The sequence below is a fragment of the Lactobacillus selangorensis genome (assembly GCF_001437205.1).
In the GTDB taxonomy this organism is placed as follows: domain Bacteria; phylum Bacillota; class Bacilli; order Lactobacillales; family Lactobacillaceae; genus Paralactobacillus; species Paralactobacillus selangorensis.
In genome coordinates this window covers 1-57,671 of sequence record NZ_JQAZ01000001.1, presented here as the reverse complement: position 1 = coordinate 57,671, position 57,671 = coordinate 1, and the positions used below count along the sequence as shown (strand labels likewise).

Annotated in this window: 57 protein-coding genes, 6 tRNA genes, 1 pseudogene, 1 riboswitch and 2 other annotated features (1 of these 67 running past the window's edge); of the genes and pseudogenes, 17 read left to right on the top strand and 47 right to left on the bottom strand. The window is 48.0% G+C overall.

The annotated features are described in order from the left end of the window. The 3 genes from IV40_RS00315 to IV40_RS00305 all read left to right on the top strand — a co-directional run. On the top strand, positions 1-95 hold the 3' end of the coding sequence (locus IV40_RS00315) for an acylphosphatase (RefSeq protein ID WP_057768210.1). The gene continues 187 nt to the left of window position 1, outside the view; 95 of the gene's 282 nt are visible here — the last part of the coding sequence; its start codon lies beyond the left edge, outside the window; the stop codon is at positions 93-95. Between the two features lie 108 nt (positions 96-203). After that, a complete protein-coding gene (yidC, locus tag IV40_RS00310; protein ID WP_057768207.1) occupies positions 204-1,202 on the top strand; it encodes a membrane protein insertase YidC in 999 nt (332 codons plus the stop codon). Positions 1,203-1,362: 160 nt separating this feature from the next. After that, a complete protein-coding gene (locus IV40_RS00305; RefSeq protein WP_057768799.1) occupies positions 1,363-2,079 on the top strand; it encodes an N-acetylmannosamine-6-phosphate 2-epimerase in 717 nt (238 codons plus the stop codon). 180 nt (positions 2,080-2,259) lie between these two features. On the opposite strand, the gene IV40_RS00300 is transcribed toward IV40_RS00305, so the two are convergent. The 31 genes and pseudogenes from IV40_RS00300 to IV40_RS00150 all read right to left on the bottom strand — a co-directional run bounded on the left by IV40_RS00300 (position 2,260) and on the right by IV40_RS00150 (position 33,375). Then, positions 2,260-3,777 carry a sensor histidine kinase gene (locus tag IV40_RS00300; RefSeq protein WP_057768204.1) on the bottom strand — a complete coding sequence of 506 codons (1,518 nt, stop codon included), beginning with the start codon at positions 3,775-3,777 and terminating at the stop codon, positions 2,260-2,262. Next, complete coding sequence (locus tag IV40_RS00295) at positions 3,774-4,475, bottom strand: response regulator transcription factor (RefSeq protein WP_057768201.1); 702 nt, start codon at positions 4,473-4,475, stop codon at positions 3,774-3,776. Before IV40_RS00295 ends, IV40_RS00300 begins: the two co-directional genes overlap by 4 nt. Before the next feature lie 264 nt (positions 4,476-4,739). After that, on the bottom strand, positions 4,740-6,161 hold the full coding sequence (gene gndA, locus IV40_RS00290; RefSeq protein WP_057768198.1) for an NADP-dependent phosphogluconate dehydrogenase: 1,422 nt from the start codon (positions 6,159-6,161) through the stop codon (positions 4,740-4,742). Positions 6,162-6,345: 184 nt separating this feature from the next. Next, entirely contained in the window at positions 6,346-6,915 is a 570-nt protein-coding gene (locus IV40_RS00285; protein ID WP_057768194.1) for a YceD family protein, read from the bottom strand. Next, positions 6,915-8,099, bottom strand: coding sequence for a nucleotidyltransferase (locus tag IV40_RS00280; RefSeq protein ID WP_057768191.1), 1,185 nt, complete (start codon positions 8,097-8,099; stop codon positions 6,915-6,917). The genes IV40_RS00285 and IV40_RS00280 overlap by 1 nt, the downstream gene beginning before the upstream one ends. Next, positions 8,080-8,820: a class I SAM-dependent DNA methyltransferase gene (locus IV40_RS00275; protein ID WP_057768189.1), complete on the bottom strand. Its 741-nt coding sequence runs from the start codon at positions 8,818-8,820 to the stop codon at positions 8,080-8,082. Before IV40_RS00275 ends, IV40_RS00280 begins: the two co-directional genes overlap by 20 nt. Further along, positions 8,817-9,188, bottom strand: coding sequence for a ribosome silencing factor (gene rsfS, locus IV40_RS00270; RefSeq protein ID WP_057768186.1), 372 nt, complete (start codon positions 9,186-9,188; stop codon positions 8,817-8,819). Before rsfS ends, IV40_RS00275 begins: the two co-directional genes overlap by 4 nt. Further along, positions 9,188-9,802 (bottom strand): bis(5'-nucleosyl)-tetraphosphatase (symmetrical) YqeK, encoded by a 615-nt coding sequence (gene yqeK / locus IV40_RS00265; protein WP_057768183.1) that lies wholly within the window; start codon positions 9,800-9,802, stop codon positions 9,188-9,190. Before yqeK ends, rsfS begins: the two co-directional genes overlap by 1 nt. Continuing rightward, a complete protein-coding gene (locus IV40_RS00260; protein WP_057768181.1) occupies positions 9,795-10,445 on the bottom strand; it encodes a nicotinate-nucleotide adenylyltransferase in 651 nt (216 codons plus the stop codon). Before IV40_RS00260 ends, yqeK begins: the two co-directional genes overlap by 8 nt. Positions 10,446-10,455: 10 nt before the next feature. Beyond that, positions 10,456-10,773: a YhbY family RNA-binding protein gene (locus IV40_RS00255; protein WP_057768178.1), complete on the bottom strand. Its 318-nt coding sequence runs from the start codon at positions 10,771-10,773 to the stop codon at positions 10,456-10,458. Positions 10,774-10,787: 14 nt separating this feature from the next. Beyond that, positions 10,788-11,918, bottom strand: coding sequence for a ribosome biogenesis GTPase YqeH (gene yqeH / locus IV40_RS00250; RefSeq protein WP_057768175.1), 1,131 nt, complete (start codon positions 11,916-11,918; stop codon positions 10,788-10,790). Next, positions 11,911-12,441, bottom strand: coding sequence for a YqeG family HAD IIIA-type phosphatase (locus IV40_RS00245; RefSeq protein WP_057768172.1), 531 nt, complete (start codon positions 12,439-12,441; stop codon positions 11,911-11,913). The genes yqeH and IV40_RS00245 overlap by 8 nt, the downstream gene beginning before the upstream one ends. Before the next feature lie 363 nt (positions 12,442-12,804). Next, positions 12,805-13,164, bottom strand: a complete 360-nt coding sequence (gene rplT / locus IV40_RS00240) for a 50S ribosomal protein L20 (RefSeq protein ID WP_057768168.1) — start codon at positions 13,162-13,164, stop codon at positions 12,805-12,807. 71 nt (positions 13,165-13,235) lie between these two features. Then, complete coding sequence (gene rpmI, locus IV40_RS00235; RefSeq protein ID WP_057768165.1) at positions 13,236-13,436, bottom strand: 50S ribosomal protein L35; 201 nt, start codon at positions 13,434-13,436, stop codon at positions 13,236-13,238. Between the two features lie 29 nt (positions 13,437-13,465). Further along, positions 13,466-13,993, bottom strand: a complete 528-nt coding sequence (gene infC / locus IV40_RS00230; protein WP_057768162.1) for a translation initiation factor IF-3 — start codon at positions 13,991-13,993, stop codon at positions 13,466-13,468. A gap of 45 nt (positions 13,994-14,038) precedes the next feature. Further along, positions 14,039-14,176, bottom strand: a sequence feature (ribosomal protein L20 leader region). A 25-nt stretch (positions 14,177-14,201) separates the two neighbouring features. After that, complete coding sequence (gene thrS, locus IV40_RS00225; protein WP_057768160.1) at positions 14,202-16,202, bottom strand: threonine--tRNA ligase; 2,001 nt, start codon at positions 16,200-16,202, stop codon at positions 14,202-14,204. Between the two features lie 314 nt (positions 16,203-16,516). After that, positions 16,517-17,443 (bottom strand): primosomal protein DnaI, encoded by a 927-nt coding sequence (gene dnaI, locus IV40_RS00220; RefSeq protein WP_057768157.1) that lies wholly within the window; start codon positions 17,441-17,443, stop codon positions 16,517-16,519. Then, on the bottom strand, positions 17,443-18,837 hold the full coding sequence (locus IV40_RS00215; RefSeq protein WP_057768154.1) for a replication initiation and membrane attachment family protein: 1,395 nt from the start codon (positions 18,835-18,837) through the stop codon (positions 17,443-17,445). Before IV40_RS00215 ends, dnaI begins: the two co-directional genes overlap by 1 nt. 15 nt (positions 18,838-18,852) lie before the next feature. After that, positions 18,853-19,356 carry a transcriptional regulator NrdR gene (nrdR, locus tag IV40_RS00210; protein ID WP_057768151.1) on the bottom strand — a complete coding sequence of 168 codons (504 nt, stop codon included), beginning with the start codon at positions 19,354-19,356 and terminating at the stop codon, positions 18,853-18,855. A gap of 69 nt (positions 19,357-19,425) precedes the next feature. Beyond that, positions 19,426-20,022: a dephospho-CoA kinase gene (coaE, locus tag IV40_RS00205; RefSeq protein WP_057768148.1), complete on the bottom strand. Its 597-nt coding sequence runs from the start codon at positions 20,020-20,022 to the stop codon at positions 19,426-19,428. Next, positions 20,019-20,864, bottom strand: coding sequence for a DNA-formamidopyrimidine glycosylase (gene mutM / locus IV40_RS00200; protein ID WP_057768145.1), 846 nt, complete (start codon positions 20,862-20,864; stop codon positions 20,019-20,021). Before mutM ends, coaE begins: the two co-directional genes overlap by 4 nt. 108 nt (positions 20,865-20,972) lie before the next feature. Then, on the bottom strand, positions 20,973-23,642 hold the full coding sequence (polA, locus tag IV40_RS00195; RefSeq protein ID WP_057768143.1) for a DNA polymerase I: 2,670 nt from the start codon (positions 23,640-23,642) through the stop codon (positions 20,973-20,975). 90 nt (positions 23,643-23,732) lie between these two features. Continuing rightward, positions 23,733-24,437 carry a Bax inhibitor-1/YccA family protein gene (locus IV40_RS00190; protein ID WP_057768140.1) on the bottom strand — a complete coding sequence of 235 codons (705 nt, stop codon included), beginning with the start codon at positions 24,435-24,437 and terminating at the stop codon, positions 23,733-23,735. 177 nt (positions 24,438-24,614) lie between these two features. Continuing rightward, positions 24,615-25,952, bottom strand: a complete 1,338-nt coding sequence (gene murC / locus IV40_RS00185) for a UDP-N-acetylmuramate--L-alanine ligase (RefSeq protein ID WP_057768138.1) — start codon at positions 25,950-25,952, stop codon at positions 24,615-24,617. A gap of 82 nt (positions 25,953-26,034) precedes the next feature. After that, positions 26,035-28,608: a DNA translocase FtsK gene (locus IV40_RS00180; protein ID WP_057768135.1), complete on the bottom strand. Its 2,574-nt coding sequence runs from the start codon at positions 28,606-28,608 to the stop codon at positions 26,035-26,037. 127 nt (positions 28,609-28,735) lie between these two features. Next, positions 28,736-29,383 carry a YtpR family tRNA-binding protein gene (ytpR, locus tag IV40_RS00175; protein WP_057768132.1) on the bottom strand — a complete coding sequence of 216 codons (648 nt, stop codon included), beginning with the start codon at positions 29,381-29,383 and terminating at the stop codon, positions 28,736-28,738. A gap of 25 nt (positions 29,384-29,408) precedes the next feature. Continuing rightward, positions 29,409-29,759, bottom strand: a pseudogene (locus IV40_RS00170) (thioredoxin family protein); the annotation flags it as partial. A 57-nt stretch (positions 29,760-29,816) separates the two neighbouring features. Continuing rightward, positions 29,817-30,458 carry a tRNA (guanosine(46)-N7)-methyltransferase TrmB gene (gene trmB, locus IV40_RS00165; protein WP_057768126.1) on the bottom strand — a complete coding sequence of 214 codons (642 nt, stop codon included), beginning with the start codon at positions 30,456-30,458 and terminating at the stop codon, positions 29,817-29,819. A gap of 48 nt (positions 30,459-30,506) precedes the next feature. Then, a complete protein-coding gene (locus tag IV40_RS00160) occupies positions 30,507-31,289 on the bottom strand; it encodes a phosphotransferase family protein (RefSeq protein ID WP_057768123.1) in 783 nt (260 codons plus the stop codon). 129 nt (positions 31,290-31,418) lie between these two features. Next, positions 31,419-32,639 (bottom strand): ABC transporter permease, encoded by a 1,221-nt coding sequence (locus IV40_RS00155; RefSeq protein WP_057768120.1) that lies wholly within the window; start codon positions 32,637-32,639, stop codon positions 31,419-31,421. After that, the gene (locus IV40_RS00150) at positions 32,632-33,375 is read right to left on the bottom strand and encodes an ABC transporter ATP-binding protein (RefSeq protein WP_057768117.1); all 744 of its coding nucleotides are present in this window, start codon (positions 33,373-33,375) and stop codon (positions 32,632-32,634) included. Before IV40_RS00150 ends, IV40_RS00155 begins: the two co-directional genes overlap by 8 nt. Before the next feature lie 113 nt (positions 33,376-33,488). Between IV40_RS00150 and IV40_RS00145 the strand changes: the two genes are divergently transcribed. From IV40_RS00145 to IV40_RS00135, 3 genes are all read left to right on the top strand, one after another. Further along, a complete protein-coding gene (locus IV40_RS00145) occupies positions 33,489-33,923 on the top strand; it encodes an HIT family protein (RefSeq protein ID WP_057768114.1) in 435 nt (144 codons plus the stop codon). Beyond that, entirely contained in the window at positions 33,920-34,258 is a 339-nt protein-coding gene (locus IV40_RS00140; protein ID WP_057768111.1) for a YtxH domain-containing protein, read from the top strand. The genes IV40_RS00145 and IV40_RS00140 overlap by 4 nt, the downstream gene beginning before the upstream one ends. 131 nt (positions 34,259-34,389) lie before the next feature. Continuing rightward, positions 34,390-35,295, top strand: coding sequence for a peptidylprolyl isomerase PrsA (locus IV40_RS00135; protein ID WP_057768798.1), 906 nt, complete (start codon positions 34,390-34,392; stop codon positions 35,293-35,295). A 60-nt stretch (positions 35,296-35,355) separates the two neighbouring features. On the opposite strand, the gene IV40_RS00130 is transcribed toward IV40_RS00135, so the two are convergent. The 3 genes from IV40_RS00130 to IV40_RS00120 form a co-directional block, all read right to left on the bottom strand. Continuing rightward, on the bottom strand, positions 35,356-36,318 hold the full coding sequence (locus tag IV40_RS00130) for a 3'-5' exoribonuclease YhaM family protein (protein WP_057768109.1): 963 nt from the start codon (positions 36,316-36,318) through the stop codon (positions 35,356-35,358). Positions 36,319-36,380: 62 nt separating this feature from the next. After that, the gene (locus tag IV40_RS00125) at positions 36,381-36,728 is read right to left on the bottom strand and encodes a YlbF family regulator (RefSeq protein WP_057768106.1); all 348 of its coding nucleotides are present in this window, start codon (positions 36,726-36,728) and stop codon (positions 36,381-36,383) included. 59 nt (positions 36,729-36,787) lie between these two features. Continuing rightward, on the bottom strand, positions 36,788-38,821 hold the full coding sequence (locus IV40_RS00120) for a PBP1A family penicillin-binding protein (protein WP_057768797.1): 2,034 nt from the start codon (positions 38,819-38,821) through the stop codon (positions 36,788-36,790). Between the two features lie 203 nt (positions 38,822-39,024). Here IV40_RS00120 and IV40_RS00115 point away from each other — a divergent pair, with 203 nt between their 5' ends. Continuing rightward, positions 39,025-39,894: an RluA family pseudouridine synthase gene (locus IV40_RS00115; protein WP_057768102.1), complete on the top strand. Its 870-nt coding sequence runs from the start codon at positions 39,025-39,027 to the stop codon at positions 39,892-39,894. 170 nt (positions 39,895-40,064) lie between these two features. Here IV40_RS00115 and IV40_RS00110 read toward each other — a convergent pair whose 3' ends face one another. The 3 genes from IV40_RS00110 to IV40_RS00100 form a co-directional block, all read right to left on the bottom strand. Further along, positions 40,065-40,541, bottom strand: coding sequence for an arginine repressor (locus tag IV40_RS00110; protein WP_057768099.1), 477 nt, complete (start codon positions 40,539-40,541; stop codon positions 40,065-40,067). 246 nt (positions 40,542-40,787) lie between these two features. Continuing rightward, positions 40,788-42,482 (bottom strand): arginine--tRNA ligase, encoded by a 1,695-nt coding sequence (gene argS / locus IV40_RS00105; protein WP_057768096.1) that lies wholly within the window; start codon positions 42,480-42,482, stop codon positions 40,788-40,790. Positions 42,483-42,699: 217 nt separating this feature from the next. Continuing rightward, positions 42,700-42,770 (bottom strand) — tRNA-Gly (locus tag IV40_RS00100). Positions 42,771-42,925: 155 nt separating this feature from the next. On the opposite strand from IV40_RS00100, the gene IV40_RS00095 reads away from it, so the two are divergent. The 4 genes from IV40_RS00095 to IV40_RS00085 all read left to right on the top strand — a co-directional run bounded on the left by IV40_RS00095 (position 42,926) and on the right by IV40_RS00085 (position 44,389). Beyond that, on the top strand, positions 42,926-43,330 hold the full coding sequence (locus tag IV40_RS00095) for a hypothetical protein (RefSeq protein ID WP_057768093.1): 405 nt from the start codon (positions 42,926-42,928) through the stop codon (positions 43,328-43,330). A gap of 13 nt (positions 43,331-43,343) precedes the next feature. Further along, positions 43,344-43,538: a hypothetical protein gene (locus IV40_RS00090; protein WP_057768090.1), complete on the top strand. Its 195-nt coding sequence runs from the start codon at positions 43,344-43,346 to the stop codon at positions 43,536-43,538. Beyond that, a complete protein-coding gene (locus IV40_RS10650) occupies positions 43,535-43,711 on the top strand; it encodes a hypothetical protein (RefSeq protein ID WP_156404190.1) in 177 nt (58 codons plus the stop codon). The genes IV40_RS00090 and IV40_RS10650 overlap by 4 nt, the downstream gene beginning before the upstream one ends. Positions 43,712-43,792: 81 nt before the next feature. After that, a complete protein-coding gene (locus tag IV40_RS00085) occupies positions 43,793-44,389 on the top strand; it encodes a cadmium resistance transporter (protein ID WP_057768087.1) in 597 nt (198 codons plus the stop codon). Between the two features lie 56 nt (positions 44,390-44,445). On the opposite strand, the gene IV40_RS00080 is transcribed toward IV40_RS00085, so the two are convergent. Then, complete coding sequence (locus IV40_RS00080) at positions 44,446-44,904, bottom strand: Fur family transcriptional regulator (protein ID WP_057768085.1); 459 nt, start codon at positions 44,902-44,904, stop codon at positions 44,446-44,448. Positions 44,905-45,173: 269 nt separating this feature from the next. On the opposite strand from IV40_RS00080, the gene IV40_RS00075 reads away from it, so the two are divergent. Together IV40_RS00075 and IV40_RS00070 are read left to right on the top strand one after the other, a co-directional pair. Continuing rightward, positions 45,174-45,815 (top strand): VIT1/CCC1 transporter family protein, encoded by a 642-nt coding sequence (locus IV40_RS00075; protein WP_057768796.1) that lies wholly within the window; start codon positions 45,174-45,176, stop codon positions 45,813-45,815. Between the two features lie 4 nt (positions 45,816-45,819). Next, positions 45,820-46,512, top strand: coding sequence for a VIT1/CCC1 transporter family protein (locus tag IV40_RS00070; protein WP_057768082.1), 693 nt, complete (start codon positions 45,820-45,822; stop codon positions 46,510-46,512). 104 nt (positions 46,513-46,616) lie between these two features. On the opposite strand, the gene IV40_RS00065 is transcribed toward IV40_RS00070, so the two are convergent. Next, positions 46,617-46,700, bottom strand: a tRNA-Leu gene (locus tag IV40_RS00065). Positions 46,701-46,816: 116 nt separating this feature from the next. Between IV40_RS00065 and IV40_RS00060 the strand changes: the two genes are divergently transcribed. Next, the gene (locus tag IV40_RS00060) at positions 46,817-47,668 is read left to right on the top strand and encodes an NAD(P)H-hydrate dehydratase (RefSeq protein WP_057768079.1); all 852 of its coding nucleotides are present in this window, start codon (positions 46,817-46,819) and stop codon (positions 47,666-47,668) included. 61 nt (positions 47,669-47,729) lie between these two features. Here the strand turns inward: IV40_RS00060 and IV40_RS00055 are convergent, their stop codons facing one another. Next, positions 47,730-49,325, bottom strand: coding sequence for a putative polysaccharide biosynthesis protein (locus IV40_RS00055; RefSeq protein ID WP_057768795.1), 1,596 nt, complete (start codon positions 49,323-49,325; stop codon positions 47,730-47,732). Between the two features lie 235 nt (positions 49,326-49,560). After that, positions 49,561-51,975, bottom strand: a complete 2,415-nt coding sequence (gene leuS, locus IV40_RS00050) for a leucine--tRNA ligase (RefSeq protein WP_057768076.1) — start codon at positions 51,973-51,975, stop codon at positions 49,561-49,563. A 44-nt stretch (positions 51,976-52,019) separates the two neighbouring features. Beyond that, positions 52,020-52,223: a binding site (T-box leader), on the bottom strand. A 129-nt stretch (positions 52,224-52,352) separates the two neighbouring features. Between leuS and IV40_RS00045 the strand changes: the two genes are divergently transcribed. Next, positions 52,353-52,793, top strand: a complete 441-nt coding sequence (locus IV40_RS00045; protein ID WP_057768072.1) for a hypothetical protein — start codon at positions 52,353-52,355, stop codon at positions 52,791-52,793. Continuing rightward, the gene (locus IV40_RS00040; RefSeq protein WP_057768069.1) at positions 52,790-53,446 is read left to right on the top strand and encodes a phosphatase PAP2 family protein; all 657 of its coding nucleotides are present in this window, start codon (positions 52,790-52,792) and stop codon (positions 53,444-53,446) included. Before IV40_RS00045 ends, IV40_RS00040 begins: the two co-directional genes overlap by 4 nt. Before the next feature lie 153 nt (positions 53,447-53,599). Here the strand turns inward: IV40_RS00040 and IV40_RS00035 are convergent, their stop codons facing one another. Beyond that, a complete protein-coding gene (locus tag IV40_RS00035) occupies positions 53,600-55,069 on the bottom strand; it encodes an MDR family MFS transporter (protein WP_057768066.1) in 1,470 nt (489 codons plus the stop codon). Positions 55,070-55,155: 86 nt separating this feature from the next. After that, positions 55,156-56,343: a methionine adenosyltransferase gene (gene metK, locus IV40_RS00030; RefSeq protein WP_057768063.1), complete on the bottom strand. Its 1,188-nt coding sequence runs from the start codon at positions 56,341-56,343 to the stop codon at positions 55,156-55,158. Continuing rightward, a riboswitch (SMK box riboswitch) is annotated at positions 56,341-56,423 on the bottom strand. Its footprint overlaps the gene before it by 3 nt. Positions 56,424-56,522: 99 nt before the next feature. Between metK and IV40_RS00025 the strand changes: the two genes are divergently transcribed. After that, entirely contained in the window at positions 56,523-57,197 is a 675-nt protein-coding gene (locus IV40_RS00025; RefSeq protein WP_057768059.1) for a hypothetical protein, read from the top strand. A 98-nt stretch (positions 57,198-57,295) separates the two neighbouring features. Here IV40_RS00025 and IV40_RS00020 read toward each other — a convergent pair. The 4 genes from IV40_RS00020 to IV40_RS00005 form a co-directional block, all read right to left on the bottom strand. Then, positions 57,296-57,369 (bottom strand) — tRNA-Asp (locus IV40_RS00020). Between the two features lie 9 nt (positions 57,370-57,378). After that, positions 57,379-57,451: transfer RNA gene (locus IV40_RS00015), tRNA-Val, on the bottom strand. Between the two features lie 5 nt (positions 57,452-57,456). Beyond that, a tRNA-Glu gene (locus IV40_RS00010) sits at positions 57,457-57,528 on the bottom strand. A 16-nt stretch (positions 57,529-57,544) separates the two neighbouring features. Continuing rightward, positions 57,545-57,634: transfer RNA gene (locus tag IV40_RS00005), tRNA-Ser, on the bottom strand. Positions 57,635-57,671 lie beyond the last annotated feature (37 nt).

Genomic DNA, 57,671 nt, shown 5'->3' with positions numbered 1-57,671 from the left:
CGGGCGGTCCATCGCCCAGCAGCCGGGTCGACCATGTCGAAATCCATACGCTCAATCCGCTGCCGGATTACAAGGAATTCAAAGTTACTTTTTAGCACGTTTCAGATTAGAAAAACCTGGTTTCAGTCTTTAGACCGGTTGAAAAATGCAAGCCCTTCAAGTATAGTAATTTAGTAAATGAAATTGACTTGAAAGGGATTATCATGCAGAAAAAAACGAAATTATTTTTAGGCGGCGCAATGATGGCGTTGATGCTGTTCTTGTCGGGCTGTGCCCGCAAGGCAACGACCACCGGCCATTTAAAACCACCGACAGGCTTTTTTTATGGTTCAATCTATAAGTACTTCGGAATTCCAATCCAGCATTTAATGAACTGGCTGGCCGGACTGCTGGGCGGCAGCGGGAATGCTTATGGGTGGGCCATCATCATCATCACATTTGTCGTTCGTTTGATTTTGCTTCCCTTAATGCTGAATCAGTCCAAGAAGATGACGGAACAGCAGGAAAAGATGCGTGTCCTGCAGCCGCAATTAAACTTGATTCAGGAACAACAGAAAAAAGCAACGACGACCGAAGAAAAGAGTCAATTAAGCAGTTTGATGATGCAGGTCTACCAAAAGAACGGCACCAGCATGATGCCGAGTCTTGGCTGCCTGACCTTAATCATTCAGCTGCCGATTTTCTCCGGTTTGTACATGGCCATCGAGTACTCCGCCAAAATTTCGGCGAGTCATTTCTTTGGATTCAACTTAGGTAAATCGAGTCTGACAATCACGATTGTCGCCACCCTCTTCTACCTGGCCCAAGGTTATTTATCAATGTACCACATGGCGCCTGAACAGAAAAAGCAGATGCAAACCACCTTATTGATGAGTCCGCTGATTACCTTCTTTATTTCCCTGTTCGCACCAGCCGGACTTGCGCTCTACTTCTTAGTCGGCGGGATTATCATCGTCATTCAGCAAGCAATCACGACGTTCATCATCACGCCGCAGATCAAGCGCCGCATCGATGCAAATCTCAAGGAACATCCAGTCGTCGAGGTCGTTACACCGGAAACATTTGCACATCCGGATGTCACTCCAAACAGCACTGCTGACAACGGAAGCGCTGGAACGGCTAAAGAGAGTCAAGCTGAAATCAGTCATGAAGAAAATCGTAAACGGAATGCTGGTAAACAGCAGCATCATCCGCATGCTTAATACACAGAACGGCCTCAAAATGGAGGCCGTTCTTTTTTATGGCCGCACAAATTTTTGAATTCGGTTTCTGAAATCGTTTACATTTTGCTTTAGTTGTGCTAACCTTTTTTATGAAGGGCGCACATGAGAGGCGCTGAATTGGAGGCCTTTTAGCATGAGTATGAATCAAGCAGAATTTATTAACCAAGTACAGGGCAACCTCATCGTTTCCTGCCAAGCATTACCAGACGAACCATTATATTCAGAAACCGGCGGCATCATGCCGAAGATGGCAGTTGCAGCTGAATTAGGCGGAGCTAGTGCCATTCGGGCCAACTCAATCCGTGATATCAAAGAAATTCAGCAAGCAACCAAACTGCCGATCATCGGCATCATCAAGAAGAACTACCCGCCGGAAGAACCTTACATCACACCGACGATGGCCGAAGTTGAACAACTAGTAGCTGCCAATGTCGATGTAATCGCACTCGACTGCACATCGCGCCAACGCCATGATGGCAGCAATGTGACCGATTTCATTGAAAAAGTTCAGGAACGCTTCCCGAAGCAATTACTGATGGCCGATGTTTCGACTTACACAGAAGGTGTCATTGCCTATCAAGCCGGCGCTGACTTTATCGGCACAACATTAAGCGGTTACACGATTGACAGCCCGGAACATGACGGTCCTGACTTTGCCCTCGTCGAACGGCTGGCTTCGAAACATATCCCCGTCATTGCTGAAGGCAAGATTCGTACCCCACAGATGGCCAACCATGCTTTACAAGTCGGTGCCATGAGTGTCGTCGTCGGTGCCGCAATTACCCGTCCAGCCGAAATCACAGCTCGGTTCGTCAATGGCTTAACCGGCAAACCATTCTATCATCATAACTTCTAAACGCACATTAAAGGAAGATGTGACCCAAGTCGGCTTTGCGCATCAGATTAAAAAAGTCACTGAAAGTCCGTACTGGGACGGTCAGCGAATGGGATTTAACCGGAGACTGAGCAGACTTTTGGACCCCGTTTAAATAAGATAAAAAGGAACCATGGCTTATGTCACGGTTCCTTTTTTACGTTATTTTAAAATACCGTCTGGTACATCAGCAGCAGTTGGCGGATCTTCTTTAGGCGGAGCGGCCCGTAAGAGACTGATTTTAAAGACCGACCCGGAGCCGACGACACTTTCGACCGTCAGCTGGCCATGATAGCCATCAACCAGTCGTTTGGCAATCGATAATCCGAGCCCGTTGCCGCCCTTTTCACGGCTGCGGGCCTTATCCACTCGATAGAAACGATTGAAAACTTGCGCTAAATCATCCTTTGAAATCCCCTCGCCGAAGTCCTGCACAACGATATCAACATGGTGAGCATCCGACGCAACCGCCAGATGAATTTCTTTGCGAGTCGTCGAATATTTGACGGCATTATCCATTAAAATAATCAAAATCTGTTCTAAATGGTTGCGATAAATCCGGGCCCAAGTCGGACCATGGAGGTCATCATCCAAGATAAACTTAAAATCGGGATGGAGCATTTGAAAATTGGCAAAGACCTGGTGCACCAAGTCGCCGGCATTCGTCACCTCATGGAGATACTGCGTTTCGACGGCATCGGCACGGGTCAATTCCAGCATTTCCTGAATCAGCGACTTCATGCGTTCCGTTTCCTGCAGTGACGCCGCCAAGGACTCATCCAATACCTTCGGGTCATCCTTACCCCACCGATTGAGCAGCTGCAAGTGGCCTTCAATGACCGCCACTGGTGTCCGCAATTCGTGCGAGACATCCTGAACAAATTGCTGCTGGGTATCGACATAATGCTGAATCCGGTCGAGCATCCCGTTGAATTCATCGATTAAATCGGAAAGTTCATCTTGAGAATGCTGCTGCGGAATTCGTTTGTCAGACAATGGTTCTTCATTGATGGCCTTGATTGTATCGGTCATCATCTTGATTGGCCGCAGGAAACGAGTCGCGAGAACATACCCCACCGTCGCACTGAAAATAATCGCCAGCAGACTCAGACTGTACAGCCAGCTGCGCATCTGCGTCAGGACATTATGATAATCCCCTAGCTGGTTGACGACCTGAACGTAGCCGACAATTTGGCCGGTTTTATCCGACTTGACCGGCGTCATCCCGACCAGAACGTCCTGGCCATGCGCACGCGAACCGGCCACATGCCGATCGAGCGTCGCATGAAACGGCACTGTGAAATCCCGAAATTGAAGGACCCGTTTCTGGCTGGGATTGAAGATGGCCACCGAAATATCCTTATTGGTCAGCCGATTGAGCAGGCTGTCCTGATAAACCGTATGCGAAGACTGGTCGAACCTAGTCAAATCGGCGACTGAGCTTGTCGTCAGCGGTTGTTTTTCCCGTTGCAGCCGGGTCGTGACCGTCGTCATCGTCTCCTCGACATTCCGCCGTTCCTGCTGCATCAGCACATTTCCGGCACTTTCGTATAACAGGATTGCGAACAAAAGAAAGGTCACGAACAGACTACCAGCAACGGCAATCGCCCATTTGACCTTCAGCGAGATCCATGGTTGTTCACCCTTTTTTTTCGTTTTTTCTGTGGATTCTGAAATCACGATCGCATCACGTACCCCGTTCCACGCACAGTCTGGATATAGCTAGGCTTTCCAGGCCGATCGATTTTATTCCGCAAGTAACGAATATAAACATCAACAACGTTGGTTTCGACATCGGAATCGTAGCCCCAGACTTTGCTCAACAGGACATCCCGTGCTAGAACCACATTGACATTTTCCATTAAGACTAATAAGAGTTCATATTCACGTTTTGTGAGTTCGATGACTTCATCGCCACGCCGGACAACCCGATTTTCCTTTTCGATTGTTAAATCTTTGAAGGTCACTGTCGTCTGTTTAGCGGCATTATGCTCACCTTCGATATCGATCCGCCGTAACAAAGCTCGCAGCCGGGCCAGTAATTCTTCGATAGCAAATGGCTTAACGATATAATCATCGGCGCCATGGTCCAAGCCCGAAACACGATCAATGACCGAGTCACGGGCGGTCATCATGATAATCGGCGTATTCTTCACCTGACGCACCCGCCGGCAGACCTCGAGTCCGTTTAATTCCGGCAGCATCAAATCGAGCAAGATCGCATCCCAGTTCTCGTTGAGGGCTGCATCCAAGCCGGTTCGGCCGTTGAAATGAACTTCTGTTTGATAACCCTCATGCTGTAATTCCAATTCGACGAACCGGGCTAAATTCTTTTCGTCTTCGATAATTAAAATGCGACCCTTACTATTTTCGCTCATTTTGAATGAACACTCCTTTACGCGCCATTGACCTCTTTAATGAATCTTTTAATGTATACTCTTAAAAATTGCTGACAGTATTTCTAATTTTACTATTCAATTTGTTATTTTACCATAACTGCCCTTAAAAAACGATACGCCGGTAATGGTCCGCACCAAAAAAGCATTTCCAATCATTGAATTGGAAATGCTTTTTAGAACGTGGCCAGAAATGCACAAAAAATGGCTTAATTGTGTTCCGCCACAAACTGGACTTCTATCGTGTTACTGTTCTTTGTACCATGTGTAATGGAAGTTGCCGGGACGGTCGGTCCGTTCGAATGTGTGGGCACCGAAGTAATCACGCATTGCTTGAATCAAGTTAGCTGGCAATTGGGCACTGCGATACTGATCGTAGTAAGTGATGGCTGAACTGAAACCAGGCACTGGACGGCCTAATTGAACGGCTAAACTAGTCACGTTACGGGCAGCATCTTGATACTTGCCGGCAATGTCTTTGAAGTAATCATCCAACAAGATGTTCTTCAATTGCGGGTTCTTCTTGTAAGCATTCATGATTGGTTCCAAGAGTTTGGCACGGATGATGCAGCCGGCACGCCAGATGGATGCAATCTGTTCATATTGCAGATCCCAATCGTAATGAGCCGAAGCAATTTCCATCTGTTCGAAGCCTTGGGCATAACTCATAATCTTGCTGAAGTACAATGCTTCACGGATTTGTTCCAAAACCTTGTCCTTGTCAATCTTGATGTCCTTATTGACAACTTCTGGCAAAATCTTGCTTGCGTTGACACGTTCGTCTTTCATCATGGAGATGTAACGAGCGTAAACGGATTCGGTGATGACACTCTGCGGAACCTGTAATTCAAGGGCGTTTTCAGAACTCCACTTGCCTGTTCCTTTGTTGTTGGCACGGTCTAAGATCATTTCAACAATCGGCTTGCCAGAACCTAAATCATCTTTATAAGTCAAAATCTTGGAAGTGATGTCAATCAGATAAGAGCTTAATTCGCCCTTGTTCCATTCAGCAAAGGTCTTGGCCATTTCATCATCGGACATGCCTAAAACATTCTTCATCAGGTCGTAGCTTTCACTGATGAGCTCTTCATCGCCATATTCGATGCCGTTATGGATCATCTTGACATAATGACCAGCACCGTTGGGTCCGATGTAAGCGACACATGGGGTGCCATCTGGGGCCTTAGCCGCAATCTTCGTTAAGATTGGTGCGACCAGGTCATAAGCTTCTTTTTGACCACCTGGCATCAAAGCAGGGCCTTTTAAGGCGCCCAATTCACCACCGGAAACACCCATTCCGATGAAATTGATACCTGATGAATCCAATTCGGCATTACGACGCATCGTATCCTTGAAGAAGGTATTCCCGCCATCGATCAGGACATCGCCTTTGTCCAAGAATGGCAAGATTTCATGAATGACATCGTCAGTCGGCTGGCCGGCCTTGACCATTAACAGGATGCGGCGCGGCTTTTCCAAAGAATTGACAAAATCCTTGATGGTATAGCTTGGTACCAAGTTTTTATCTGAATGATCCTTAACAAATGCCTCGGTCTTTGAGCCTGTCCGGTTCCAGACAGCAACTGTGTAGCCGCGACTTTCAATATTCAACGCTAGGTTTTTCCCCATGACGGCCATTCCGGCAACGCCAATTTGTGGTGTATCCATAATTGATAACCTCCTAAAAATTGCGATGGACTAAAAACGCTTTCGCATAATTTGAACACTCTTAGGATAACAGATTTTATTCGTTTTGAAAAGTGATTACACCGAAATAGTTTAAATTTTAAAATTATTTTCATGGTGACTGTAAAAAAAAGAAGCCCTATTTTCATAGGACTTCCCGACGCGCTTATTTTTGCGAATCATCCTGACCGTTGTCGTCATCCGGCAGCAGGTCTTTCAGCTTGGCAAACTGCGAGTTTTCCCGTCGTGATTCTTGTTGACGTTTGGCATATTCGCTTTCGCTGATGACTTCCCAGTCGTTTCCTTTCGGCATCGCATCCGACTGCTGTTCATCCGTGCTTAAGACCCGCAACGGCACACTCAGCAGCAGATGGTCTTCAACAGCCGGCATCAAGTCGAGGGCATGCTCCTTCAATGGAATAACAACGTCGGTATCTTCATACCGGTCCAAACTGGCCGTTTCAGGGTCAGCATAGATTTCGCTAAACTGTTCATCGACCGGCAATTCAACCGGCTTCAAACTACGGGTAGACGGAACCGTTAATTGGCCTTGAATGCGGACGGTAGCGACCCAATCGCCGTTTTCCTGCTGAATCTGGCCGGTCACATGGACAGGCGTTGCATCGAGAATCTCATCGTCCCGCTGCATCAGGTCGCTTTTGACGGAAACCGTCTCATCGAACGTCAACGGACGGTCATAATACTTATCGAGTTGTGAAAGTTGCCATTTTAACATTATTCTAATTCCTTTCCTTTAAAAATGGGATGGCGGCCGTAATCCTGCGGCACGCCCGTCAATTGCTGAATTAAGGTATCGACACGAACTTCGAGCCCCAATAAACCGTCAGCTCGGCCCATTTTAGCATCGACACGTGTCACTAACGGCACCGTAACGGTCTTTTTAATCTGGTGCAAGTAAGCCTGCCCCGCCTGATTAAACCCCAGCACCTGCAGATACGGCTGGTCATACGCCTGCTTCATTTCAGATGTTGTGACATTTAATAACGTATATAAACACAGCCGCCGCAGACGCGCATAAGTGTACCGTTTAGTTTTGAGGGCCTTCAAAAAGGCGGCAAAAGTCTGACTCGCACCGATTTGCTGCTGGAAGCGGTATTCGAGCCCTTCCGACATCTGGTAAATGCGGCGCAGTTCGGCCAGCGACGCACTCTGGATTCGATACTTCAAAAACGGAAAGAGCTGGTCCCAGGTCAGCCAATCAGAATGCACCTGCAGAAACTGCCAGGTGCTAGGGGGGACGACGGCAGCCAGGCCCGCTAAATCACCGGCCAATAACTTAGTGCGAATCGCACTGGCACTGGCAAACTGGTCATGCGCACCGGCTTGGTCATGCGCACTCCCGACACGTGGCACCGCAATCAATTGCAGCGGCTGCTGCAAACGAGCATTGGCCGTCGCATAGCTCAAGCCCAGCAAATGGTTGGCATGACTGATATTCAAATGCAGTTTTTCCTGATAATACTGATTCAGCTGGGTGGCATACGTCTGCGTATAATCCGTAAACGCCGCATGCAAATCCGGCAGCGCCGCCAGTTCCTGACCTAATTGGGCATAGTCCGCATCCGGCTCTTCACTGCCGAATGCCAAACTCTGGCACCCTAATGCTGCCAACAAGCGGACGGCGCCCGTCGCAAACCGATCAGCCGGCTCGACGGCATCGGCAAACGGCAGCTCAATGACCAAATCAGCACCAGCTCGCAAAGCCAATTGCGCACGCTGCCACTTATCAACAATGGCCGGTTCGCCTCGTTCAACGTAATTGCCGCTTATCAAGGCGACCATCACATCGGCGTGCGACTGTTTACGGGCCGTCTGCAATTGGTACAAATGGCCGTTGTGAAACGGATTATACTCAGCAATAATGCCGCACGCCGTTAAATCAGTCTTTGTGTGCTTCAAAGAACCACCGCCCGCTCTCTGGCTGAACTTCCTGCCGACCAAAATCGGCAGTGACCTGGATGCCTGTGAATCCAGCTTGCGTCAGCGCCTGTTGATAAGCGGCAAGCGGATAGGTCCGTTCATGGTGCAATTCATTTAATTCTTGATAACCCTGAATCTCATCGTCCCAGACGAAGAAACTAAGGTCGTGCTCAATCGAATGCGGCACGTCCCCTTCGTAACTAGTCCACATGAAGGCCATCTCTTCCTCTTTGTAATTGTACATATAACCTGGGAAGAACTCATCAATCTGATAGATAGAATGGGCATCGAACAAAAAGGTGCCCCCTGGTGCGAGCACCTGATAAACCTGTTGAAACACCTGCTGCACATTGTCCAAATCGGGCATATAGCACAGCGAATCGTCGAAACAAGTGACCGCTTGAAACGGCCCCAAACCTTCGAGCGCACGCATATCGCCTTCGACCCATTCGACGTCCGTCCCGGCTGCCTGCTGTTTCTGGTCGGCCAAAGCTAACATTTCGGCGGAGAAATCAAGCCCCGTCACGTTCAGCCCTGCCTGGGCGAACTGGATGGCCAGATCGCCGCTGCCGCACGCCAGCTCGAGCAACGGTGCCCCTGCCGGCAGCTGCAACCGCTCTTGGGCATAGTTGTACCATTGCCGGTAGAGATCTTTGTCCATCAATTGATCGTAGACCCGGGCAAAGGTGGTATAAATCATTCTTCTTCCGCCTTTTCACCTAGCCAATCGGTAACATCGACTTCTGGTGCTTGATTCCATAATTTTTCAAGATTGTAGAATTCACGTTCTTCTTTGAGGAAGATGTGAATCACAATATCATTGAAGTCAAGCAGGACCCATGGTGAATCTTTCTTGCCTTCGACATGGCCGACTGTTACGCCAGCGGCTTCTTCTTTTTCAATGATGGCATCGGCAATCGCAGCGACCTGACGCTGTGAATTCCCGGTCATGATGACGAAGTAATCCGCTAACAAACTAACTTCCTGCATATTGAGGGCGATGATATCTTCGGCCCGTTTACTGTCGGCTGCTTTGACAGCAATTTCTAACATTTTTTTACTATCCATTACTGAGCTCCTTTTTTCTGCGGGACCCAAGCATTATAGCTCGTCAGGGTTCCCGGATAGACCTTACTGTGTGTTTGAATCAAATATTCTAACGTGTGGACTAATTCATAGCGCACCCCGTCATCGATATCCCGATCAGCGGCTTTGCGAGCGTCCTCAACGCCGGGAAAATCACGCTTCGGTTCGATAAAATCGGCCACAAAGACGATTTTGTCGAGCAACGTCATTTCTGGTGCGGCAATCGTATGCCGACGAATTGCATTCAGAATTTCCTGGTCATGAATGTCGAGTTCTTTTTCGACAAAATAAGCCCCCACGACGCCGTGCCAGATTCCATTGCCATATTCGAGCAATTCAGGATTCATGTGCTGCTGCAGGATGACAGCTTTAAATTCATCAGCTGTCCGCTGCTTGGCATAATCATGGCACATGCCGGCAATACTGGCTTTTTCGACGTCGCCGCCGTTTTGTTCCGCTAATCGAATGGCAGTTTGTTCGACACGTAAACAATGCTGGAAGCGAGCATCATCGAGTCGCATCTGCACCCGTTCGACAAGTTCTGTCCGGGGATACGGGACAATTCCTTCATGATAAATCAATGTTTTCTCAGTCACGATACAATTTCGCCTCTTCAATGTAATCAAGGACTGCTTCCGGCACAAGATAACGGACGGAACAGCCTTGTTTCAGCTTGCGGCGGATTTCCGTCGAACTGATATCGATCAATGGTGCATCGACCCAAGTGACTGGATAAGCCGAATGCGGCGTATAACCACGCCGTTTGACACCGACAAAATGAACTAGTTTGACTAATTCATCAATTTTGTGCCACTTCGGCAGGTACGCCACCATATCGCCGCCGATAATAAAATAATAATCGGTGTCAGGATGCTGCTGTTTCAAATACTTCATCGTGTCGAAAGTGTAGCTGATGCCGCCCCGTTTAACTTCGCATAGTTCGATGCCGAACAATGGATTGCCCATAATGGCCCGTTCGACCATTGCGACCCGATCTTTGGCCGCAATCGGATGTTTTTTATCGACATGCGGCGGCGTCGAATCCGGCATAAACAGGACTTGGTCGAGCCCTAATTGGGTGCCAACCTGTTCGGCCATAATCAGATGGCCCAAATGCGGCGGATTAAATGTGCCGCCTAAGATGCCGACCTGCTTACGGGGCGCGTTATCTAAAATTTCTTCCTTCATTTCAACCGTGATCACCGGTTGGGTCAATGTGTGCGTCATTATCTTTCCCATCGGTGGCGCCTCAAGCAACTAAAGCTTTAACCTGCGGCGATAAACGCCGGTTCTCTTTCTTATGCGCTGGCCGATACAAGACCAGCACCCGCCCGATTTTCTGGGCCACTTCAATCGTGGGATCGAACTTCTGTAAAAATTCAGCGGCTTCATCCAAATCAACATCGCTATTCTGCAGCAGACTAATCTTCAAGAGTTCCCGCCGTTCGAGGGCATCGACCACTTGCTGGGCAAATGCATCACTCAGCCCATTTTTTCCTAGTTGAAAAATGGCCTTGATTGTTTGTGCGCGACTGCGTAAAAATCGCTTTTGTTTTCCTGTCAACAAATCTTTCACTCCTTCTAAATCAATGCCGAACGTAAGACAACGGACACACCTTCAGGGGCATATCCAGCCACTTGGGTATTGGCCGGCACTGTAATCCAGCCTAAGCCGGAAAAGACTAAATCGCTCTTTTCGTGTGCATGGAACTCATACCGCACCAATGGTGGAAAGTCAGCCACTTCGTTAGGACGCGGCGGCTGCAATAACTTGCCCAGCTGGCGCCGATAAAAGTCGTCGGCATTGCTGGTCTTAGTCCGATGCACAAATAATTGATTATCCAAATAAGCCACAAATCCATGGCGGCCGCCGGACAAATAATCGAACCGTGCTAAGCCGGCTAAAAACAAGGTCTGCCCCTCATTCAGCTGATAAACTTTCGGTTTGATTGGCTTGGTCGGTGTGACCAGTTTCAGATCTTTGGCCGACAAATAATGGGCCATCTGTTCCCGATGAACGATTCCGGGTGTATCTACGATCTGATGCCCATCGTCCAGCGGAATTTCGATCCGATCAAGGGTCGTTCCGGGAAAACGGGACGTGGTAATCAAATCCTGCATGCCGGTCTGGTCGGAAATAATGCGGTTGATCAGCGTTGATTTGCCAACGTTCGTTGTTCCGACGACATAAACATCCCGGCCTTTGCGTTCCTTGTCGATCTCAGCCATCAAGTCCTCAACGCCCCAGCCCTTTTCAGCACTGACTAAAACGACGTCGAGCGGCTTCAAGCCTTGTTCTTTGGCCTGATGCATCAGCCAGCGTTTGATTTTTGCCGGCTTGACTGATTTTGGCAGCACATCGGCTTTATTTCCGACCAAAATGACTGGATTTTTGCCGACAAACCGGTGCAGTCCGGGAATCACACTCCCATTGAAGTCAAAGATATCAATCACATTCACGATCAGGGCATCGACTTGACCAATTTGATTCAACAATCGTAAGAAGTCGTCATCAGTCAGCTGAACGTCGCTGACTTCATTGTAATGGCGGAGACGAAAACAACGCTGACAATAGATGCCCTCGCCCTCTTTTTGTTTGGCGAGCGCCGAAGCCGGCGTATAACCAGCCGCCTTCGGATCGGTGGTCTGAATCTGTGCCCCGCAGCCGATACAATATAATGGTTCTTCTGTCACTTGTTTTTCTTCAGTCATTCAAGTCCTCCTGCCAGTGTAATGCTGGATATTTTTTCCGTAACCCGAAAAAGAGAAATTTTTCGAGAAAACGATTCAACTTGGTATTCCAGGCATCTGTATCAATCAGCGGCCGTACTAAAATTGTCCGCAATCCCGCTAAGTTGCCTGCATGCACATCCGTGATCAATTGGTCCCCGACCATCACAATTTCGTGGCGGGATAAATTCATTTTTTCCTTAGCATGCTCAATGCCAAGACTGAGCGGCTTCATCGCACGTGCCACATACGGCAGGTCGAGATTCTCCACCACCTGTCCCACCCGGCGATGATTATTATTCGAAACGACGACAATCGGAATACCAGCCGCCTGCATGGCTGCGATCCAGTCTTTCAGCTGCTGAGTGCCGTCTGGATTATTCCAGGCCAGCAACGTATTATCGAGGTCCGTAAATACAGCATGAATTCCCTGTTTCTGAAATTGTTCTGGCGTGATATTATAAATCGCATCGACCATCCAGGTCGGCTTAAAACGATTAAGCACGAGTGCGCCTCCTTGTTTTTTAATGATTATTCCTATTATAAGAGATTTTGTAGAACGTGACAAACGCAACCCATTTGTTTGTGCAACGTGCTCGCAAGGACAGCGAGTTGCATTTCAGTTGCTTGCCTGGAATGCGTCAGTTTGCTTAAACGTGCGCCAGGCAAACCGATCCCTGCGGTTCACTGCAGACTGGCTTTGAAACGTGCTCGCAAGGACAGCGAGTTGCATTTCAGTTGCTTACCTGGAATTCGTCACCGAATTCTCAGCTCAAGCTTCCTGAGCCTGCACTCGCTGACCGTCCTTGCTCACACTCTGCAAAAAAAGACCCGGCGCATGTCGGGTCTTTCAATGCATTATTAACTTTTAGTTTGCCAAAGCTTTCTTGGCAGTTTCAGTTAAGTCCGTGAATGCCTTTGGATCACTGATGGCAAGATCAGCAAGCATCTTACGGTTCATGTCAACGCCGGCTAACTTCAAGCCATGCATCAATTTGCTGTAGCTGATGTCATTTTGACGAGCAGCAGCATTGATACGAGCGATCCATAAACGACGGAAATCACGCTTGCGAGCGCGACGGTCGCGGAATGCATAACGATAACCACTTAAAACTTGTTCTTTAGCTGTTTTGTACAGGATGTGCTTTGCGCCACGGTATCCTTTAGCCAATTTTAAAACCTTTTTACGACGTTTGCGCGTCACTGTTCCACCTTTAACACGTGCCATGAAAAATTCCTCCTTGAATAACGCTGCCGTTCGAACAGACAGCTCGTTGATTTAGAATATGAAGTCAGAAACTACTTCATTTGTGAAACCATCTGTTTGATTCGCTTCATATCTGAATACGAAACTAAGCCAGCCTTACGCAAATGACGACGTTGCTTCTTTGTCTTCCCATGGAAACGGTGGTTTGTGTATGCGTGATGACGCAATAACTTACCAGTTCCGGTCTTCTTGAAGCGCTTTGCAGATGCGCGATGGGTCTTGAATTTTGGCATAATCAAATTCCTCCAGTTTTAGACAGCGCCTATTTCTTAGCGTCGCCCTTATTTTCTTTGTTGTCCGCTTTTGGTGCTAATTGCAAGAACATACTCCGGCCATCCATCTTTGGATGAACTTCAACGTTGGCGACGTCGGCATTTGCTTTTGCAAACTTCTCCAACTGAGCCCGACCAATGTCCTTATGTGTAATGGCACGACCACGGAAACGAATCGAAACACGAACTTTATCGCCTTTTGCCAAGAATTTCCGTGCGGCATTCAACTTTGTATTGAAATCATTTTCCTCAATCGTTGGACTTAACCGAACTTCTTTGACGCTGATGACTTTCTGCTTCTTTCGTGCTTCACGTTTCTTCTTTTGCTGTTCGAAACGGTACTTTCCATAGTCCATGATCCGCGCTACTGGTGGCTTAGCCTTGGGAGCAACGATCACTAGATCTAAATTAGCCTGATCGGCTAATCGTAATGCATCGCTCTTCGACTTAATCCCCAGCTGTTCGCCAGTTTGCGAAATCAACCGCACCTCACGAGCACGAATTCCATCATTAACCATCATGTCTTGTGCTATGGTCCTTCACCTCCAAGATTATTCGAGAAAAACGCAGAAAAAGAACGGCTTCAGTCAGACTGAACCCGCTCTTTCAACACTTCATTCGACTCTCCCACAGAGAGTCTTGCATGAGCCCAGGCACTTATTTATGCCTCAGGCGAGAAGCGGGAACTTCTACTTTTATTTCTCAACGTTCTTTAGTTTACGGGAATTACTCCTGAATGTCAAGCTTCTTATCAAGTGATTCTTGGCTCTTCTTGAGCTTGCCATCACGAGAATAGTTCTTCGTTTCAGCGACAATGGCATCAATGAACATGTTTGTTGATTCTTCTTCAGTATGTTCTTCCCCATACTTCCGTACCGAAACAGCGACTTCATTGACTTCTTTGTCACCGACAACCAATGTATATGGAACCTTCTTGGTCTGTGCTTCACGAATCTTGTAGCCCATCTTTTCGTTGCGGTCATCGACACGGACCCGCAGCCCACGTTTCTGCATTTCATCCTTAATATAGTTGACATATTCAAGATGCAAATCGTTCTTGACTGGAATCAAAACGGCTTGAACAGGTGCTAACCAGGTTGGGAAAGCACCCTTGTAGATTTCGATCAAGTAAGCAGTGAAACGTTCCATCGTTGAAACAATCCCACGATGAATCATGACTGGACGATGTTCCTTGCCATCTTCACCAACATAAGTCAAATCGAACTTCTCTGGCATCATAAAGTCGAACTGAATGGTGGACAGGGTTTCTTCGTTCCCAAGGGCAGTCTTAGTCTGGACATCAAGTTTCGGACCGTAGAAAGCAGCTTCCCCTTCGGCTTCGTAATAATCCAAATGCAGATCATCCATGGCTGCTTTCAGCATGCTCTGGGACTTGTTCCACATTTCATCATCTGGGAAGTACTTCTTGGTGTTCGCTGGGTCACGGTAGCTCAAACGGAAACGGTAGTCGGTGATGTTGAAGTCTTCATAAACTTCCATCATCAACTTCAGAATCTTCTTGAATTCGTCTTGAATCTGGTCCAAAGCAACGAATGTGTGGCCATCGTTTAAGGTCATTTCACGGACACGCTGCAAACCAGATAAAGCACCGGACTTTTCATAACGATGCATCATGCCCAGTTCAGCGACACGGAATGGCAGATCACGGTAGGAGCGGATGTGATGATTGTAAATCTGGATATGCGATGGGCAGTTCATCGGACGTAATTCCAATTGTTCACCATCACCCATGTCCATCGGCGGGAACATATCTTCACGGTAATGTGCCCAGTGGCCGGATTGCTTGTACAGGTCCAAGTTAGCTAAAACAGGTGTGTAAACATGCTGATAGCCGTTGGCAACTTCCTTGTCGATGATATAGCGTTCGATCGTCCGCCGAATTGTGGCACCATTTGGCATCCAGTATGGCAAGCCGTTGCCGACCTTTGGATCAACGAAGAATAAGTCGAGGTCACGGCCGATCGTCCGGTGGTCACGTTCTTTGGCTTCTTGGCGACGCTTGAGCTCGTCTTCCAAGTCAGCTTTCTTATAAAAGGCGGTTCCGTAAATCCGCTGTAACATTGGATTGCTGGACTTGCCTTCCCAATAAGCACCCGCAACAGAAAGTAATTGGAAGTACTTGATGCCGCCGGTCTTTGGCAGCATGGCTCCTTCGCCGAAATCACTGAAACTGCCGTCCGCTAAAGAATACACTTCAACGGCGTCGCCTTCAGCGTCCTTCAGCAATTGTGACTTGTAAGGGTCATCTTTGTACTGAGCGGCTAAATCAGCTTTGGCAACCGGCTTCTTCGTAATGGCAATGTTTGCTTTGATGAGCTTGTTCATCGTCGCAGTCAATTTGTCGAAGTCAGTGACAGCGACTTGACCATCGGCTTTATCGGTGTCGTAGTAGAAGCCGTCTTCGTTGTCGGCCGATGCACCAAAATGCAGTTCAGGGTAAAGCCGCTTCAAGGCGTCTGCCAAAACAAAAGCAGTTGTGTTGCGCAAGATGGCTAACCCATCGGCGCTATCCTTTGTGACGATTTCAATGGTCCCGTCATCGATTAGCGGTTCGTCTAAACCAACTAATTGATTATTAAAACGCGCCCCAACGGATTTCTTGGCTAAACTCGTTGAGATTCCTTTAGCAACCTCTAAAACGGTTGTTTCTTTTTCAACTTGTCGTGTTGAATTGTCTGGCATTGTCAATGTGATTTGTTCTGCCATGCTTTTCCCTCCAAAAATTTGTCTGCTGGCTAAAGTGGCGAAAAGAAAAAACGCCCTGAAGCATAAACTTCAGGACGTTTTAAACGCGGTTCCACCCGGATTGAAATTCAATATCAAATTTCCACTTTAGCGTTGTTAACGGATGCGATCCGGTGCAGCTTTGCACTGCACATCTCAGAAAGTGGTCCAGCAACCTCCTGTTAGGCCCCTTCCAGCAAAAAGGCCCTCTCTGCAAACAATCGGATCACTGTGTATCTTTCCTCGTTGAATGCCTTAATTAAACCACGTCTCTCCTTAAAATGCAAGCTGTCATTTTAGGAATTTTCCAGCCGGCGATTTGGGCCCTGAACAACGACCTGACGGGACAAATAACGGACCCGTTCCATGATGCGCTTGGCTTTTAGCGGCTCATTGTCGCCTTGCGAACTAATCGTCAGAAAATTGGTCAGCTCATCCATCGTTTCATTCGATGAGAAGAACGTCGGCAGCTGTTCCTGCATCCGATACTGCAGGATAATCCCCAGTACTTCATCCCGGACCCAAGCACTGACGGTCCCAGCACCGATGTCATCTAACATCAGAATCGGTGCCTTTTTGACACGGTCGATTTTTGCTTGGACATTATTATCCTTGATGGCATTTTTCATTTCGACCGCAAACGTCGGAAAATGCAATAAAGTCGTCCGGAAGCCCTTTTCAGCCAGTGCATTCGCAAGTGCGCCCAGCAAGTAAGTCTTGCCGACTCCGAATGGTCCGGTCAAATACAGCCCTGGATGGAAGGTCTTGGGGTCGTTCACATAGGCCATGAAAAATTGATTGGCCGCCTGCAAAGCATTCGAACGGCCGGTCGGATCGTAAGATAACAGGCTCGCATCAGCGATGTCCTTCGGCATGTTGATCCGCTGGACCCGATTTTTCAGTGTCTGCACAGCCCGTTTTTCCTGCAGTTCCGTTGTCGGCACATAGGTGACATCAATCAAATGCTGGTCCATTACTAGCTTCGGCGCATAGCCAGGGGCAAAAGTCGGCTCACCATGGGCTAATTTATTTTTTTCAAGGACATACTCATAGATTTTGGCCGCACTGCGGTCCAACGTTTCCGGTGTCATTTCGGCTTTGTGGGCGTTCAGAAAAGCCTGCACATCGGGGTCCTGCAAACTCTGCTGAACCATTTCCGCAAATTTTTTGTTCCAATTGCGGCGGTTCATCGTCTGCTGCATACTTTTGCCTAAATCTTCCATTACGATTGCCCCCCTTCCAGCATCTTTTTAACAGCTTCACGGCTCGCAGCGAGTTCTTTTTGCTCGTCAGACGAGAGCTGTTTGGTTTCTTGCTTTTGGTAGCCGTCCTGAGCCCAATCCGGCAGTTTTTCCTGACGGGTCGGCCGGCCGTTACGTGTGTAGTGTTTCGGCTGCTTTTTTTGTTTCGGCTGCTTGAATGCTCGAATCTGATTCAAAGCATCGACGCCGGTCTTGACACCGGCTTGAATCCAGCTATCGGCGACTCGGTCCAGCAGATTCTGCGTAATCGTCTGATAATTATTGACCAGATAAACAATCAGAATCGCAATGACCTGATCGCTGAAAATATAGCGATTTTCAAGGTTGCGCAGGGCATAAATCTCGCCCTTGCCGACGATTCCATGCTTCTTTTCCTTGACGGCTTGCAGATAATCCAATGGCACGACATCCGCCGTCTCCTTCAGAATTTGAATTTCACGTTCCGAATAACCCTTCTGCTGCAGCTGCTTTTCTTGTGCGGACGTCAGCGCCTGCTTTTTCTGTGCTGGCCGTTTCAGCGACGTTGTTTTTTCGGTATGTTCCTGCAAAACGACGCGTTCCAAGGCCGGCATGTCGATTGTATTATCGGCTACATTCATCGTTCGAGCGATGGCATGGGCTAAATCGATTTCACTCAAATTGTAAAACTGATGCAGGTTGAATAATGCCGCCTGATTTTGATCAATCTCGCTGCCGGAAATGTGGCCGCCGCTCCACACAAATTGTTTCAAGGTTTCCCAATCAAACGTCTGCAGCTGCGCCTGACTATAGGCCGGCACTTGGGCCGGTTTGGTCGTCATCGACGCTGCCGCCTGTTCCGCCGAACTCGTCGTGTGGGTAAAGGCCTGCTTGCCGATTTGGAACACATCGAGAAAATTCTTAGTCACTTCTTTAAAATCCTTTTTGGTAACCGGATGCAGCTGCGTTTCCTTGACCAGTTTTTCGAATTGATGCTGGTCGACCTTCTGGTACAGCGCCAGCCGCAACAGGTCATCCTTGAAAAAGGCATCTGGTGCCAGTGGTGCATATAGTTCGTAGACAAACAGCCGGCCGACTTCATCATCCTTTTGATAGGTCCGCAATAGCCCTAAGCCTTCCAGCTTGAGACGATTTTCATAAAAGGTCGGCAGGTCGATGTCGAGAATGCTCAAAATCTGACTGTGCAGGACTCGGTCGGTCATCACCGCCTGTTTGCGGACAAACGACCACAAATACAGATATAAACTATACGCCGTGACCCCCATTAACGGCTGATACAACAAGGTCAGCACCCGCTGGTCGAAATCAGACAGGTAATTTGCCTTCGTAATTAAAAAGCCATCATGGGGGCTTAAGGCTGCAAAGGCATCATTCATCGGCGTGCCGCCTCCTTATTTCTTTGACTGTGACTTCTTTTTTGAATCGCTTTTTTGTTTCGCCTTGTCTTTTGCCATCATATCTTGCAATTCCTGCATAAAGACTGAGGTGTCCTTAAATTGACGGTAGACACTCGCAAACCGGATGTAGGCAATTTCGTCGACATCCACGAGTAAATTCATCACATATTCACCGATGACCTGTGAAGAAACTTCATTTTCACCAAGCGCACGCACCTTATTTTCGACTTCATCGACAACGGCTGTGATTTGTTCAGACGTTACCGGCCGTTTTTCAGCCGCACGAATGATGCCCCGCATAATCTTTTCACGATCGAATTCCTCACGCGTGCCGTTTTTTTTGATGACGAGCAAAGGCGTTTGTTCGATGCGTTCAAACGTCGTAAAGCGAAAATGACAATTTTCACATTCACGCCGGCGCCGAATCACCCGCCCATTATCGGTCGGCCGACTATCAACGACGCGTGAATTATTGTGATGACAATGTGGACACTGCACAAGCGCACCTTCTTCTTTCTAGAATATTGTTTCTATTATAACACGTTGCCGCCAGCGGCCAAACGGCTCTCAGGAAAGTCCCAGCGCCATCAGAATCGCTTGGACACGTGCCTGTTTCTGAGCCGGCGTCTGGGTATTATCGAAAATAAAATCGGCTCGTTCAACCTTCTCAGCCAACGGCATTTGGGCCGCAATCCGTTGCTGGGCCGCATCCGTTGCCAGATGGTCCCGTTTCATCAGCCGTTCAAGCTGGACTCGTTCCGGAACCGTCACTACCAGAACCCCATCGCAGAGTTCATCGTAGTGGCTTTCATACAGCAGCGGTACTTCTAAAACCACTAACGGGCTTTTCTCAGCGGCCACTGCCGTCTGCCGAACCATTTCGGCCCGAATCAGCGGATGTTCGATGGCATCTAGTTCAGCCAGTTTATCTGGGTCGGCAAAGACGAGCGTCCCTAATTTTTTACGATTCAATTCGCCATTGGCCAAAAGAATCTGCGGACCAAACGCCGCCGCCACCTGCTGTAACCCCTGTGTGCCTGGTGCGACGATTTGGCGTGCCACCTGGTCGGCGCTGATGACGGGATAGCCGGCGTCTTTAAAAAGCGCCGCCACCGTCGATTTGCCGGTTGCAATGCCGCCGGTAATGCCTAAAAGATAGCTCATTCGAAGCGCACCTGCCCGATTTTCTGACAACTAGGACAGAAATGGGTGCCCCGCTGGCCGACTTTGATTTTTTCGATTGGCGTTCCACAGCGATCGCAGGGTTCGCCCTTCCGGCCATAAACATGCAGCTTTTTCTGAAAAGCACCGGCATTTCCATTGGCATCGACGAAGCTGTGGACGGTTGTCCCGCCCAAAGTAATCGCCCAATCCAATTCACGGATAATCGTATCATGGAGAAAATCAGTCTGGGCTCGTGTCAGTTCATTGGCCGGGGTTTCAGGATGGATAAAGGTCAGCCACAGCACCTCATCGACATAGATATTGCCCAGTCCGGTAACGGCCGTCTGATCCAGCAAAGTCGTCTTGATGGCCTTGTGGTGCCGCTGCAGCTGCTGGTAGAAAGCCGCTTTTTTAAACGCCGCTTCCGTTGGTTCAGGTCCTAATTTTGCCAAGCCCGGCACGCTGGCTTCAGTCCCCGTCAGAATCAGCTGCATCCGACCGAATTTCCGTGAATCAAGGTAGCGCAGTTCGGTGCCATCGGTGAACCGAAAGATGACATGGGTGTGCTTTTCCAACGGTTCCTCCTTCGAAACGGCCAAATGATAATGACCTTCCATCCGCAAATGGCTGACCATCGTCAACCCATTGCTGAACCGGAACAAAAGATATTTGCCCCGCCGGTCGATTGCTTCGATCGTCTGACCGGTCAGCTGCTGTTTAAATTGTTTGGAATCGCCGGTCACGATTTTTGGATAAATCAGTTCAATAGCGGCGATTTTTTTACCGATCACAAGTCGTGTTAAGCCACGCCGGACCGTTTCAACTTCTGGTAATTCTGGCATCGTTTCCCTCACCTTCTATGTTCATACAAAAAGGGCCGCACAGCGACCCCCTTTCAATAACGTTTTTAAGTGCACTTATTATAGCTTAAAAGTCCCCCTGAGGCAACTCTATTTTGCAGCGAACCACGTTGGTCCATAGGCACTTTCAACTTTTAATGGAACAGCTAATTTAACGGCTGAATCCATCACTTTCGGCACCAACTTTTTCAGAGTTTCAATTTCGGCGCTCGGTGCTTCGAAAATCAGTTCATCATGAACCTGCAGCAGCATTGTCGCTTGCAAACCTTCTGCTCGCAAAGCCTGCTGCATGTTGATCATGGCGACTTTGATAATATCGGCAGCACTGCCTTGAATCGGCGTATTCATCGCAGTCCGTTCGGCAAACGAACGGACGTTGAAGTTCTTCGAATGGATGCCAGGCAAATAACGGCGCCGGTGGAACAGGGTTTCAACATAACCCTGTTCACGTGCAATTTGAACCGACTTTTCGGTATATTCTTTGACCTGCGGATATTGTTCGAAATAAGCGGCAATGAACCGTTTCGCCTCAGGCCGTGAAATCCCAATGTTCTGGGATAAACCGTAATCGCTAATTCCATAAACAATCCCGAAATTCGTGGCTTTCGCCTGGCGCCGCATATTCGGTGTCACCTGACTGGGATCATCCAAGCCGAAAATCTTCATCGCCGTGTTGGCATGGATATCACGACCTTCTTTGAAGGCTTCCTGCATATTTGTGTCACCGGAAATCGACGCTAGGACCCGCAATTCAATCTGCGAATAATCAGACGAGAAAATCTCCCAACCGTCCTGGCGAGGCACAAATGCCTGCCGAATCTTGCGGCCTTCCGGCAAACGAATCGGAATGTTCTGCAAGTTCGGGTCGACGGACGACAAACGGCCCGTTTGCGTTAATGTCTGCAGATAACGGGTGTGCACCTTATGATCAGGCAGAATCGATTTCAGCAAACCTTCGACATACGTCGACTGAATTTTCGCAATCTGGCGGTAATTGAGAATGTCATCGATAATCGGCGAATACGACTTCAGTTTTTCAAGCACGTCCACAGAAGTTGAATAGCCCGTTTTCGTCTTCTTGATGACCGGCATGTTCATCTTTTCGAATAAAATGACCCCGAGCTGCTTCGGCGAATTGATATTGAACTTTTCACCAGCTTCGTTGTAGATTTTTTCTTCGAGCACTTTGAGTGTCTGCTGGAATTCAGCCCCCATCTTTTTCAACCGTTCGGCATCAACCGTAATCCCGGCAATTTCCATTTCGGCTAAGACGACCGACAACGGCATTTCCATATCCCGGAACAGCTGGTCCTGTTCGTGGTCCTTCAGTTTCTGATATAAATCCGGTTCGAGCTGGTAAATCGCCGCTGCTTTCTGAGTCAGATGCTGGTAAAAGACGTTGGCGTCCTCCGGCATGCTGCGGTGGGCACCCGTTCCATAGACTTCAGCATCGGTCTGCACATCCATGTCCCCATAGGAATGGGCAATTTCACCGAGGTCGTTACTGTTGTTGTTGACATCAAGCAGATAGGAGGCCAGTAGCAGGTCGAATTCGAGCCCCTGTAAATGGCCGCCCATGCGATTGGCGGCGACATAATTCCGTTTGCCGTCAAAAACATACTTGCGGCGACTTTCATCAGCTAGCCAGGCATGCATCGCATCCGTTTGCAGGAGTTCTGGCTGGCTGCTGACGTACCAATGGCCTGGCGTTCCTAAGACAAATCCGACGATTGGGGAGGTATGGTAATTGTCGTCAAGCATTTCAATTTCGAAAGCCTGCGGTGCCGTCGGTTTGAGGGCTGCGGCCAGATTAGCGGCTGTTAATTCGGTGTATTCATGGAGCTGGCCGGCAAACGGATTTGCTCCGTCATCACCGGCAGCCGGCTGCAGCTTATTCAGAAACGATTTGAAGTTCAATTTCCGATAAAATTCGGCCAATTCTTCCAGATGGTCACCCGTATACGGAATATCTGCCAGTCCCAGTGTCAGCGGTGCATGCCGGTCGATCGTCGCCAATTTTTTGCTCAAAAAGGCCTGATTCTTGTCTTCAATCAGATGTTCCTTGAGCTTGCTCTTTTTCATCTCATCGACATGGTCGTACAGATTTTCAATCGAGCCGTACTCATCGAGCAGTTTAAGGGCCGTCTTCGGACCGACTTTCGTCACACCCGGATAATTATCGGACGTATCGCCCATCAGCCCCTTCAGGTCAATGATCTGACTCGGTTTGATTCCCATTTTGTCTTCCACATGCTGCGGCGTGTATTTTTCCAGCTGAGTGACCCCTTTTACGGTAATCACGACAGTGGTGTGGTCGCTCGTCAACTGTGTCAAATCCCGGTCGCCGGTCACAATGCTGGTATCCCACGCCTGTTCATCCGCTTCACGGGCCAGTGTCCCGATAATATCATCGGCTTCGTAATTCGACAGCTGGTATGGTGTAATGCCCCGATCCTTCAGCAATTCCTGCAAATACGGAAATTGTTCCGACAACTCTTCCGGCGTCTTCGAACGGCCGCCTTTATAATCGGCATACTGGGCCGTTCGGAAAGTCGTCCGGCCAGCATCAAACGCTGCCAAGGCATAGTCAGGCTGGACTTCCTTCAAAATAATATCGAGCATGTTATTGAACGCATAAATGGCATTCGTATGCAGCCCATCTGGACTGACAAAGCTCTCGAGCTGCTGGTGCATCGCAAAAAACGCCCGAAAGGCCACACTGTTGCCATCGATTAAAAGTAATTTTTTGGATTGTGTCATTGAAATCCTCCGTTCATGTTCCTGCCTCTATTTTAACAAATTTTCACACTAAAAAACGAGTTCAGATGATTTGTCTGAACTCGTTTGAAATTAGTTGCGGTTGCTGCCGTAACCGAAGATTTCCAAAATCGATAAAAAGATGTTGATGAAATCCAAGTATAGACTCAGGGCCCCTTGAATGGCTAACCCAGTCACAGATACTTGACCAGTTGACCCGTAACGCTGATACATCAGCGTCAGTTTCTGATTGTCCGAAGCAGTCATGATGATGAAGATAATCAAAGTTGCATACGACAAAATGTAGCTGATGACCGACGAATGAATAAACATGTTGACCAGCGAAGCGATGATAATTCCAATCAGGAAGGCAAATGCCGTCCGGCCCCAGTTGGACAGGTTATTCTTGGTGACCCGCCCGTAAATCGACATCGCCGCAAAGACACCGGCACTGCTGACAAAGGCAGCGGCAATATTGGCGCCGCTATAGAACATCGCAATCAGTGAAAATTGCAGCCCATAGCTGACTGACAGTAGCATGAACATCAGAAAGCCGCCGGTCGGATTCCGATACGAATTCCGGCTCACTCCCCAGACGAGGATGAACGGAATGAAGAGGATCACATAGAAGATCAGCCGGTTATTGGCGATCAGATTGATCCATTGTGTTTTAAAGACGGTACTGACCAAGTACGCTACAACCGCCGAAACGGCGATTCCAGCAGTCATATACCCATAGACTTTGTTAAAAAATAACGCTAAGCCACGGTCACGTGACGTCGTTTGATTTTCTTGCATGTCCTGTACCTCATTTCTCAAAATTTACTAGCAAAATGCCATCGAAAGAGGTTTTAAAGTATTTCATTTATGTCATTACTCTTTCATTTGTAAGACCATTTTACACGTTTTTAATGGAACGTCAATACTTATAAAAAAACAGTTCGGCAATCTTTTTGCCGCCCTGTTTTCCAATGATTAACGTTGTTCTAACGCCTTTTTATAGGCAGTTTCATACTTTTGAATATCGCCGGCACCCATAAAGACGACCACGGCATTGTGTTCCTGTAATAAGGAAGTCAGGTCGTCTTGATGGAGCACGCCTTTGCTCTTGTTTGGAATGATCTTCTTGGCTAAATCTGCAGCTGAAACCTTGCCGCTGCTTTCACGAGCCGAACCGAAGATGGGGGTGATATACACTTCATCAGCCTTGTCGAGGGCTTTGGTGAAGCCATCTAAGAAGGCTAATGTCCGTGAGTAGGTATGCGGCTGGAAGACGGCAATAATCTTCTTATCAGGGAACTTCTGCCGAGCCGCATCCAATGTGGCTTCGATTTCAGTTGGATGATGCGCATAATCATCGATAATCGTCATATCGCCGACGGTCGAAACAGCAAACCGGCGTTTTACCCCGCCGAACGTCCGCAATTCACGGGCCACTTCGCCGCTGGGAATGCCTTCAAGATAAGCAACGGCAATTACCGCCGTGCTGTTCAAGACTCCGTGTTTCCCATAGAGCGGTGTTTCGTAACGGCCGATCGATTCGCCTTTGTACATCACGTCAAACGAAGAACCAGCTGTCGTCCGTTCGATATTCACGGCTTGGAAATCATCCTTATCGCTAGTACCGTAATAATAAATCGGCACATCAGCCTTTAAACGACGCAGATTTTTGTCATCGCCCCAAGCTAAAACAGCCTTTTGTGTCTGGTTGGCTTCCGTTTCGAAGGCTTGGTAAACATCTTCGATATCCTTGTAATAGTCGGGATGATCGAAATCGATGTTGGTCATGATCATGTAATCAGGATGGTAGGCTAAGAAATGACGCCGGTATTCATCCGCTTCAAAAACGAAGAAACGTGAATTCGGCACCCCTTTGCCGGAGCCATCGCCAATCAGGTAGCTGGTCTTTGCAACACCGCTTAAAACGTGGGCCAGCAAGCCGCTGGTGCTCGTCTTGCCATGCGTGCCAGCCACACCGATGCTGGTGTACGGCTGCATAAATTTACCTAAGAATTCATGGTAACGCATGACGGGCAAGCCCATCGCACGTGCCGCTTTGATTTCTTCCTGGTCATCATCGAATGCATTGCCAGCGATCACAAACAAACCAGCATGCAGATTATCCTTGTTAAACGGATAAATCTTGATGTTTGCATCTTCGAGTCCCTTTTGTGTAAAGGTGTACTGTGTAATATCCGAACCTTCGACCTGATACCCTAAATCATGCAGCAACAATGCCAATGATGCCATACCGGAACCTTTGATCCCGACAAAATAGTAGGTTTTATCTTTCGATAATTCTTTTTCTGCCATAAGCCATATCCTCTTTTTCGTCTCAAGACGCTTTTTTGTACTACTTCAGTTTACCATATCCGCCGTATGATTCATCGGTTTGTCATTCATTTGTTTCAGAATTTCCAGTGTAAAAGACCTCACGTGGCTTCGAACCATTCGAACCAGAAATATAATGCCGTGTTTCAAGGTCATCAATCAGTTTTGCCGCCCGATTGTAACCGATTGAAAAGACCCGTTGCAGCTTCGACGTCGAGACACCCTTTTCACCGGCAATATAATCAAGCACATCCGGCCACAATTCATCTTCATTTTCGGTCTGGGTCACTTTTTTCAACAAACTATCCGGATTGAAGGCGTAATGCGGCCCCTGCTGATTCTTGACGTAACTGACAATCTGGTCGACTTCATTTTCAACATAAGTCCCTTGAATTCGGACCGGCTGCGACTGACCATTGCCCAAGTAGAGCATATCGCCCCGTCCTAGCAGTCGTTCGGCCCCGCTCTGGTCGATGATCGTCCGTGAATCGACTTGACTCGAAACCATGAAGGCGATTCGTGTCGGAATGTTATTCTTGATGGTCCCAGTAATGACATCGACACTCGGACGCTGCGTCGCTACTAAGAGATGCAGGCCGGCCGCTCGTGCTTTCTGGGTGATGCGGGCAATATAATCCTGCACTTCGCTCGAGGCCACCATCATCAAGTCGGCCAGCTCGTCGATAATGATGACGATATACGGCATGATTAAACCATCATCGCCATTGGCCCGAGCCTTTTCATTAAACTGCTTGATGTTGCGGACACCCGCTGCGGCGAGTTTCTTATACCGATTATCCATTTCGTTGACGGCCCACTTCAAAGCGGCTGCAGCGGCCTGCGGATCGGAAATAACCGGCGATAGCAGATGCGGCAGTCCGTTATACGGTGCCAATTCAACTTCCTTCGGATCAATCAGCAGCAGTTTGACTTCATTCGGTTTGGCCTTATACAGCAAGGACACAATCACACTGTTGATGAAGACACTCTTCCCAGAGCCCGTCGCACCGGCAATCAAACCATGCGGCATTTTATTGATGTCCGTCACCATCGGCTTGCCGAATAAATTGACGCCCAGTGCCACTGTTAACGGTGATTTGCTGTTCTGGAATTCCGGCGAACGCATCACTTCCGACAGCATCACCGGTCGCGACTTCAAATTCGGGATTTCAATGCCGACCGTCCGTTTGCCCGGAATCGGTGCTTCGATGCGAATGTCTTTTGCCGCTAAGGCCAATTTCAAGTCGTCATTCAAATTGGTGATTTTGTTGACCTTGACCCCCCGATCGAGCGCCACTTCGAATTGTGTGACGGCTGGACCAGTTGTCCAATGGGTAACGTGAGCCTTGACATGAAAAGCTTCCAGCGTTTCATCCAGTGTCTGAGCCTGGTCTTGCGCCCACGTTTGCATTTCAGATTCATCTGGAATCACTGGTGCCGGCAATAACGACAGCGGCGGCATTTGATAGGCCGCCGCAACGGCTGTATCAATTACTGGCGCTGCTTCGGCGGTTGTACTCACCGTTACCGGTGCCTGAGTGGGAGCAGTTGTCGGTGCGGCCACTGCTACTTGCGTCGGGATACTGGTCGCTTCCTCAGTCGGCATAGCAGTTGGCGCCACCGTCACAGCAACGGTCGGAACTTGTGTAGGGGCCATCGTTGCTTCCTCAGTCGGAACGCTAGTCGCTGCTGTTGTTGGCGCACTGGTGATGGCCGTTGTCGGTGCACTCGTTATTTCAACCGTAGTTTCCTCAGTCGGTGCTGTCGTGGTTTCAGTTTCGGTCACAGCACTGGCAGCTGAAGACTTTTCCTCCGCCAAACTGCGCCGCAACTGCCGCTGCTGCTTCAACAGTTTTTTACGTGCTTTGTAACTGAGTTGTTGGGACTGAACCGGCTTTTTCTCAGCCAGACTGTTCGGCGTTAAACGCTGCTGATGCAGGTTTCCATAAAACTCGCTGACGGTTGCCGGAATTCGCTGGACCGTTGCTTCAGTCGTCGCTTCGATGCTGTCCTCTGAGGGAGCTTCTGTCGTCATTACGGCTGTCCTATCTTCTGCGACAGGTTCTTCCGATTTGATTTCCGTTGTCGTGTCTGCAACCGATTCGGGTTCCGAACTGGTTGCTGTTTCTTCAGGAACAGCTTCACTAACGATAGCTGGTGCGGCTGAGGTCGGAGCAACCGTTGATTCTCCTGTCTCTGCCGCTGAGGAGACTACTTCTGAATCAGCGGCTGCCACTGACGATTCTTCCGGACTGAAAAGAATCGTTGCACTCGCTGTGTTCTCAATCGGCGCCACGTTGGGTTCTTCATCTTCCAACGACCCGAACAGGTAATATTCATCCGGCGTCTTATGCAATTCTTCCAAAATGTGCTTATATTCATCGAGCGGCACTTGCCAATGCCACTCCTCATTCGTTCCTAAATGGCGAGCCAGATGCTCCCGTTTGGCTTCTTGGCGGACATGCGGCAAAGCAGCATCGAGCGGTTCTTCTTCTGAAGAACTGGCCACTGACGCAGGTGCTTGCGACACTTGTGCTGCGGATGCACTGCGAACCGGACGCTGTGCTTGTGAGGCCGCCTGCTGTGGCTGCCGTTCATTCTGCCGATAAAAAGCCGGCCCATCATAATGCTCATCCATGATTTTCAATCCTTCTTCGTTTAAATTAGTCTAATTTCATTTTAACATGCTTCCCAGTGATTTTTAGGGCGATTTAAAAGAAGCCGCAAAAAAAGCCCGCACACGGCGGACTGATTTTTAGGAATGGTTAAACGTTTTGTTGTGCGACTAAAGCGGCCCCTTTTTCGAAATCAAAAGGTGCACCGGTTTGCGCACTGGCAGGCAGGATTAAAATGCCATGTTTCTGCGGTGCATTCGGCAGTGCCAATTCACGAGCAGCGGCTAACATGCCGTCGCTTGTGACACCACGCAGCTTGCCGGGCCAGATAATCTGGCCGCTTGGCATCATTGCCCCAATCTCGCAGACAACCACTTTCTGACCTTCAGCAACATTGGCCGCCCCGCAGACAATCTGCAGGGTCTGGCCGTCTGCGACTTCTACCTGGGTAATATGCAGATGATCTGAATCGGGATGTTTTTTGACTTCTTTGACGAAGCCGACCACAAATTTAGACTGTGTCTGGGCAACCAGCTCACCTTGAAAACCGGCTGTTTCAAGAGCGGCATTCAGCTTAGCAACTTGTGCTTCTGACAAGATGACCTGGCCGTTTTGATCTAATTCCGGCAGAATCCGATCAATCGCTAAAAAGTTGTACCCCAATGTCCGCTGGTCGTCGGTGGCAAATACACGGACGATGTCGTCTTTTTGTTCGCTGTCCTGATGGTCGGCGTTCGGTGCCACGATTGCAACGAGTACATTTGGAAAAACTGCTTTATTTAAACTTGTAATCAACATCTGTTTTCAAATCTCCTTTATGACGTTAGGCCGCGACGGAATCGATAAAATCTTCGACCTGTTTCTTTGTCTTACGATCTTTATTCACAAAGCGTCCGGTTTCTTTGCCGTCCTGATAGATGACAAAACTAGGAATCCCCATGATTCCCATCTCTTGGCAGAGATCGATGAATTCGTCCCGATCGACCTGGATAAATTGATAATCCGGATAATCGGCTTCGATTTCAGGCATCACTGGTTTGATAAACCGGCAGTCTGGGCACCAATCGGCGGTAAAGAAAAGGATATGCTTACCAGTGGCAAGCGTTTGTTTTAAATTTTGATAACTAGCTTGATCTAAAATTTCCATTTGAATCAATCTCCTTACTTTTAGTAACCGTTCTTGATACCTCTACTATACGCTTTTTTTCTAAATTGTCTAGTCTGCTGGCACTTATTTAAAGTGCGCACATAACTGAAAAATCGGCTGGCCCTTGGCGCTGAATTTCTGTTCGTATTCGGTCATGACATTGTCGTCAGCCCATTGACTCTGGTGCAGATTGAGCGACACACGGTCGAATTCCATCCCGTAGTGGTTCAGTGAAATCAGCGAATATTCGAACAAGCCTTGATTATCAGTCTTGAATTCGAGCTCGCCAGCTGGCTGCAAAACCGTTTCATATTGTTTCAGGAAATCTTTATACGTCAGCCGCCGTTTTTCATGCCGTGTCTTTGGCCATGGGTCGGAGAAATTCAAGTAAACCGTGCTGACTTCTTCCGGTGCAAAATATTCGGTCAGCTCGGCCCCGTCGCCCAGCAATAACTGCAGATTGTCCAGCTGCAAATCGACCTGCTTTTTCAGGACCATCGCAATCGCCGATTCCTGAACTTCAATCGCAATAAAATTGCGGTCCGGATATTTTTGCGCCATTTCGGTAATAAACCGGCCTTTGCCGGAACCGACTTCAATCGACAACGGCTGTTTCTGGGCGAAGCGGCTTTGCCATTTGCCCTGCATCCCGACCGGATTGACCAAAATCCACTGCGGATTGGCCGCAATCAGGTCTTTGGCCCATGGTTTGTTTCGTAATCTCATGTTAACGTCCTCTCACAAAAGAATGAGGCGCTCGCACGCCTCATCTCGTTAGTCCTTCTTAAAAAAATGTTCTAATAAAAGTATCGCCTGATTCATTTCCGTAAACCGGCATTCCTCATAATGGGCACGAATGGCATTTAACAAATGCAGACAGCCGTACCAATGAATACGGGTCAATAATGGGGTCGTTAATTCCAAGCCGTAGCTGGCGACCCACTCCGTCCAATCGGCACGGGGCACATACTGAAATAAAACCATGCTCAGGTCGACGGCCGGATCAGCTAACATTGCCGAATCCCAGTCGACCAAGTATAAACGTTTCTGGTCCGACAGCAGCCAGTTTTTATGATTCAGGTCGCCGTGACAAACTTCAAACGCATTTTTTGAAAACTGCGGCTGGTTTTTATTAAGGAAAAAAGCGACTTTTTCCAAAAAATCATTCTGCCGCAGGGCCAGCGGCAGCCCCTGCTCGTAATGCCGCAGCAGCCGGCTGGGCGTGTATGCCTGCCCGCCGACTTTGACCAGCATTTTCTTAAGCAGCCGGGACGTATGCACTTGCCGCAGCAAATGCGCCACTTGGGCACTATTCATCTCATCTCGGGTCAAGGTCCGGCCGTTCAGCCACTCTTGGGCCGTCAGCACATCGCCATTCGCGATCCGTTTGGTCCAAATCAGCCGGGGCGTGATGCCCTCAACCGAGAGTGCAGCTAAAAACGGCGAACTGTTCCGTTTTAAAAATACTTTTTCCGTTGCATGGATGCCCATAAAGGCACTTCCAGTATTCCCACCTGCTGAACGGATTTGCCAATCGGCATTTAAGTCGAAGTCCATCGGCAATCCCCCTCACTTTGAGTTTTGGAAGACAACTCATTTTTTTCTCTTTCCCTATTTTAAAGAGTATTTAAAATACCGTCAAGCCAAAATCGCACCCCAGCAAAAATTGCTTGGATGCGATTCGTGTTAACGAATAATTCTTTTTTGCGGACGCAAGCGTTGCGGCGTATAGATTCTGACAAACGCTAATACTTCGACAAACGTTGCGATGAGAATAATCGCTGTCGGCATGGTGAATTTCCAGACGACCAGAATCACCAAGGCACCAATTCCCCATTGAACGCCCATTAACCATTGGACCAGCCGTTCGAAGGAACGCTGCTTCTGCTGGTCAGACAACGGGTACAAATGGGTAAAGATAATGCCGTCGTACTGATGATAAAACGGCAGCAGTTGAAAGCCTGTCATATACAGGAACAAGGCGAACAAAATCAGTGCCAGCACCCACTGCGAACTGAAGTACAGAATAATGCTGCCTAGAATCACAAACCGGATGTACAAGCCACTGTATTCGGTGCCCCGCAAAAAGCCCCGAATGAACAAGTAGCCATAAGCATCGTCATGAGTTGGCTTGACCCAATTGGCGATGAAATCAAGGTAGCTACGGCGTTTGACCCGGCTGCCCATTCCCGGCACGTCGGTAAACAGGTTGTAGAAACGGTACAAATTAAACATGCGGGTCTTTTCGGTGGCGGCTAAGTACTGCCAGCGCAAATGAAAATGGCCGACTTGCCGCTGCTGCATGCGCGCATAAACGGCGCCTAGGACTGCCAGTACCACTCCGACCAACGGGTGGATGTAGAAAGCGGCTGCTAAGACCAGCAAACTGAAACCGTAAAACAGCCAGCTAGTGTGCTGCTGCCAATTGGCCATCTGATAACGCTGCAGGACGGCTAATTTCAAATTGAGAGCTTTGAGCACCAGTTCGGTCACACCTAGGAACAGCAAGCCCCACATCGTCATGCCGGCGCCGATCCACAGAAACGGTGCTAACGCCAGCACGGCAAAAATCATCACGATACTCGGCAGCAACAAACTATACCGCCAGGCCCGTTCCAAATAGGCTGGAAACGATTCTTCTTTCGGCAGCAGAAACACCGTATCGGCCTCTTCCACCAAAGTGGCTAAGTGGCCGAAACCAAGCACGATTAGCAGGACAATCAGTCCCAATGGCTTGGCCCACCAAACCGGATGGGTCAGCCCCTTCAAAGCATTCGAATAGGCATAGCCTAGGCCGCCCAGCATAAAGATTAGGGCAATCACAAAATGATCGTTGAAGACGAGCCGCAAATACTTGAACTGCTGGCGCTGGTGCTTGGCTAAGCGTTGCGACCAGAGATCAGTCATCGGGATCCGCCTCCTCCTTCGTCATCTGCAGATAAATATCATCCAGATCGGCGGCGCTCATGTGGAACTGCTCCTCAAGCTGCTTGAGGGTACCTTCGGCACGAACCCGGCCGTGATTGAGGAGGACAAACTGATCGGCATACTTCTGCGCTGTATCGAGGATATGGGTCGACATGAACACCGACGCCCCCTCCTGCTTCTTTTCGTTGACAATCGTCAGCAAATCATTGATGGCCAGCGGATCAAGTCCCGTGAACGGCTCATCGATGATGTATAAACTGGCCTGGGTCATAAAGGCACAGACAATCATCACTTTTTGCCGCATCCCTTTGGAAAAATGAATTGGAAACCAGTCTAACTTATTATCGAGCCGGAACATCTTCAACAACCGGTGCGCCCGTTGCCACGTTTCATCATGGTCGAGGTCGTAAGCTAAGATTGTCATTTCAATGTGTTCTTTTAAGGTCAGCTCCGGATATAAAACCGGTGTTTCCGGCACATAAGCAATCTGCTGGTGGTAGGCATCCGGATTTTTCGCCAATGTCAGTCCGTTCACTGCGATTGTCCCTTTCATCGGGGTCAGAACACCGATGATGTGTTTGATCGTGGTCGATTTGCCGGCCCCATTCAAACCGATCAGCGCAACAATCTCGCCGTCCGGCACAGTAAAGCTGACGTCTTTCAAAACTGGTACTTGGGCATAACCGCCCGTTAAGTGTTTTACTTCAAGACTCATATTTTCGACTTCCTCTAGTTGGTTCTCTCATTAGATGTGAACTGTTTTTTTAAGCTACTTTATGATAGCATGAAATCAATCACGAATGAAACCACAAAGGAGGAGTTCTCCCTATGCAAGACTGTGTATTTTGCAAAATCGTCGCTGGTGAGATTCCCAGCACGACTGTTTATGAAGACGATGTCGTCAAAGCCTTTTTAGATCTGACGCAGACGACGCCTGGCCACACATTGGTGGTCCCGAAGAAGCATGTGCCGGACATCTTTGCTTATGATGCCGACCTGGCCGGAGAAGTATTCAAACGGATTCCGATGATTGCACGGGCCATCAAAGCTTCCAACCCAGCCATCAAAGGAATGAATATTATCAATAACAATGGTGAAATCGCCTATCAATCCGTTTTCCATTCTCATTTTCATCTGATTCCCCGTTACTCGGAAGCAGACGATTTCTCGATTCACTTCGGTGATCATTCCGATGATTACTCGCAAGCTGATCTGCAGAAAATTGCGGACGATATCCATGCCCAACTGGAGGCCAGCAAATGAATTTTAAAAAGGGATTGTTAATCGGGGGCATCAGTGGTGCCCTGTATGCACTCGCCACAACTCACCTGACGGGTGTGCAGCGGCAAAATGCAATTCGGGATTATGTGTTAGGGATTCGGGATGCTATCAATGGCTTGAGTGCCAGCGTGACATCTTTGCAAAAAGCCGCTCAGGATTTTGCCAGTGAAGTGCAAAATGCCAGCGACACCACCGTCAAAGACATTACTAAGACCTTGGATACATTCGAATACGAATCCCAGCCCCGCATGGACCAAATCCAAAAATCGGTCGACAAATTACAAAGCGACACCGGCCAATCTGCACCAACCGATTAGCTTTGCGATGAAAGTCATATGAAAGTATGAAACTTCTGTGAACTTCTGTTTTCAAAATTGCATTTATGTTATATTAGAAAGCGAATTAGCTGGATTTCCAAACAAAAAAATCACGAAGGATGTGGGATATTTTGAAGAAAAAATGGCTCGCTGCAGCAGCGGGATTAGTTTTGGCTTTATCGATGACCCTGGCAGGTTGTTCTGCTGGCGGCAAGACAGTCGCAACATTAAAGGGTGGCAAAATCACTCAGGAACAATATTATGACGAAATGAAGAAGTCATCCGCCGGCAAGCAGACCTTGCAGACGATGATCTTAACCAAGGCTTTGGAAAACCAATACGGCAGCAAAGTTTCTTCTAAGAAAGTCGACAAGGAATACAACAAGTACAAGTCACAATATGGTTCTTCTTTCTCAGCCGTTTTGGAACAAAACAGCTTAACGAAATCCAGCTTTAAGAAGAGCATTCGTTTGAACATGTTGGAAGAAGCCGCTTTGAAAGCCAACAAGAAAGTCACAAATGCTGATTTGAAGAAGCAATGGAAGTCTTACGAACCTAAGGTCCAAGTACAGCACATCTTAGTTTCTAAGAAGTCAACTGCTGAAACCATCATCAAAGACTTACAAGCAAACAATACCGAAGCCGAATTCAAGAAGTTAGCCAAGAAGTACTCAACAGATACTGGTACTAAGAATGATGCCGGCAAGTTGTCCGCCTTCGATAGCACCGATACTTCCTTGGACTCAACCTTTAAGAAGGCTGCCTTCAAGCTGAAGACCGGCGAAATCACGACAACACCTGTTAAGACACAATATGGCTACCATGTCATTCGCATGATTAAGAACCCTGGTAAGGGGACCATGGCAAGCCACAAGGCTGAATTGACACAACAAGTTTATGACGGCTGGATGCAAGATTCCACAGTTATGAACAGTGTCGTTTCGAAAGTCCTGAAGAAGGCCAACGTTTCAATCAAGGATAGCGATTTGAAGAACATCTTGTCCGATTATGTCGGTTCATCAAGCTCCTCTAAATAAACGTGAATCAATCAAAAAGAGTTCCCATTTCTGGGGACTCTTTTTTTGGGTTTAAATTTTTTATTCGTCATGACTTTGCGGCTTGTCGTGCGGCCGGTAGAAAGTACGTCCGTCCATCGCAAAGAGCCGTTCGGTATACTCACCCGCATCGGTGTGCTGCAGTGCCGTCGACATCATCGTGATTGAAGCATCCATATCATCCAGATCATGCAAGACTTCGGCTTCCATGATCTTCGGCCGTTCCGGCGAGCCATATTCCAGCAGACCATGATGCGCCAAGACCACATGCCGCAAGAGCAACATATTTTCGGAATAAATATCGATTTTGAGTTCTTGACAGGCCAGGACAATCTCCTCATCGATCAGGACGATATGCCCGATTAGATTGCCAGCCAATGAATACGTCGTTGAAATCGGACCCGTCAGTTCGATTACCTTGCCCATATCGTGGAGGATTGCGCCAGCGTACAAGAGCGATCGATTTAACTGCGGATATTGGTCGGACACCGATTTTGCCATTTTCAGAATCGATAACGTGTGGTAAGCCAATCCGCCTTCAAAAGCGTGGTGGTTCGTTTTGGCGGCTGGGGCCTCAAAAAACTTGGCACCGTTCTTCTTCAGCAGCGTCCGGACCACCCGGCTCCAGTCGGCATTGGTGATTTCAAACACGTAGCTTTGCAATTCATCTTGCATCGTGGCCTTTTTCTCCGGCGCATGCGGGACATATGCCGCCGCATCCTGTTCGGCAGCGTCCACTAATTTCAATTGATAGATTTTAATCTGCGGATTGCCCTGATACCGTTCCCGTTTGCCCTTCAAATGGACCACTTTGCCCGTCTGAAAGCGTTCGATGTCCGGCTCAGAGGCATTCCAGTATTTACCGGTAATCTGGCCGGATTCATCTTCAAACGTAAAGGCAATGAATTTTTTGCCGTTTTTGGCAATCCGAACGTCCGCACTCTTGATCAGCACCGGGATCTCTAGCTGCTCGCCGTCTTGAAAATCAAATAATTTTTTTGCCATTGCACTCCCCTGATTTCTGTTTCAACGAAAAAGAACGCCCTGAACAGGCGTCCTTTCACAAATTATTTACCTTGGTATAAGTCTGTGATCGGCTTGGAGATGATCTTGTTCATTTCATCGACGAACTTGCTCATTTCACGTTCCTTGGCCATCAAGTCTTTGATGACTTGGATGTTGCCCACTTTTTGAGCCAATGCCTGTGCTTTGTCGATTTCATCGTCGGTCAGGTCTTCACCTTTAATCTGCTTTTGCTGCAGTTCGACCTGAACGTCTTGGAATTGCTTGAATAAGCTGTAAGCCACATCGTCTTTCTTCATGTTTGCAAATGCAGTCTGTAAAGCCATGAATTCTGGAGATGCTGCTAATTCTGTTTGTAATTTGCGTGCGGTATCAAAAATTTCATTTGCCATGTTGTCTACGGCCTCCTAATCATATTAAAACGCTTAAATGTATTATACCTGATTTTAAACTAGTTGCCAAAGGCGCCTTTTAATTGGCTGAACCATTGACTCGCCTTTGAAACACCTTCGTTGATGCTGTCCTTGAGGTTGCCGACCCAATTTTCGGCCGAAGAAGTTGTTTTATTCTTAGTTTCACTCTTTGCTTCAGCAATCGACTGTGCATCATTGGTCGTAAATTTCGTATTCGGCGTGCTCGGCAGGATATCTTCCATTTCCAGCTTCCAAATCTTGGCGACGCCGGATTCACTCGTTCCCTGTAGGAAATGCGACTGATCCGTTTGGTCGAACCCAATCCAAGTCGCCACGACGATATCCGGCGTATACCCGACTAGCCACTGGTCTTTGGTCCCGTAGCCATAACTATTCGGCACCTGCGTACTCCCCGTCTTGCCAGCAACCGTATAGCCGTCCGGCTTGGCTGAAGCGCCGGTCCCGTTGCCTTTGAAGACATCCATCATCATGCTGGTCATCTCAGTGGCATTGCTCTTGCTGAGAACGGTCTTATTTTTGACCTTGGTATTATCGACGATTGTCGCCCCAGTCGCATCGACGATCTTGGTGATGAAGTGGTCATCAGCCATCTTGCCATTATTGGCAAACGCTGTGTAGGCATGCGCCATCTGGTACGGCGACACGTTGATATCACCAAGTGCCAAGCCTAAGTGCTGATTTTTCTTCGGAACATTGATTCCGAATTTTTCAACACTCTTGACCCCTTTGGACAAACCGATTTTATTCAATGTCCAGACAGCCGGTGCATTCAGGCTTTGCGCCAGTGCTTCATACATCGGCACCTGGCCGAGATATTCGCCCGTTGGGTTGGTCGGCGTATAATGGGTCGACCCATAGGAAATCTTTTTATCGGTCAAGTTGGAATCGTAATGGAACCCATTTTCAAGCGCTGGTGTGTACACAGCCAGTGGTTTGATTGTCGAACCCGGCGACCGTTTCATCTGGGTTGCCCGGTTGAAACCACGAAAGACATGGGTGCCCCGTCCGCCAACGACGGCGACGACACCGCCAGTACTAGGATCAAAGGCAATCGAACTGCTCTGCACCTTGGTGCCATCACTGGCATTGGTTGGGAAAGCCGAATCGTCATCGAAAGCCGTTTGCATTTCAGTTTGATAAGTCTGATTGAGGGACGTATAAATCTTGTAACCCTTATTCATAATTTCTTCTTCAGTCAGGCCGTAACGACTGATGGCTTCGTTGATGACGGCATCGAAATAATACGGATATTTGTAGCCGTCCCCCTGCGTATAGGTGTTTTTGACGACTAACTGCTCACGCTTCGCTGCATTTGCTTGCGATTGCGTCAGTTTTTTATTATCAACCATCAGCCCTAAGATTAAATTACGCCGGGAAGTGGCATTGTCGAGATGGTCAACAGGGTTATAATAACTAGGACTGCGCAGCATGGCGGCCATGGCAGCCCCTTTGCTTGCATCCAGCTGGCTGGCATTTTGCCCAAAGTACCGGCGGGAAGCGTCCTGAACCCCCCAGACCCCGTTCCCGAAGTACGCATTATTGAGATACATCGTCAGGATATCTTTCTTTGAATACGTATGGGTGATTTCAATGGCCAGAAACAGTTCTTCCACTTTACGGAACAGCGTCTGTTTCTGCGTCAGCAGTGCATTTTTGGCAAGCTGCTGGGTAATCGTACTCCCGCCGCCGACGATTTCGCCGTGGTGGATGACATAGCCGACTGCCGCCCGCAGGATGCCTTTGATGCTGAAACCGGGATTCGTATAGAAGGAACGGTCCTCAGTCGAAATGACCGCATTCTGGATTTCCGGTGAAATTTTGTCTAAACTGACATAAGTCCCTTTCTGAGAGTATAATTCGCCGGCCTTTTGATCTTTAGAATCATAGACAATCGTTTTCGTCTGCAAAGTCGCCTTCAGGTCGCCGACATTGGCCGTTTTGGCTTTATAGGTGAAGTAAATGCTGGCCACTAAAAACAGGCTCAGAAAAAGAAGCAGCAGCCAGCGGGTCAGCTGGAAACGATGCCAGAAAACACGGATTGCATGCCACATTCTTGCTAAATAGGGATGGATAAACTGCCAGATCCGATTGAGGACGCGTTTGGTCTTTGTCCACCATGTTTCTTCCTGATTTCTCATATTCGCACTCCAATGACTTAAATTACTGTTTCATTGTACCATAGCCCTCTAAAGGTTCCTCCACCTTCAGACTGAATTTACCGCAAGTTTAATATTTTACGAAAGGGAGTTTTCAGATGCCTGTTCAAGCCACTAAAGAAGTCCGGCTGCCGATGTCGTTCCAGCCCCGTCCGATTCGTACTTTGCTGCGTGAATGGCTGCTGCCCCGCAAGACTCAGCACCAGCTCCGCAGTCAACAGCAGATTCTGATCAACGGTCGTTACCAATCAATCAATACTGATGTGCATGGCGGCGATCGAATCTGGATGCATTTCACCGATTTAGGCATCGCCGACCAGCATTATCTACCCAGCCAGGCCTTCCCATTGGACGTTTTATATGAAACGGCTGACCTGCTGATTGTCAATAAACCCAGCGGCGTCAAATCGCATCCGAATCGGCCGGATGAGACTGGCACCATGATGAATGTCGCCGCCAGTTATTTAGCCGCCAAACAGGAACGCCCTTATATGATTCACCGGTTGGATATGGCCACAAGCGGCGCCCTCCTGATCGCTAAATCGCCGGCCGTTGTTGCCCCTTTAAACCGGCAGCTGGCGTTAAAAACGATGCAGCGGTCCTACATTGCCGATGTACGGGGCCGACTTGAACCGTCTCAAGGGACAATCGACCTGCCGATTGGACTCGATCCGACTGATAAACGCAAACGCACCGTCGATTATGACCATGGACTAGCAGCTCGCACCCATTATCAGGTTTTAAGCCGGACCGCCACAACGACTCGCATTCAGCTCACCCTTGAAACCGGCCGCACGCACCAAATTCGCGTTCATCTGGCGGCTTTAGGACACCCACTGCTCAATGACCCGTTGTATGATTCCGATGCCGCTCTTGAACACCGGATGCATCTCCATGCTAATCGGATGACATTAACAATTCCATTTACCTTTATCCGGCTGTCAGTCCCAGCCCCCTTAAAAGACTAAAAAGGGCACCTGTTAAAAGTCGTTTTTTGACTTTCCCGTCATGACTGTTTGGCAATGTCAACTTGTCAAAATAAAGATGGCGTTCTAAGTGGTGAAACACTACTTAGAACGCCATCTTTTTGTGCACCAGATTCTTCTGGCACAGTTTTTTAACCTAAATTTATTTTTCGTTAATCATCCTGGCTGACATGATTGGTTTGGATATACTGGTTGACCATTTTGTTGACATGGGTCGCCGCAGCAACATCCGGACTGATCACGACAATTGTGTCATACCCAGCTACCGTTCCGACGACTTCCGGCAAGTAAATATCATCGAGAATTGCGGCCAATAGATTGCCATTACTAGGCAAGGTCCGGATCACATTTAAAAATTGAACTTGCGTGATCTTGGCGACCACATGTTGGATCGTGTCGTGGAGCCGTTCTTCTTGTGAACGATCATCGGCATGGAAAATCGTATAACGCAGCACCCCATTTGAATCTCGCGCCTTGACGATCTGCATCTCACGAATGTCCCGTGAGATCGTTGCCTGCGTAGCATCAATGCCTTCATCCCGTAACAGTTGCAATAATTCTTCCTGTGTCGAAACTACATGTCGATCGATTATTTGTTCTAAACGTGCTTGTCGTTCTGACTTCTTCACACGATCACCTTCTAATCTTAGTTCACTCAGATTCTACAGCTAGTATACCAGATTCAGACGTCATTTTGCATATTCATACGCAAACGGCTCGAAAATAACCAGTTCATCCGAATCCTTGAAAACAGACTTTTGCTGCCAATCAAGCGTGCAGACATGCATTCCGTTCCTAAAAAAGGCTGCCTTGAAATCAAGACAGTCTTTTGTTTCACCTGACAGAATCAGACGGCAAGTGCATTTTTATTCATTTTACATTTCGGACGGTGCATTGACACCTAACAAAGCCAGTGCATTCTGCAGCACCCGGCTGACACTGTCCACCAAGGCCAAACGAGCATTGCGTTCCGCATTGGCTTCAAGAATCTTCGAATGTGCATAGTACTGGTTAAAGGCCTTGGCTAACCGTAACGTATACTTGGCAATGACAGACGGTTCGTATTCTTTGGCAGCCCGTTCGATGGCAGCTGGGTAATCGCCCAATGCCTTCAAAACGTTCCAAGCTTCAGGGTCGGTCAAGGTCAAATCGTCGGCATCCCGGTCAATTTCGACCGCAGCTTTCCGCAAGATGCTTTGGGCACGAGCATTCGTATATTGAACATACGGACCAGTTTCCCCTTCGAAACGAACCACTTCTTCAAGGTTGAAGTCGAAGCTGTCCATCCGATCGTTCTTGAGATCATGGAAGACAACGGCACCGACACCGACATCCTTAGCAACCTGGTCCTTATTCTTAAGGGTCGGGTTCTTGGCCTCGATTTGTGCTTGAGCCAGTAAAACAGCATCCTTCAGCACGCCTTCAAGCAGGATGACATTGCCCTTCCGAGTCGATAATTTCTTACCGCCGGAAGTAATCAGACCAAAGGCAATATGATGAATATTATCGGCCCAGTCATCGCCCATTTCCTTCAAAACGGCTTTGAGCTGGTCGAAATGCAGGGCCTGTTCATTCCCAACGACATACAAGGATTGAACGAAGTTGTAAGTGTTCATCCGGTAAATCGCAGCGGCTAAATCACGGGTCATGTACAAGGAAGCCCCATCAGATTTGCGAATCATCGCCGGCGACAAATTGTACGAATCGAGATTGACGACTTCAGCCCCTTGGCTTTCTTCCAGCAAATGCTTTTCTTCGAGTTCTTGGATGACGGCATCCATTTTATCGTTGTAGAAAGCTTCCCCTTTGTAAGAATCAAATTCAATGCCAAGCACATCGTAAATGTGGCTAAATTCACTCAATGAGATTTCACGGAACCATTTCCAAAGATGCATCGCTTCGGGGTCGCCGTTTTCGAGTTTCTTGAACCATTCACGAGCTTCATCATCAAGTTCGGGATGCTCAACGTCTTCTTTATGGAACCGCACATAATACTTGTTCAAATTGGTAATCGGATCAGCCTTAACGTCTGCTTCGCTGCCCCATTTTTTGTAGCCGACAATCAGCTTGCCGAACTGGGTACCCCAGTCGCCTAAATGATTGATTTTAATCGGATTATAGCCGATTTTGCGCAGAATATTGGCTAATGAATTCCCGATAACCGTCGAACGCAAATGCCCCATCGACATCGGCTTGGCGATATTCGGCGACGACATATCGATCGGCACATTGCCGCCATGACCGGTATTGGCATTGCCGTAGCTGTCGCCTTTAACCAAGATTGTCTGCAAAACATCACGACTGAATGACTGCTTGTCTAAGAAAAAGTTGACATAAGCGCCGACAGCCTGTACTTTTTCGAACCCTTGCTGGTCGATTTTACCGACAATTTCTTCAGCAATTTTCTGCGGTGCTTTATGAAAAATTTTGGCCAGCATAAACGTTGGGAAGGCATAATCGCCTAAATCAGATGACTTAGGGATTTCAATTCCTTTTGCGATTGTACGTGCGTCGAGCTGAGCGCCAATGGCTTGCTGTAAAGCCGTCACAACTTGTTGTTTGAATTCCATCGTTTTTTCCTCCGTTATGACCGTGAGTAATAAAAAAGCCTCTTTCATGAAAATGAAAGAGACGAGCTTTACCCGCGGTACCACTCTAATTGACAGATGTCCACTTTAATTCAATTGATGATACTCCGTAAAAGCGCGCCGTTAATTCGTTTTTACCCAGCTTTCACCATCCTGGACTCGCTATCAAAAACCAGACTAACTATTCTTTTACTAAAAAAGCGGGTGACGAGAATCGGACTCGCGACGCAAGCTTGGGAAGCTTGTGTTTTACCACTAAACTACACCCGCAATACATTTATAAGTATAGCATACGATCTTTTGTTTGTGTACCCAATTTTTAAATTTCCATGAAAAGCCACCAATTTCTAAAACATTTGTTATATTCTTCTTACACCGTTATAATGTTAGATAGTATTTTTTCTAGGAATACGGAGGCTGATAAAATGGTTGTGAAACAACAACCGCGTTACGTATTTGGTGTTTTAAATCTCAAAACGGACGCCGGATATGAAATCCACTTTTTAAACATTCCCGATCTTTCAGCAAAGGGAGTGACCTATGCGGAGACTTTATACTATGCCTACCGTGTTTTAAGCCACTTTTTAGAGCCCTTTAAGGAAGATGCTGCTCAAATCTTACAATATACATTTCGGGAACTGCCGATTTTTAAAAAGGATAAAAACTCCTTTCTCACTTTGATCACGGTGACCCACGATCTTGATCCCCACAAAATGGAGATGACTTTTTTACTGCCCCAAACCCGGGCCAGCGAACTGGCCGATGAGGCCGATCAAGTCGGTCGTCTGATCCGTTTTCTACCGAATCGCTCGACATCCGATCAAGCTTAAGGAGGCATTTGACATGACAGAACCATCCGCAGCAGAAGCAACGGTACAGCCGGAATTCGAATGTCCGGTGTGCCAGCATGAAATGGAATATGGACTTAAAGATTGCCCGCACTGCGGCATCCAGATCTACTACCGTAATTTATCCGAAACATTTTGGAACCAGCGTAAATTACGGCTGCTCGCTCAAAGCAGTGCAATCAGTCAATGAAAATGACGCTTTTTTTGATCCTCTTTTTAGGGATGAGCATCTGCTTTCTGGCCAGCATCGGCTGGTGGCTGCTGAAGATCATCCGGCATCAGGATCAGCGGCGGGCCAGTCATCTGACCCTGGCCGCCTTTCTCGGTTTGTGCATCGTTCTGGTCGGTGCAGCCATGTTGTAACCTTCAATTGAAAACTCGTGTTATAGTGAAGAGGTCTAGGAACATCCTAGGCCTCTTTTCGTTTTCAAAGGAGGTTCAAACATGCTCGCCAATTTACTGCCGGCCACTTTCGCCTTTCTGGCAACTGATATGGACGACTTATTTTTACTGGTCACTTTTCTGATGGTGGCCGTCAACGAACCCGCCGCTAAATCACGGGGCGATATTTGGAAAGTTTTCATCGGCCAAGTGATTGCCTTTGCGATGATTGTTTTCGCCAGCGATCTAGGCAGTTTCGGGATTAAACTGCTTCCCCAGCAGTTCATCGCTGGTTTAGGTGCTGTGCCGTTTTTTCTCGGCTGTCAAGTTTTCTGGAGCGAACACCATGAAAAACGGGAACACCAAAAGAAACAAATCAACCAGCACGTTGTTTCAGTCGGCTTTGTCATGCTGACGATTCTAGCCGATGGGGGCGACAATTTAGGCGTCTACATCCCCTACTTTGCCTCACTCGATACCAAAATGCTGCTCTGGACGAATCTGTATCTGATGGTGCTGATTTGTTTATGGTGCGCCTTAGGATTGCGGCTGACTCGTTTCAAAGATTTCGAAACCTTTTTCCACAAGCACGGCGAAAATCTAACCGGTACAATTCTGATCGTGCTCGGTTTGATGCTGATTTTCAAAGGATTACGTTAACGTGACGTAAGAAAAATGGCTTCTTAAATGCAATTTTTGCATTTAAGAAGCCATTTCTATTGGTTTAAATGTAATTTTTTCTGACAATCCGGACAATAGCCGTACACTTCGACATGGTCGCCGGTGACCAAATAACCGGTCCGCTTGGCGGCTTCATCCCGTAACGTCTGCTCGATTTCGGCATACGCCGGCGAAAAAACATCGGCAATTTTGCCGCAATTTTTACAAATAACGTGATAATGCGGATGTCCGAAATAATCATAACGGATTCCACCGTTTTCACTAGGAAGCTCGATGACAATCCCCAGCTCAACAAATTTCTTTAAGTTGTTATAAATCGTGGCCACACTCAAATTAGGGATCTCCTGGGCCAGCGACTGACTGATCGTTTCGACAGAGGGATGATTGTGATGTGTGATCAGGTAATTTAATACCAGCCGCCGTTGAGGCGTAATCCGCACTTTGTGTTCTTTTAAAATGGCCAGTGCTGCGTCTAAATCTTGATGACTACTCAAATAAGAGATCTCCTTTCATTGATCGATTCAGTTATATTAAACCATGTTTTTTAGAATAATTCCAATATAACAAAATAAATTGTGAAAATCGGTTTACAGAAAACTTGAAAATGGTACGATAGAAAGTGTTAACAATTTAGAATCATTATAACCTACAATTAGGGAACTAATTGATAAGGAGTCCCTAAACATTTTCGATTAGTTCCGAACAAGAGGAGACGGGAGAATTGCCAAAGAAAAAACAGACGCTTGCACAACGAATCAACGTCATGCGGGCGGCAGTCATGGGGGCGAACGATGGAATCGTCTCGGTCGCCGGAATCGTAGTCGGGGTTGCGGCTGCTTCCAGCAGTAATGGCGCCATTCTGCTGTCTGGATTTGCCGGTATGATCGCCGGTACCGTTTCAATGGCGATGGGTGAATATGTTTCGGTCAACACCGAAAAGGATTCACAACGCCATGCAGTCATGCAGGAGAAAAATGCTTTGGATACCGATTATGATACCGAAGCCCACTTTGTCCAGGAAAAATACGAACAAACCGGGATTGATTCCCGGCTAGCAGCACAGGCCACTTCCGAAATGATGGCACAAGATCCCCTCAAAACAATGGTTCGGGAACGCTTTGGGTTTAATGTCAATGAGTACACCAACCCCTATGCCGCTGCAATCGCATCAATGCTTTCCTTCCCTACCGGTTCTTGTTTGCCGATGCTGGCCGTTTGGCTGTTTCCAGGTGCAATCAAGATTCCGGCCACTTTCATTGCGGTCGTGATTGCACTCGCCATTACTGGATACATTGCTGCTGCTTTAGGCCACTCGAACCGGGCTCATGGGGTCTGGCGCAATATGGTCGCCGGAATTTTAACAATGACCGTCACCTTCTTGATCGGCCATTTGATTGGGGGATAATCCGATGCTTGCCAAGAAACAAACGAAACAGAAAGCTTCCATGAAGGAACGGCTGAACACTTTGCGAGCCGGTGTCTTAGGTTCGAACGATGGCATCTTGACCGTCGTCGGTGTCCTGTTCAGTGTGGCCGCTGCGACCACGAATCAGTTTACGATCTTCATTGCCGGATTGTCCGACTTGCTCGCCTGCGCCTTTTCAATGGCGTGTGGCGAATACGCTTCGGTCAGCACCCAGCGAGATACCGAAGAAGCCGCCGTACGCAAGGAACAGCACTTGCTGGACACCGATTTTGACGGCCAAGTCAAAGCCGTCCAGGAATATTACATGGCACGTGGTGTCACTGCTAACACATCCTTAGCAATTGCCAATGATCTGTTAAGCAAAAAACCGCTTGAAACGGTCGTCAACGTCAAAGACGGCATCAAGGTCGGTCAATACATGAACCCATGGTCGGCCGCCTTCTCGTCGCTATTTTCGGCCTCTGCGGGCGGTGTCTTCCCATTAGCGGCAATGACCTTTGCGCCAGTCGCCTATCAATGGCCAGCTACCATTTTAGCCGTTATCCTATCAGTTGGCCTGACCGGCTATCTCAGTGCCAAACTCGGCGACGGCTTAGTCAAAACGGCTGTCATCCGTAATATCGTCATCGGAATCATTACGATGCTGATTCATTACGGCGTCGGCCGGTTAATGTAAACAGAAACAAAAAAACGAGTAGGAAATGATTCCCACTCGTTTTTTATGTTTTGTAAGCTGGAGCCAATGACTCAGTTCCACCACAAACCGCTTTGTTTCCCCAATGCCTCTGGCAAGATTCGAACTTGTACATGGTTACCCATACAGCGACCTGAACGCTGCGCGTCTGCCAATTCCGCCACAGAGGCATTTAACACAACAACTAGTATATTGTATTTTCATCGTTTTGCCAACCCTTTTTTGCAATTTTATTCGAGAAAGGTGCACAATAGAACTAAAATCAATTGCGAAAGAAGTGTTGATGATGCAAGAAATTACAGCAGATATTGTTCAAGCAACCATCCGGCCCCGTGAGGCGGATACTTATAAAGGCGATTATGGTCACGTTTTGACAGTCGGCGGCAATCAAAATTATGGCGGTGCCATTATCATGAGCACCATGGCCGCCGTTTATGGCGGTGCCGGCCTAGTCACTGCAGCCACTGATCCTAGTAATTTTACCAGTCTGCATGCCCAGCTTCCAGAAGCGATGGTCGTCGATGATACGGATGTCGCCGAACTGACTAAATTGATTCCGACGATGAACGTCATCGTTGTCGGCCCTGGTTTAGGAACAGATCAGCAGGCGCAAACGATTCTTGAAACTGTTTTTGATTTAGTACTGCCTAAACAGATTCTGATCATCGACGGTTCGGCGATCGATCTTGTGGCGGCCCAAAAAATGACCCTGCCCGATACTCATATTATCTTCACTCCCCATGTGATCGAATGGCAGCGGCTGACTGGAATTGCTCCTGATGACCAGACTCCTGAAAAAAATCAGGCGGCCCAGCAAAAGCTCCATGCCAACGTCGTTTTGAAGAAACACCGCACCGAAGTCTATATGCAGGATCAAATCTGGCAGAACACGGTCGGCGGTCCGGCCCTCGCAACCGGCGGCAGCGGCGATACGCTGACTGGTGTCATTGCGGCTTTCGTCGCTCAATTCGAAAACAAGCAGAAAGCCTTATTAAGTGCCGTTTATACGCACAGTAAAATTTCTGATCAACTCGCCGAAAATGCCTACGTCACCCTCCCGACCATGATCAGCCATGCTTTGCCTAGTTTCATGGCTCAGATGGCGAAGAAGACACCGGAAGACCGAATCGGGTTTTAACCTTTTAAATGGTACAACAAAAACGGATCGAACATCCAACCGATGTCCGATCCGTTTTTCTTTATTTAATGTGCAATCGTCTTCTGAGACCACCTACACGTGCCCCTAAAATCAGGTCGGCTAAGCGTGTTTTCAAAATCAAGTAGCCATAAATGGCGACGCCCACGATAATGGCAATCACCAGTTCGATGATATCGATGGCACGAAAGGCTGGATTCATGAAGAGATCGAGAACCCATAACGTCCCCTTGACACCTAAAACCATCAAAATGGTAAAGACCAAAATTCCGATCAGACGATGATTCGTCTGCCGCACCCGAATATGATATTTATCATTCAATTGCCGCAGCATCAGCCAGCTGACGATTCCAAAGCCGATTGCCGTCGAAATCATCGGCCCAAACACATGGAAGATGCCAATCATCGGATACTGCAAGGCAAATTTGACGACTAACCCAATCAGCAAGTCAGCAATCGCCGTCCGATTCTGATACAAGCCCTGCAGGATTGCCGCCAGAATCGTAAAGAGTCCTAGTAAAATGGAGACATACGACGAAAATTCGAGCAGTAAAATCCCTAAACTCGTATATTCCTGAGTTCCATAAAATAAAATATACAGCGGCTTGGCAACGGCCGACATCCCGAACGCACTGGGAATCATGATGATGCAGAACATCTGAATGGCATTGCTGATCTGTTCACTCATCTTTTTGACATCATGCCGAGCATGGGCGGCGGACAACAGTGGAATCGCCGTCACGGCCATCGCCGTTGCCAACGAGATGGTAATCATAATCAGCTTGTTGGCATTGGCAGCGAAGAGCGCATAGTATGAATCGAGCTGATCACGGCCGATGTGCATAAAATGCCCCAGCATCGGATTAAAGGTATACTGATCGACTAAGTAAAATAAGTTGATGCCTGAATCCATGATGATAAACGGCAGCGCCTGCCGAATAATCTCAATCAGCAGTTCGTTGGTCGACGTGTCGACCCGATTGTAACTGCCGGCCGACAACAGATTCAGCTTCTTGCGTTGCGAGAGGTAATACAGCATCATCACCGCCAGTCCGAAAATTGCCCCAATGAAGGCCGCAAAGGTCGACTGCGAAACGGCGGACACATAACTGCCATGAATCACTTTCATGATTAAAAAGGCAGTGACCAGCATATAAATCACACGTGCTAATTGTTCCACAAATTGCGAAATCGCACTCGGTGCCATCTTCGAATAACCTTGGAAGAAGCCCCGCATGATACTCATCATCGGAATCAGCAGCAGCGCCCAGCTCAGTGAATGCATGACTGGAATCATCCGGGCATCGCCGGCCGATAATAACGGTGCGGCGAAGTAGAAGATGGCGGCTGAAACGACCCCCATCGCAATCATCAAATACATCCCATGCCGGAATAATTTCCGGCCAGTGGCATATTCGTTAATCGCATTATAATGGGCCACCTGTTTCGAAATCGCACCAGGGACCCCAGCAGTTGAAATCGTCAGGAAAATCGCATAAATCTGATAGCCCTTGGCAAACAGCGCATTTGCTTGTAAAGCATACGCCCCCATCCAGGCCATCCATGGAATAATATAAATCGCGCCTAAAACACGTGAGAAAATACTCCCGGCTGTCATCCACGCCGAGCCTTTTAACATATCTTCTTGTGAAGTATCCGCTGTATCTTCTTTCAGAATTGCATCTGCAGCGGCGCCCTCACGCAAATCCCCTTCAGGGCTTTGCTTTTCATTCGGCGTTTTTGCCATATTTTTTTCGACTCCTATCTCCATTACATACTTGTCTATCTTAGCCGATTTCAAGAGGCGTTTCAATTTAAAATGCGAACCATTCAAAAAGGGTTTGTGCTTTTCGGCACAAACCCTTTTGAAAAACTTATTTAGCGACGACGTTGACAATCTTACCAGGAACAACGATGACTTTTTTGACATCTTTGCCGGCAATGAATTTTTCAACATTTTCGTTGGTCAAAGCGATTTTTTCCAGTTCGTCTTTCCCCAATTCACGGGAGACAGTGGCCACACCCCGCCGCTTGCCGTTGACCTGCAAGACAATATCGACTTGATCATCGACTAAAGCATTCGGGTCGTAAGTCGGCCATGGCGCATAGGTCAAGGATTCATCATGACCCAGTTTCTGCCACAATTCTTCCATCATGTGCGGTGCAATCGGTGCCAAAAGCAGGATAAAGCCTTCGACATAGTCACGTGGCAGCGTGTCTTCCTTGTACGCATCGTTGATAAAGACCATCAATTGTGAAATAGCCACGTTGAACCGTAATTGTTCATAATCTTCCGTAACCGTCTTGACCGTCTGATGATAGGCTTTCTTCAGCGGACCGCCGACTTTATCGGTCAGCTTATCGGCCCGTAAATTGTCGTCATCATCGACAAGCAAACGCCAAACACGGTCCAAGAACCGCCGTGAACCGGCTAAGCCTTTTTCACTCCATGGAATCGAAGCATCCAACGGGCCCATGAACATTTCATACATCCGCAAAGTATCGGCACCGTATTCTTCAACCACATCATCTGGGTTGACAACATTCCCCTTCGACTTGGACATCTTTTCATGATTGTCGCCTAAGACCATACCTTGGTTGTACAACTTCTGGAATGGTTCAACCGTCGGCACAACCCCGATATCATACAGGAACTTGTGCCAGAAACGTACATACAGCAAATGACGAACGGCATGTTCGGCCCCACCAATGTAAAGGTCGACGGGCAGCCATTGCTGCAGCTTCTTGTAATCGGCTAATTTGGCATCATTGTGCGGATCAACGTAACGGAGGTAATACCATGAGCTCCCAGCCCACTGTGGCATTGTGTTCGTCTCACGCTTGCCTTTACGGCCGTTTTTATCGACGACATTAACCCAATCAAGGTCGTTCGCCAACGGACTTTCACCAGTCCCTGATGGTTTGATATCAGTCATCTTCGGCAATTTCAATGGCAGCTGGTCTTCTGGAACTAAACCAGTAGTGCCATCTTCCCAATGAATGATTGGAATCGGTTCGCCCCAATAGCGCTGACGAGAGAACAGCCAGTCACGCATCTTGTAGTTGACCTTCTTTTCGCCAATGCCTTTATCGGTTAACCAATCCAGCATCCGTGCGATTGCTTCGTCTTTACCCAGTCCGTCCAAGAACTGTGAATTGATATGAACGCCATCCCCTGTGTAAGCAGCTTGGCTGATATCGCCGCCTTCGATAACGGGCTGGATATCGATGCCGAACTTCTTGGCAAATTCATAGTCACGGGTATCATGGGCAGGGACTGCCATAATCGCACCGGTGCCATAGGAAGATAAGACGTAATCGGACAACCAAATCGGAATCCGTTCACCGGTCGCCGGATTGATGGCGTAAGCACCGGTGAAAACGCCGGTCTTTTCCTTCGCCAAATCAGTCCGTTCCAAATCACTCTTCATTTCAGCTTGCTTCACATACGCATCGACCATGGCATTTTGCGCTGGTGTCGTGATTTGATTGACTAATTTATGTTCGGGCGACATGACAGCATAAGTTACCCCGAATAATGTGTCGGGACGAGTCGTGAAAATGTCGAACTTCAAATCGGAATCGGCAACGTCAAACGTAATCTGTGCCCCTTCAGAACGGCCGATCCAGTTGCGCTGCATATCCTTGACATTTTCCGGCCAGTCGATTAAATCGAGGTCGTCCAGCAAACGGTCGGCATAAGCGGTAATCTTCAGCATCCACTGCTTCATCGGCTTGCGGTAAACCGGAAAACCGCCCCGTTCCGTCTTGCCATCAATGACTTCTTCATTGGCCACAACGGTCCCCAAATCAGGACTCCAGTTGACTAATTCTTCGGATTCATAAGCCAAGCCCTTCTTGTACATTTGTTCGAAGGTCCACTGGGTCCACTTGTAGAAGTTGGGATCCGTCGTATTGATTTCACGGTCCCAATCATATGAGAATCCCAATGAATTAATCTGCCGTTTGAAATTATTGATGTTTTCTTGGGTAAATTCAGCCGGGTCATGACCAGTATCCAGCGCATATTGTTCAGCTGGTAGCCCAAATGCATCCCAGCCCATCGGATGGAGCACATTGAAACCCTGCATCCGTTTCATCCGGGCCGTGATATCTGTGGCTGTGTAGCCTTCTGGATGGCCAACATGCAGTCCTTGCCCAGATGGATACGGGAACATATCCAAGGCGTAATAATTTTTCTTGTTAGGGTCTTCGGTCGTCTTGAACGAATCATGGTCCTGCCAATACTGCTGCCATTTCTTCTCGACTTTTTTGTGATCGTAAGCCATTGATTTTCCTCCTTAAATAAAAAAAGCGCCCTACAGTCAACTGACTATAGGACGTTTTACCGCGGTACCACCTAATTTCTGCAGATAATCTGCAGCACCTCAAGCCGTAACGTGGCAAAACGTCTTTACCTACTCGATTCAGTAAAAAACTCCCAGACGAGTTCACTCGCTGCGACCGATGCCTTTTCACCTGCCAGGCACTCTCTGAACGGCCCCAACGAACTACTACTTCTGTTCAGCGTTCTTAAATGATGATGAACACATCATAACAGACCCCTCTGTCTTTTTCAAGCAGGCGGATAATCTTTTTCCGGACCAATGCGGCCTGAAATAAGGTATACTTTTCATAAATGTTGAAATAAAGTGAGGCGATTCGAATGGCAACTTCCATTTTGATCCGCAAACCTAAGAAAACGAAATTAACGTATGATGCCCATCAGCTCGAGCTGGAGCGACCGCAATTTTTGAAACAGCATTCCAAAAAGCGGCATATTCCCTACACTCAAATGACGGCAATCAATCTAATCACAGCGCCGAATGCGGCGCTCGCCACCTTAAGACTGGCGCTCCCAGATGACGAGACACTCGATGTGACTTTTAAAACCGACCAGCTGCGTGCGGTTCAAAAAATGGTCGCCTTCATCCAAAAACAGCTGCAAACCCAGCAGCAAGGCGAAGAAGCGCAGTTTGTCAAAAATGCTAATTTAATCATGGATTATCTTAAAATGCGCAATCAAGGTATTTTAACCCCGACCGAATTTGAAGAAAAGAAACGGCAGATTCTCGAACGGTCGGCCGATGAGGAGGCGGATCAATGATGGCACAGCAACAACGCCGCTGGTCGCTGCTCGCAATCTGTTATTTTCTCTTCGGCTGCCTCTGGTGGGGGATCGTCCATCATACCGGCTGGATTCATGCCTTGGACCGTTTCGGCATCGCCGTCATCGCCGGGCATCCGAATCCGGCCCTGACCAAATTCATGGTCTTCATCACCAGCTGCGGCAATACAATCACAGTTGTTGCGCTGACGACGATTGCAACATTATTCCTGCTCTATATGCACCAGACGACTTGGGCCAGTTTTCTGCTCTTGAATGTTGGGGTTTTCAGCTACCTAGGTACCGTCATCAAAAAAATTGTCCAGCGCCCCCGTCCGAGTGTGCACCACCTCGTCTACGCCGGTGGCTTCAGCTTCCCCAGCGGTCATAGTACCGGTGCAATCCTCTTTTACGGCGCATTGATCATCATCATCCTGCATTCCGTCCAGAACAAACACTGGCGGCGTGGTTTAATCACCTTGGCTTGTTTCATGATCTTCCTAATTGATATCAGCCGGGTGTATGTCCACGTCCATTATCCCTCCGACGTGCTCGGCGGTTTCTTCTACGGACTCGGCAGCCTGATGCTCAGTGAAATCATCTATCAGAATTTACACTTGTTAAATCCATTTACCCCCTCAAAAAACGCTTAAACCATGACGTAAATGCCTTTTTATACCAAAATAGCTTCTTAAATGCAAAAAATTGCATTTAAGAAGCTATTTCTATTTAACAGGATAAAGCTGTCCTTGCAAGGGAGATGCCACCAAAGTCAGAAATCGACTTCTGGTCCACTCCTTTTTTGGTTACAAAATTTTCTGCTTGCGATCGAACGCATTGGCAACAAAGGCTAGAATAATAACGACCACCGACAGCCAGTAAATGTGATGAATCCCCGTGTACAGAATCTGATGCATCTGCGGCAACAGATTGTGCGGCAGACTCGTTGCCGTCGATGGATTGATGAATTTATTCATCATCGCATTGGTAACCTTTGGAAACTGTTTGATGCCACGTGCGATATTGACGTTAAGAACGATTCCGTAAATGGCAACCATTAACGTCTGGCCTAATGTACGGCTCAGCGTATTGAACGAAGTAGCGACACCAACTTCATTCGGTGCGACTGAATTTTGTGTAGTGACCGTCGTTGTCGTGATCGTAATCCCAAACCCGATGCCGCAAATGGTAGCAATCACGAAGAAGAACCAGAACGGCGTGGTAATCGGAATATTGGCAAATAACAAGGTGGCCACTAGCAGGAACGATAAACTACCCCACAAAATCTGTTTCGGGGCAAATTTGACAAACAACCGTCCTGCCACAAAAGAGCCGACAATCCACATCAATGAACTAGGCGTCACCGCAAAGCCGGCCATCGTCGCCGGCAAGCCTAAAATTCCCTGCGTCCACATCGGCACATATGCATCAAAACCAATCAGGAAGCCGCTGACCAGCGCCGCAATCAAACTCTGAACAACGAACGTCCGGTTTTCAAACAGCTTCAGATCGATAATTGGATCGGCGACTCGTTTTTCGGTCCGCACAAACATCAAAAAGGCAATGACAGCTGCCACAAACAAACCAATGACTAAGCCATAATTAATCGGTGCTTCGCCAATCACCTGGAAAGCATACAGCACAAACAACAGCGTCGCCATCAAGCTCAAACTGCCGACATAATCGATCGGAGCCTTGGAAGCTTTCCAGTCTTCGTGGAAGTACGCCATAATCATGACTAATGTAATCAGGCCGATGGGCACATTGATGAAAAAGATCCAATGCCAAGTCAGCTTTTCAACGATAAACCCACCGATTAACGGTGCAAAGATGGACGCAATCCCCCAAGCCGAACCGTTCAGGCCCATAATACGGGCCCGTTCTTCGATCGGATAGATATCTGCCAGCATCGTAAAGGAAACGGGTGTAATCGCGCCGGCTCCGATCCCCTGCAGGGCCCGGAAACCAATCAGTGTCAGCATATTCTGCGACAACCCGCACAAACTGGAGCCAACGATGAAAATGACCAATCCGGCAATAAAAACTGGCTTGCGGCCCATCCGATCGGCGAGTTTTCCCCAAATCGGTGTCGTCATCGCATTTGTCAGCAGGTAAATCGAATAAATCCAGTTCATCAGCTTCATCCCATGCAGACTCTCAACAATCGTCGGCATCGCAGTCGAAACAATTGTCCCTTCAACTGCCGACAAGAAGGTAGCGATAAAAATCGCAATTGTGACCAATAAGACGTTCGTTTTTTTCTTTTCTGTACTCATACTTACTTCCTTTCTATCTTGCCAAACAAAAGCGGCCCCTATCCCAAATAACTGGGGTAAAAGCCGCCTCTTTTTTATGCTACTTGTTAATCATCTAATAATTGCTTCAATGCTGGGACTTTATCCAAGTGTTCCCATGGCAGATCGATATCGGTCCGGCCAAAATGACCATAAGCAGCAGTCTGCTTATAGATCGGTCGTTGCAGATCAAGCATCTTGATGATACCAGCGGGACGCAGGTCAAAGTTGGCCCGGATCGCTGCTTCGATCTTTTCGTCCGAAACGCGGTTCGTCCCAAAGGTGTTGACCGCAATCGAAACCGGTTTAGCAACCCCAATGGCATAAGCCAGCTGGACTTCGCAGCGATCGGCTAAACCAGCCGCCACGATGTTTTTGGCAATATAACGAGCTGCATAACTCGCCGACCGATCGACCTTTGTCGGGTCCTTGCCAGAAAATGCGCCGCCACCGTGATGAGCCGCACCACCGTAAGTATCTACGATGACTTTACGACCTGTCAAACCAGAATCGGCTTGTGGTCCGCCGATAACAAACCGGCCGGTTGGGTTGATCAAGTAACGGGTATTTTCATCCAATAACTGGGCTGGAATAACCTTCTTAATCACTTGTTCAATCATATCCTTGCGAATCTGATTTAAAGAGACCTCTGGGTCGTGCTGCGTACTAATGACCACCGTATCAACACGGAATGGATGTCCTTCGTCATCGTATTCAACGGTCACTTGGGATTTGGCATCGGGACGCAAGTATGGAATTGTACCGTCCTTCCGCAGCTTTGCAGTCCGTTGCATCAGATGGTGTGCCAGTGAAATCGGTAACGGCATCAATTCAGGTGTTTCGTTGACGGCATAGCCGAACATCAACCCCTGGTCGCCAGCCCCGATCTTATCCAGCGGATCTTCGTCGTTTGAGCGTGCCTCTAAGGAATCATCGACCCCTTGGGCAATATCAGGCGACTGTTCATCCAAAGCAACTAAAACGGCACAATTATCGCCGTCAAAGCCGTACTGGCCATCCGTATAACCGATCCCTTTGATCGTGCCCCGGACAACAGACTGAATATCAACGTACGCTGAGGTGGAAATTTCTCCACACACGAGTACGAGCCCTGTTGTCACCGTTGTTTCACACGCAACACGTGCATCAGGATCTTGTTCAAGCATGGCATCTAAAATCGCATCACTGATTTGATCAGCGACTTTATCGGGATGCCCTTCGGAAACGGACTCCGAAGTAAATAAATGTCTTTCCAATGTTTTTCCCCCTAAAAATTTGTGGTTACAAGGCTTCTCCGCCGTCAAGACGGATCCTATCGGGAAGCAATATAGCACTAATAAGTTTAGCATAAATTTTTCAAGACTTCAAAAGAAGATTGACCCTACTTTCATAAATGGGCTACTATAGTAAGGAAACTATCGAAACGAGGTGGCTTATGCTCGAACAAAATCGTTCCTTATTACGGCAACGCAGCGCACAACTTATTTTGCTCTTTCTGTTGCCACTCACTTACGGGCTCCGCTTCAGTTTTTATTGGACGTGGGCCTTCGTACCGTTAATCTTAGCGTTATTCCTGATCCTGACAACACCGCTATGGCAGCCGGACGGACGGCGCAGCCAGCTCATCGGCGAAGCACTAATCTTGATTTTTGCCGTCATGATCGGTTTTCAGACAACTGTCTGGGTCGGTATTCTCTTAGTCTTGTTAGCAGCGATCTATCAGCTGCCGAACTACTTTCCCGACCAATTTTACCGGCCTTGGGTCCGACAGCTCCTGCAACTGGGCGTGTTTGTCTGGTTTATGAGCGGCATCGTCTTTTATCTTTGGGTCCATTTTTTCTCATGGCCGTTCATGTGGCGCAGCCTGACCGCCGTCGTCATCAGCATGAGCGTCTTCTTTCTATTAGAAATGGAACGCGACTGGCCGTTCCTAATCGTTGGACTCGTCGGTTTAGGAATTGCGCTTTATTTGAAATTTCTAAATCAGTTCGGAGTCATTTTACTAGCCCTCTTGATTGCCGGCTTGTGGTTAGCCAAGCACTACACTCGCCTGGGTTGGTTTGGCTGGGCACTCTTCACTGCCATTCTAGAAATCTGTCTCTTGTATTGATCTTAACGCAGTTGCGACAAAATTCAATTTGCCGCAACTGCTTTTTTAGTCAAAAAAATAGCCCTCCTTATCAATTCGGAAGACTAAACTCATTTGAACGGTTCTAACCGGACTTGAACCGGTGATCTCCTGCGTGACAGGCAGGCGTGATAACCAACTACACCATAGAACCAAAAATAAATGGAGGATACAGGGCTCGAACCTGTGACCCTCTGCTTGTAAGGCAGACGCTCTCCCAGCTGAGCTAATCCTCCATAAATGACCCGAACGGGATTTGAACCCATGTTACCGCCGTGAAAGGGCAGTGTCTTAACCACTTGACCATCGGGCCATCATTTATTTTTAAACGGAGAGTAAGGGATTCGAACCCTTGAAGCAGGCAAAACCCGCTTACATGGTTTCCAACCATGCTCCTTCGGCCTCTCGGACAACTCTCCATAAAAAACTCCGGCTGTCAGACTCGAACTGACGACA

Excerpts from the sequence above, each read along its gene's own strand:
- yidC (WP_057768207.1), top strand. The coding sequence starts at position 204 with ATGCAGAAAAAAACGAAATTATTTTTAGGCGGCGCAATGATGGCGTTG.
- IV40_RS00305 (WP_057768799.1), top strand. The coding sequence starts at position 1,363 with ATGAATCAAGCAGAATTTATTAACCAAGTACAGGGCAACCTCATCGTT.
- IV40_RS00295 (WP_057768201.1), bottom strand. The coding sequence starts at position 4,475 with ATGAGCGAAAATAGTAAGGGTCGCATTTTAATTATCGAAGACGAAAAG.
- gndA (WP_057768198.1), bottom strand. The coding sequence starts at position 6,161 with ATGGATACACCACAAATTGGCGTTGCCGGAATGGCCGTCATGGGGAAA.
- IV40_RS00285 (WP_057768194.1), bottom strand. The coding sequence starts at position 6,915 with ATGTTAAAATGGCAACTTTCACAACTCGATAAGTATTATGACCGTCCG.
- IV40_RS00275 (WP_057768189.1), bottom strand. The coding sequence starts at position 8,820 with ATGATTTATACCACCTTTGCCCGGGTCTACGATCAATTGATGGACAAA.
- rsfS (WP_057768186.1), bottom strand. The coding sequence starts at position 9,188 with ATGGATAGTAAAAAAATGTTAGAAATTGCTGTCAAAGCAGCCGACAGT.
- IV40_RS00260 (WP_057768181.1), bottom strand. The coding sequence starts at position 10,445 with ATGGGAAAGATAATGACGCACACATTGACCCAACCGGTGATCACGGTT.
- yqeH (WP_057768175.1), bottom strand. The coding sequence starts at position 11,918 with ATGACTGAAGAAAAACAAGTGACAGAAGAACCATTATATTGTATCGGC.
- rplT (WP_057768168.1), bottom strand. The coding sequence starts at position 13,164 with ATGGCACGTGTTAAAGGTGGAACAGTGACGCGCAAACGTCGTAAAAAG.
- rpmI (WP_057768165.1), bottom strand. The coding sequence starts at position 13,436 with ATGCCAAAATTCAAGACCCATCGCGCATCTGCAAAGCGCTTCAAGAAG.
- infC (WP_057768162.1), bottom strand. The coding sequence starts at position 13,993 with ATGGTTAATGATGGAATTCGTGCTCGTGAGGTGCGGTTGATTTCGCAA.
- thrS (WP_057768160.1), bottom strand. The coding sequence starts at position 16,202 with ATGGCAGAACAAATCACATTGACAATGCCAGACAATTCAACACGACAA.
- dnaI (WP_057768157.1), bottom strand. The coding sequence starts at position 17,443 with ATGGAAGATTTAGGCAAAAGTATGCAGCAGACGATGAACCGCCGCAAT.
- IV40_RS00215 (WP_057768154.1), bottom strand. The coding sequence starts at position 18,837 with ATGAATGATGCCTTTGCAGCCTTAAGCCCCCATGATGGCTTTTTAATT.
- coaE (WP_057768148.1), bottom strand. The coding sequence starts at position 20,022 with ATGAGCTATCTTTTAGGCATTACCGGCGGCATTGCAACCGGCAAATCG.
- mutM (WP_057768145.1), bottom strand. The coding sequence starts at position 20,864 with ATGCCAGAATTACCAGAAGTTGAAACGGTCCGGCGTGGCTTAACACGA.
- polA (WP_057768143.1), bottom strand. The coding sequence starts at position 23,642 with ATGACACAATCCAAAAAATTACTTTTAATCGATGGCAACAGTGTGGCC.
- IV40_RS00190 (WP_057768140.1), bottom strand. The coding sequence starts at position 24,437 with ATGCAAGAAAATCAAACGACGTCACGTGACCGTGGCTTAGCGTTATTT.
- murC (WP_057768138.1), bottom strand. The coding sequence starts at position 25,952 with ATGGCAGAAAAAGAATTATCGAAAGATAAAACCTACTATTTTGTCGGG.
- IV40_RS00180 (WP_057768135.1), bottom strand. The coding sequence starts at position 28,608 with ATGGATGAGCATTATGATGGGCCGGCTTTTTATCGGCAGAATGAACGG.
- ytpR (WP_057768132.1), bottom strand. The coding sequence starts at position 29,383 with ATGTTGATTACAAGTTTAAATAAAGCAGTTTTTCCAAATGTACTCGTT.
- trmB (WP_057768126.1), bottom strand. The coding sequence starts at position 30,458 with ATGAGATTACGAAACAAACCATGGGCCAAAGACCTGATTGCGGCCAAT.
- IV40_RS00160 (WP_057768123.1), bottom strand. The coding sequence starts at position 31,289 with ATGGACTTCGACTTAAATGCCGATTGGCAAATCCGTTCAGCAGGTGGG.
- IV40_RS00155 (WP_057768120.1), bottom strand. The coding sequence starts at position 32,639 with ATGACTGATCTCTGGTCGCAACGCTTAGCCAAGCACCAGCGCCAGCAG.
- IV40_RS00150 (WP_057768117.1), bottom strand. The coding sequence starts at position 33,375 with ATGAGTCTTGAAGTAAAACACTTAACGGGCGGTTATGCCCAAGTACCA.
- IV40_RS00145 (WP_057768114.1), top strand. The coding sequence starts at position 33,489 with ATGCAAGACTGTGTATTTTGCAAAATCGTCGCTGGTGAGATTCCCAGC.
- IV40_RS00140 (WP_057768111.1), top strand. The coding sequence starts at position 33,920 with ATGAATTTTAAAAAGGGATTGTTAATCGGGGGCATCAGTGGTGCCCTG.
- IV40_RS00130 (WP_057768109.1), bottom strand. The coding sequence starts at position 36,318 with ATGGCAAAAAAATTATTTGATTTTCAAGACGGCGAGCAGCTAGAGATC.
- IV40_RS00125 (WP_057768106.1), bottom strand. The coding sequence starts at position 36,728 with ATGGCAAATGAAATTTTTGATACCGCACGCAAATTACAAACAGAATTA.
- IV40_RS00120 (WP_057768797.1), bottom strand. The coding sequence starts at position 38,821 with ATGTGGCATGCAATCCGTGTTTTCTGGCATCGTTTCCAGCTGACCCGC.
- IV40_RS00115 (WP_057768102.1), top strand. The coding sequence starts at position 39,025 with ATGCCTGTTCAAGCCACTAAAGAAGTCCGGCTGCCGATGTCGTTCCAG.
- argS (WP_057768096.1), bottom strand. The coding sequence starts at position 42,482 with ATGGAATTCAAACAACAAGTTGTGACGGCTTTACAGCAAGCCATTGGC.
- IV40_RS00095 (WP_057768093.1), top strand. The coding sequence starts at position 42,926 with ATGGTTGTGAAACAACAACCGCGTTACGTATTTGGTGTTTTAAATCTC.
- IV40_RS00090 (WP_057768090.1), top strand. The coding sequence starts at position 43,344 with ATGACAGAACCATCCGCAGCAGAAGCAACGGTACAGCCGGAATTCGAA.
- IV40_RS10650 (WP_156404190.1), top strand. The coding sequence starts at position 43,535 with ATGAAAATGACGCTTTTTTTGATCCTCTTTTTAGGGATGAGCATCTGC.
- IV40_RS00085 (WP_057768087.1), top strand. The coding sequence starts at position 43,793 with ATGCTCGCCAATTTACTGCCGGCCACTTTCGCCTTTCTGGCAACTGAT.
- IV40_RS00075 (WP_057768796.1), top strand. The coding sequence starts at position 45,174 with ATGCGGGCGGCAGTCATGGGGGCGAACGATGGAATCGTCTCGGTCGCC.
- IV40_RS00070 (WP_057768082.1), top strand. The coding sequence starts at position 45,820 with ATGCTTGCCAAGAAACAAACGAAACAGAAAGCTTCCATGAAGGAACGG.
- IV40_RS00060 (WP_057768079.1), top strand. The coding sequence starts at position 46,817 with ATGCAAGAAATTACAGCAGATATTGTTCAAGCAACCATCCGGCCCCGT.
- IV40_RS00055 (WP_057768795.1), bottom strand. The coding sequence starts at position 49,325 with ATGTTAAAAGGCTCGGCGTGGATGACAGCCGGGAGTATTTTCTCACGT.
- leuS (WP_057768076.1), bottom strand. The coding sequence starts at position 51,975 with ATGGCTTACGATCACAAAAAAGTCGAGAAGAAATGGCAGCAGTATTGG.
- IV40_RS00045 (WP_057768072.1), top strand. The coding sequence starts at position 52,353 with ATGGCAACTTCCATTTTGATCCGCAAACCTAAGAAAACGAAATTAACG.
- IV40_RS00040 (WP_057768069.1), top strand. The coding sequence starts at position 52,790 with ATGATGGCACAGCAACAACGCCGCTGGTCGCTGCTCGCAATCTGTTAT.
- IV40_RS00035 (WP_057768066.1), bottom strand. The coding sequence starts at position 55,069 with ATGAGTACAGAAAAGAAAAAAACGAACGTCTTATTGGTCACAATTGCG.
- IV40_RS00025 (WP_057768059.1), top strand. The coding sequence starts at position 56,523 with ATGCTCGAACAAAATCGTTCCTTATTACGGCAACGCAGCGCACAACTT.